The organism is Bradyrhizobium sp. (assembly GCF_027451485.1).
Taxonomy (GTDB): domain Bacteria; phylum Pseudomonadota; class Alphaproteobacteria; order Rhizobiales; family Xanthobacteraceae; genus Bradyrhizobium.
Map to the genome: position 1 here is coordinate 56,445 of NZ_DAIDJE010000097.1, position 53,052 is coordinate 109,496.

66 protein-coding genes (2 of these 66 running past the window's edge) are annotated in these 53,052 nt (G+C 60.6%); 33 read left to right on the plus strand and 33 right to left on the minus strand.

Annotated elements, in window-relative coordinates:
* A protein-coding gene (gene mtaB / locus NEZ08_RS13045) for a tRNA (N(6)-L-threonylcarbamoyladenosine(37)-C(2))-methylthiotransferase MtaB (protein WP_298107393.1) crosses the window boundary here: on the minus strand, window positions 1–735 show its 5' portion. It extends 537 nt beyond the left edge of the window; the window shows 735 of its 1,272 coding nt (coding positions 1–735); the start codon lies at window positions 733–735; the stop codon falls past the left edge of the window.
* A complete protein-coding gene (gene dapF, locus NEZ08_RS13050; RefSeq protein WP_298107394.1) occupies window positions 732–1,604 on the minus strand; it encodes a diaminopimelate epimerase in 873 nt (290 codons plus the stop codon). The genes mtaB and dapF overlap by 4 nt, the downstream gene beginning before the upstream one ends.
* Window positions 1,605–1,806: 202 nt before the next feature.
* Here dapF and NEZ08_RS13055 point away from each other — a divergent pair, with 202 nt between their 5' ends.
* Window positions 1,807–2,466 carry a GyrI-like domain-containing protein gene (locus NEZ08_RS13055; RefSeq protein ID WP_298107395.1) on the plus strand — a complete coding sequence of 220 codons (660 nt, stop codon included), beginning with the start codon at window positions 1,807–1,809 and terminating at the stop codon, window positions 2,464–2,466.
* Window positions 2,467–2,468: 2 nt separating this feature from the next.
* The gene (locus NEZ08_RS13060) at window positions 2,469–3,185 is read left to right on the plus strand and encodes an SIMPL domain-containing protein (RefSeq protein ID WP_298107397.1); all 717 of its coding nucleotides are present in this window, start codon (window positions 2,469–2,471) and stop codon (window positions 3,183–3,185) included.
* Window positions 3,186–3,249: 64 nt separating this feature from the next.
* Here NEZ08_RS13060 and NEZ08_RS13065 read toward each other — a convergent pair whose 3' ends face one another.
* On the minus strand, window positions 3,250–4,233 hold the full coding sequence (locus NEZ08_RS13065; RefSeq protein ID WP_298107398.1) for an MBL fold metallo-hydrolase: 984 nt from the start codon (window positions 4,231–4,233) through the stop codon (window positions 3,250–3,252).
* 313 nt (window positions 4,234–4,546) lie between these two features.
* Between NEZ08_RS13065 and ffh the strand changes: the two genes are divergently transcribed.
* The 8 genes from ffh (at window position 4,547) to NEZ08_RS13105 (ending at window position 11,686) form a co-directional block, all read left to right on the plus strand.
* The gene (ffh, locus tag NEZ08_RS13070; RefSeq protein ID WP_298107399.1) at window positions 4,547–6,097 is read left to right on the plus strand and encodes a signal recognition particle protein; all 1,551 of its coding nucleotides are present in this window, start codon (window positions 4,547–4,549) and stop codon (window positions 6,095–6,097) included.
* A gap of 51 nt (window positions 6,098–6,148) precedes the next feature.
* Window positions 6,149–6,484, plus strand: a complete 336-nt coding sequence (rpsP, locus tag NEZ08_RS13075; RefSeq protein WP_298107400.1) for a 30S ribosomal protein S16 — start codon at window positions 6,149–6,151, stop codon at window positions 6,482–6,484.
* A gap of 173 nt (window positions 6,485–6,657) precedes the next feature.
* Complete coding sequence (gene rimM / locus NEZ08_RS13080) at window positions 6,658–7,170, plus strand: ribosome maturation factor RimM (protein WP_298107476.1); 513 nt, start codon at window positions 6,658–6,660, stop codon at window positions 7,168–7,170.
* Window positions 7,171–7,222: 52 nt separating this feature from the next.
* A complete protein-coding gene (locus NEZ08_RS13085; protein ID WP_298107402.1) occupies window positions 7,223–8,305 on the plus strand; it encodes a zinc-binding alcohol dehydrogenase family protein in 1,083 nt (360 codons plus the stop codon).
* A 107-nt stretch (window positions 8,306–8,412) separates the two neighbouring features.
* Window positions 8,413–9,132, plus strand: a complete 720-nt coding sequence (gene trmD / locus NEZ08_RS13090; protein ID WP_298107403.1) for a tRNA (guanosine(37)-N1)-methyltransferase TrmD — start codon at window positions 8,413–8,415, stop codon at window positions 9,130–9,132.
* 107 nt (window positions 9,133–9,239) lie between these two features.
* Window positions 9,240–9,620 (plus strand): 50S ribosomal protein L19, encoded by a 381-nt coding sequence (rplS, locus tag NEZ08_RS13095; protein ID WP_298107404.1) that lies wholly within the window; start codon window positions 9,240–9,242, stop codon window positions 9,618–9,620.
* 338 nt (window positions 9,621–9,958) lie between these two features.
* Entirely contained in the window at window positions 9,959–11,365 is a 1,407-nt protein-coding gene (leuC, locus tag NEZ08_RS13100) for a 3-isopropylmalate dehydratase large subunit (RefSeq protein WP_298107405.1), read from the plus strand.
* Between the two features lie 108 nt (window positions 11,366–11,473).
* Window positions 11,474–11,686 (plus strand): hypothetical protein, encoded by a 213-nt coding sequence (locus NEZ08_RS13105; protein ID WP_298107406.1) that lies wholly within the window; start codon window positions 11,474–11,476, stop codon window positions 11,684–11,686.
* A gap of 392 nt (window positions 11,687–12,078) precedes the next feature.
* Here the strand turns inward: NEZ08_RS13105 and NEZ08_RS13110 are convergent, their stop codons facing one another.
* Window positions 12,079–12,414: a hypothetical protein gene (locus NEZ08_RS13110; protein WP_298107407.1), complete on the minus strand. Its 336-nt coding sequence runs from the start codon at window positions 12,412–12,414 to the stop codon at window positions 12,079–12,081.
* A 334-nt stretch (window positions 12,415–12,748) separates the two neighbouring features.
* Between NEZ08_RS13110 and leuD the strand changes: the two genes are divergently transcribed.
* The 3 genes from leuD (at window position 12,749) to NEZ08_RS13125 (ending at window position 14,734) form a co-directional block, all read left to right on the plus strand.
* Window positions 12,749–13,351, plus strand: coding sequence for a 3-isopropylmalate dehydratase small subunit (gene leuD, locus NEZ08_RS13115; protein WP_298107408.1), 603 nt, complete (start codon window positions 12,749–12,751; stop codon window positions 13,349–13,351).
* Window positions 13,352–13,408: 57 nt separating this feature from the next.
* Window positions 13,409–14,191, plus strand: coding sequence for a hypothetical protein (locus NEZ08_RS13120; protein WP_298107409.1), 783 nt, complete (start codon window positions 13,409–13,411; stop codon window positions 14,189–14,191).
* Window positions 14,192–14,305: 114 nt separating this feature from the next.
* Complete coding sequence (locus tag NEZ08_RS13125; protein ID WP_298107410.1) at window positions 14,306–14,734, plus strand: hypothetical protein; 429 nt, start codon at window positions 14,306–14,308, stop codon at window positions 14,732–14,734.
* Here NEZ08_RS13125 and NEZ08_RS13130 read toward each other — a convergent pair.
* Complete coding sequence (locus tag NEZ08_RS13130) at window positions 14,731–15,609, minus strand: CoA ester lyase (RefSeq protein WP_298107411.1); 879 nt, start codon at window positions 15,607–15,609, stop codon at window positions 14,731–14,733. The genes NEZ08_RS13125 and NEZ08_RS13130 overlap by 4 nt on opposite strands.
* A gap of 220 nt (window positions 15,610–15,829) precedes the next feature.
* Here NEZ08_RS13130 and NEZ08_RS13135 point away from each other — a divergent pair, with 220 nt between their 5' ends.
* The gene (locus tag NEZ08_RS13135; protein WP_298107412.1) at window positions 15,830–16,474 is read left to right on the plus strand and encodes a carbonic anhydrase; all 645 of its coding nucleotides are present in this window, start codon (window positions 15,830–15,832) and stop codon (window positions 16,472–16,474) included.
* Between the two features lie 60 nt (window positions 16,475–16,534).
* On the opposite strand, the gene NEZ08_RS13140 is transcribed toward NEZ08_RS13135, so the two are convergent.
* Together NEZ08_RS13140 and NEZ08_RS13145 are read right to left on the minus strand one after the other, a co-directional pair.
* Complete coding sequence (locus NEZ08_RS13140; RefSeq protein WP_298107413.1) at window positions 16,535–17,086, minus strand: TIGR00645 family protein; 552 nt, start codon at window positions 17,084–17,086, stop codon at window positions 16,535–16,537.
* Between the two features lie 27 nt (window positions 17,087–17,113).
* Window positions 17,114–18,148: an aspartate-semialdehyde dehydrogenase gene (locus tag NEZ08_RS13145; protein ID WP_298107414.1), complete on the minus strand. Its 1,035-nt coding sequence runs from the start codon at window positions 18,146–18,148 to the stop codon at window positions 17,114–17,116.
* 326 nt (window positions 18,149–18,474) lie between these two features.
* Here NEZ08_RS13145 and NEZ08_RS13150 point away from each other — a divergent pair, with 326 nt between their 5' ends.
* Window positions 18,475–18,717 carry a helix-turn-helix domain-containing protein gene (locus NEZ08_RS13150; protein ID WP_298107415.1) on the plus strand — a complete coding sequence of 81 codons (243 nt, stop codon included), beginning with the start codon at window positions 18,475–18,477 and terminating at the stop codon, window positions 18,715–18,717.
* On the opposite strand, the gene NEZ08_RS13155 is transcribed toward NEZ08_RS13150, so the two are convergent.
* From NEZ08_RS13155 to NEZ08_RS13215, 13 genes are all read right to left on the minus strand, one after another.
* The gene (locus NEZ08_RS13155) at window positions 18,686–18,997 is read right to left on the minus strand and encodes a hypothetical protein (RefSeq protein ID WP_298107416.1); all 312 of its coding nucleotides are present in this window, start codon (window positions 18,995–18,997) and stop codon (window positions 18,686–18,688) included. The genes NEZ08_RS13150 and NEZ08_RS13155 overlap by 32 nt on opposite strands.
* A gap of 9 nt (window positions 18,998–19,006) precedes the next feature.
* Window positions 19,007–20,299: a virulence-associated E family protein gene (locus NEZ08_RS13160; RefSeq protein ID WP_298107417.1), complete on the minus strand. Its 1,293-nt coding sequence runs from the start codon at window positions 20,297–20,299 to the stop codon at window positions 19,007–19,009.
* Between the two features lie 11 nt (window positions 20,300–20,310).
* Window positions 20,311–21,012 (minus strand): hypothetical protein, encoded by a 702-nt coding sequence (locus NEZ08_RS13165; RefSeq protein ID WP_298107418.1) that lies wholly within the window; start codon window positions 21,010–21,012, stop codon window positions 20,311–20,313.
* Between the two features lie 267 nt (window positions 21,013–21,279).
* Entirely contained in the window at window positions 21,280–21,489 is a 210-nt protein-coding gene (locus NEZ08_RS13170) for a hypothetical protein (RefSeq protein WP_298107420.1), read from the minus strand.
* Entirely contained in the window at window positions 21,482–22,402 is a 921-nt protein-coding gene (locus tag NEZ08_RS13175) for a hypothetical protein (RefSeq protein ID WP_298107421.1), read from the minus strand. The genes NEZ08_RS13170 and NEZ08_RS13175 overlap by 8 nt, the downstream gene beginning before the upstream one ends.
* A gap of 250 nt (window positions 22,403–22,652) precedes the next feature.
* Window positions 22,653–23,381, minus strand: coding sequence for a hypothetical protein (locus tag NEZ08_RS13180; RefSeq protein ID WP_298107422.1), 729 nt, complete (start codon window positions 23,379–23,381; stop codon window positions 22,653–22,655).
* Between the two features lie 109 nt (window positions 23,382–23,490).
* Window positions 23,491–23,796, minus strand: a complete 306-nt coding sequence (locus tag NEZ08_RS13185; RefSeq protein WP_298107423.1) for a hypothetical protein — start codon at window positions 23,794–23,796, stop codon at window positions 23,491–23,493.
* A gap of 253 nt (window positions 23,797–24,049) precedes the next feature.
* A complete protein-coding gene (locus NEZ08_RS13190) occupies window positions 24,050–24,268 on the minus strand; it encodes a hypothetical protein (RefSeq protein ID WP_298107425.1) in 219 nt (72 codons plus the stop codon).
* On the minus strand, window positions 24,261–24,440 hold the full coding sequence (locus tag NEZ08_RS13195) for a hypothetical protein (RefSeq protein WP_298107426.1): 180 nt from the start codon (window positions 24,438–24,440) through the stop codon (window positions 24,261–24,263). The genes NEZ08_RS13190 and NEZ08_RS13195 overlap by 8 nt, the downstream gene beginning before the upstream one ends.
* 35 nt (window positions 24,441–24,475) lie before the next feature.
* Window positions 24,476–24,694: a hypothetical protein gene (locus NEZ08_RS13200; protein WP_298107427.1), complete on the minus strand. Its 219-nt coding sequence runs from the start codon at window positions 24,692–24,694 to the stop codon at window positions 24,476–24,478.
* Between the two features lie 5 nt (window positions 24,695–24,699).
* A complete protein-coding gene (locus NEZ08_RS13205) occupies window positions 24,700–25,128 on the minus strand; it encodes a hypothetical protein (protein WP_298107428.1) in 429 nt (142 codons plus the stop codon).
* 1 nt (window position 25,129) lies between these two features.
* Window positions 25,130–25,642 (minus strand): hypothetical protein, encoded by a 513-nt coding sequence (locus NEZ08_RS13210; RefSeq protein ID WP_298107429.1) that lies wholly within the window; start codon window positions 25,640–25,642, stop codon window positions 25,130–25,132.
* Between the two features lie 6 nt (window positions 25,643–25,648).
* On the minus strand, window positions 25,649–25,888 hold the full coding sequence (locus NEZ08_RS13215; protein WP_298107430.1) for a hypothetical protein: 240 nt from the start codon (window positions 25,886–25,888) through the stop codon (window positions 25,649–25,651).
* A gap of 1,368 nt (window positions 25,889–27,256) precedes the next feature.
* On the opposite strand from NEZ08_RS13215, the gene NEZ08_RS13220 reads away from it, so the two are divergent.
* The 7 genes from NEZ08_RS13220 (at window position 27,257) to NEZ08_RS13250 (ending at window position 30,360) form a co-directional block, all read left to right on the plus strand.
* Window positions 27,257–27,532 carry a hypothetical protein gene (locus NEZ08_RS13220; RefSeq protein WP_298107431.1) on the plus strand — a complete coding sequence of 92 codons (276 nt, stop codon included), beginning with the start codon at window positions 27,257–27,259 and terminating at the stop codon, window positions 27,530–27,532.
* Between the two features lie 315 nt (window positions 27,533–27,847).
* On the plus strand, window positions 27,848–28,069 hold the full coding sequence (locus NEZ08_RS13225) for a hypothetical protein (RefSeq protein ID WP_298107433.1): 222 nt from the start codon (window positions 27,848–27,850) through the stop codon (window positions 28,067–28,069).
* The gene (locus NEZ08_RS13230) at window positions 28,069–28,242 is read left to right on the plus strand and encodes a hypothetical protein (RefSeq protein ID WP_298107434.1); all 174 of its coding nucleotides are present in this window, start codon (window positions 28,069–28,071) and stop codon (window positions 28,240–28,242) included. Before NEZ08_RS13225 ends, NEZ08_RS13230 begins: the two co-directional genes overlap by 1 nt.
* A 66-nt stretch (window positions 28,243–28,308) precedes the next feature.
* Complete coding sequence (locus tag NEZ08_RS13235) at window positions 28,309–28,758, plus strand: hypothetical protein (RefSeq protein ID WP_298107435.1); 450 nt, start codon at window positions 28,309–28,311, stop codon at window positions 28,756–28,758.
* A 121-nt stretch (window positions 28,759–28,879) separates the two neighbouring features.
* A complete protein-coding gene (locus tag NEZ08_RS13240) occupies window positions 28,880–29,179 on the plus strand; it encodes a hypothetical protein (protein WP_298107436.1) in 300 nt (99 codons plus the stop codon).
* Window positions 29,176–29,436 (plus strand): hypothetical protein, encoded by a 261-nt coding sequence (locus NEZ08_RS13245; RefSeq protein ID WP_298107437.1) that lies wholly within the window; start codon window positions 29,176–29,178, stop codon window positions 29,434–29,436. Before NEZ08_RS13240 ends, NEZ08_RS13245 begins: the two co-directional genes overlap by 4 nt.
* A 663-nt stretch (window positions 29,437–30,099) precedes the next feature.
* On the plus strand, window positions 30,100–30,360 hold the full coding sequence (locus NEZ08_RS13250) for a hypothetical protein (RefSeq protein WP_298107438.1): 261 nt from the start codon (window positions 30,100–30,102) through the stop codon (window positions 30,358–30,360).
* Between the two features lie 156 nt (window positions 30,361–30,516).
* Here the strand turns inward: NEZ08_RS13250 and NEZ08_RS13255 are convergent, their stop codons facing one another.
* The 6 genes from NEZ08_RS13255 to NEZ08_RS13280 form a co-directional block, all read right to left on the minus strand.
* Window positions 30,517–31,074: an HNH endonuclease signature motif containing protein gene (locus tag NEZ08_RS13255; protein WP_298107439.1), complete on the minus strand. Its 558-nt coding sequence runs from the start codon at window positions 31,072–31,074 to the stop codon at window positions 30,517–30,519.
* 35 nt (window positions 31,075–31,109) lie between these two features.
* Window positions 31,110–31,907, minus strand: a complete 798-nt coding sequence (locus NEZ08_RS13260) for an endonuclease (protein WP_298107440.1) — start codon at window positions 31,905–31,907, stop codon at window positions 31,110–31,112.
* Window positions 31,900–33,231, minus strand: coding sequence for a DNA cytosine methyltransferase (locus NEZ08_RS13265; RefSeq protein WP_298107441.1), 1,332 nt, complete (start codon window positions 33,229–33,231; stop codon window positions 31,900–31,902). The genes NEZ08_RS13260 and NEZ08_RS13265 overlap by 8 nt, the downstream gene beginning before the upstream one ends.
* Before the next feature lie 74 nt (window positions 33,232–33,305).
* Window positions 33,306–33,710 (minus strand): very short patch repair endonuclease, encoded by a 405-nt coding sequence (locus NEZ08_RS13270; protein WP_298107442.1) that lies wholly within the window; start codon window positions 33,708–33,710, stop codon window positions 33,306–33,308.
* A 162-nt stretch (window positions 33,711–33,872) separates the two neighbouring features.
* Entirely contained in the window at window positions 33,873–34,022 is a 150-nt protein-coding gene (locus NEZ08_RS13275) for a hypothetical protein (RefSeq protein ID WP_298107443.1), read from the minus strand.
* Window positions 34,023–34,034: 12 nt separating this feature from the next.
* Complete coding sequence (locus NEZ08_RS13280) at window positions 34,035–35,282, minus strand: integrase arm-type DNA-binding domain-containing protein (protein ID WP_298107444.1); 1,248 nt, start codon at window positions 35,280–35,282, stop codon at window positions 34,035–34,037.
* 158 nt (window positions 35,283–35,440) lie between these two features.
* On the opposite strand from NEZ08_RS13280, the gene NEZ08_RS13285 reads away from it, so the two are divergent.
* A complete protein-coding gene (locus NEZ08_RS13285; protein ID WP_298107445.1) occupies window positions 35,441–35,932 on the plus strand; it encodes a hypothetical protein in 492 nt (163 codons plus the stop codon).
* Window positions 35,933–36,081: 149 nt separating this feature from the next.
* A complete protein-coding gene (locus NEZ08_RS13290) occupies window positions 36,082–36,507 on the plus strand; it encodes a hypothetical protein (protein ID WP_298107446.1) in 426 nt (141 codons plus the stop codon).
* Between the two features lie 53 nt (window positions 36,508–36,560).
* Here NEZ08_RS13290 and leuB read toward each other — a convergent pair whose 3' ends face one another.
* Window positions 36,561–37,673 (minus strand): 3-isopropylmalate dehydrogenase, encoded by a 1,113-nt coding sequence (leuB, locus tag NEZ08_RS13295; protein WP_298107447.1) that lies wholly within the window; start codon window positions 37,671–37,673, stop codon window positions 36,561–36,563.
* 382 nt (window positions 37,674–38,055) lie between these two features.
* Between leuB and NEZ08_RS13300 the strand changes: the two genes are divergently transcribed.
* A complete protein-coding gene (locus NEZ08_RS13300) occupies window positions 38,056–39,237 on the plus strand; it encodes a YbfB/YjiJ family MFS transporter (RefSeq protein ID WP_298107448.1) in 1,182 nt (393 codons plus the stop codon).
* Between the two features lie 57 nt (window positions 39,238–39,294).
* On the opposite strand, the gene NEZ08_RS13305 is transcribed toward NEZ08_RS13300, so the two are convergent.
* The 4 genes from NEZ08_RS13305 to NEZ08_RS13320 all read right to left on the minus strand — a co-directional run bounded on the left by NEZ08_RS13305 (window position 39,295) and on the right by NEZ08_RS13320 (window position 42,455).
* Window positions 39,295–40,080 carry a molybdopterin-dependent oxidoreductase gene (locus NEZ08_RS13305; RefSeq protein WP_298107449.1) on the minus strand — a complete coding sequence of 262 codons (786 nt, stop codon included), beginning with the start codon at window positions 40,078–40,080 and terminating at the stop codon, window positions 39,295–39,297.
* An 18-nt stretch (window positions 40,081–40,098) separates the two neighbouring features.
* Complete coding sequence (locus NEZ08_RS13310) at window positions 40,099–40,728, minus strand: cytochrome b/b6 domain-containing protein (RefSeq protein WP_298107450.1); 630 nt, start codon at window positions 40,726–40,728, stop codon at window positions 40,099–40,101.
* Window positions 40,729–40,885: 157 nt separating this feature from the next.
* Entirely contained in the window at window positions 40,886–41,440 is a 555-nt protein-coding gene (locus NEZ08_RS13315) for a fasciclin domain-containing protein (RefSeq protein ID WP_298107451.1), read from the minus strand.
* Window positions 41,441–41,693: 253 nt separating this feature from the next.
* Window positions 41,694–42,455: an SDR family oxidoreductase gene (locus NEZ08_RS13320; protein WP_298107453.1), complete on the minus strand. Its 762-nt coding sequence runs from the start codon at window positions 42,453–42,455 to the stop codon at window positions 41,694–41,696.
* A 105-nt stretch (window positions 42,456–42,560) separates the two neighbouring features.
* Between NEZ08_RS13320 and NEZ08_RS13325 the strand changes: the two genes are divergently transcribed.
* Together NEZ08_RS13325 and NEZ08_RS13330 are read left to right on the plus strand one after the other, a co-directional pair.
* A complete protein-coding gene (locus tag NEZ08_RS13325) occupies window positions 42,561–44,102 on the plus strand; it encodes a malonyl-CoA synthase (RefSeq protein ID WP_298107455.1) in 1,542 nt (513 codons plus the stop codon).
* 69 nt (window positions 44,103–44,171) lie between these two features.
* On the plus strand, window positions 44,172–44,633 hold the full coding sequence (locus tag NEZ08_RS13330) for a hypothetical protein (RefSeq protein ID WP_298107456.1): 462 nt from the start codon (window positions 44,172–44,174) through the stop codon (window positions 44,631–44,633).
* On the opposite strand, the gene NEZ08_RS13335 is transcribed toward NEZ08_RS13330, so the two are convergent.
* Window positions 44,634–45,497, minus strand: a complete 864-nt coding sequence (locus NEZ08_RS13335) for a sulfite exporter TauE/SafE family protein (RefSeq protein WP_298107457.1) — start codon at window positions 45,495–45,497, stop codon at window positions 44,634–44,636. It abuts the gene before it with no gap.
* 251 nt (window positions 45,498–45,748) lie between these two features.
* On the opposite strand from NEZ08_RS13335, the gene sdhC reads away from it, so the two are divergent.
* From sdhC to NEZ08_RS25790, 6 genes are all read left to right on the plus strand, one after another.
* Entirely contained in the window at window positions 45,749–46,147 is a 399-nt protein-coding gene (gene sdhC, locus NEZ08_RS13340) for a succinate dehydrogenase, cytochrome b556 subunit (protein ID WP_298107458.1), read from the plus strand.
* Entirely contained in the window at window positions 46,144–46,545 is a 402-nt protein-coding gene (gene sdhD, locus NEZ08_RS13345) for a succinate dehydrogenase, hydrophobic membrane anchor protein (protein WP_298107459.1), read from the plus strand. Before sdhC ends, sdhD begins: the two co-directional genes overlap by 4 nt.
* 2 nt (window positions 46,546–46,547) lie before the next feature.
* On the plus strand, window positions 46,548–48,389 hold the full coding sequence (gene sdhA / locus NEZ08_RS13350; RefSeq protein ID WP_298107460.1) for a succinate dehydrogenase flavoprotein subunit: 1,842 nt from the start codon (window positions 46,548–46,550) through the stop codon (window positions 48,387–48,389).
* Between the two features lie 131 nt (window positions 48,390–48,520).
* Window positions 48,521–49,303: a succinate dehydrogenase iron-sulfur subunit gene (locus NEZ08_RS13355; RefSeq protein WP_298107461.1), complete on the plus strand. Its 783-nt coding sequence runs from the start codon at window positions 48,521–48,523 to the stop codon at window positions 49,301–49,303.
* Between the two features lie 190 nt (window positions 49,304–49,493).
* Window positions 49,494–49,718 (plus strand): hypothetical protein, encoded by a 225-nt coding sequence (locus NEZ08_RS13360; protein ID WP_298107478.1) that lies wholly within the window; start codon window positions 49,494–49,496, stop codon window positions 49,716–49,718.
* A 1,033-nt stretch (window positions 49,719–50,751) separates the two neighbouring features.
* Window positions 50,752–51,804 (plus strand): OmpA family protein, encoded by a 1,053-nt coding sequence (locus NEZ08_RS25790; RefSeq protein WP_367278413.1) that lies wholly within the window; start codon window positions 50,752–50,754, stop codon window positions 51,802–51,804.
* Window positions 51,805–51,874: 70 nt separating this feature from the next.
* Here NEZ08_RS25790 and argG read toward each other — a convergent pair whose 3' ends face one another.
* Window positions 51,875–53,052, minus strand: partial view of an argininosuccinate synthase gene (argG, locus tag NEZ08_RS13370; RefSeq protein ID WP_298107463.1) — the 3' portion only. 160 nt of this gene lie beyond the right edge of the window; the window shows 1,178 of its 1,338 coding nt (coding positions 161–1,338); the start codon falls outside the window, past its right edge; the stop codon is at window positions 51,875–51,877.

Consider the following 53,052-nt stretch of genomic DNA (forward strand, 5'->3'; position numbering starts at 1 on the left):
CAGGAGATCGCGGTCGACCTCAATGGAATCGACGGAAGAGATCCGCAGACGCTTCAGTTCCGGCACCTTGCGCAAGATTTGCTTCACCAACTGGCCGAGCTTGGGGGCTTCCGGCAGATCGGCGCCATAGCTTGTCAGGTCGACGCCGGTCAGCACGATTTCGGGATGGCCCCGTTCGACCAGCGCACGAACCTGCGCCAGCGCCGCCTCCACCGGCACCGAGCGCGAATTGCCGCGGCCGAACGGGATGATACAGAAGGTGCAGCGGTGATCGCAGCCGTTCTGCACCTGCACGAAGACGCGCGGCTGCCCCTTCGGCAATACTTCCATGCGAGGGGGCGCGATCTGCCGAAGCGACATGACGTCGCTGACTGCAATCTTGCGGCTCGCTGCAATATCCAGCGCAGCCGCTCCAAAAAGAGCCGTTCGCGCCCGCTGCCAGGCATCGGCCTGCATCTTGTCGTCGTTGCCGAGCACCCGATCGACTTCCGGCATTCCGGCAAACATCTCGGCCTGCGTCTGTGCCGCGCAGCCGGTAACGACGATGCGCGCGAATGGCCGCTCGCGCTTCAGCTTGCGAATCGACTGCCGCGCCTGCGCCACGGCCTCGTTGGTGACGGCGCAGCTATTGATGATGATGGTATCGGAAAGCCCGGCGCGCGCGGCTTCACTACGCATTACCTCAGACTCGAATGCGTTGAGGCGGCAGCCGAAGGTGACGACGTCGACGCTCATGCGACCGAGGCAAACAGCGCCGGGTCGAAATGCCCCTCATATTCGAAGACCGCGGGACCGGTCATCAACACATGATCGTCGCGATCGCGCCATTCGATGGTGAGATCGCCGCCCGGAAGTGTGATGCGAACCGTGCGATTGGCGCGCTTCAGCCGCGCAGCCGCAACCGCCGTCGCACACGCCGCCGACCCGCAGGCCTTGGTCAGTCCCGCGCCCCGCTCCCAGGTGCGGATCGTGATGTGGTCGCGATCAACGATGTGAGCCAGCGTGATGTTGGCGCGCTCGGGAAAGATCGGATGATTTTCCAGCAGTGGGCCGAAACGGCCGAGATCATAGGCCTGCACGTCGTCGACCCAGAAGATCGCATGCGGATTGCCCATGCTGACGACCGAGGGGGTGTGCAGGATCGGAGCGTCGATCGGCCCTATTTGCAGTTCGATGCCGCGCGTATCACGAAATTCTTCGGCGAGCGGGATATCCTGCCAGCCGAACTTCGGCACGCCCATATCGACGGTATAGAGATCGGCGGCCGGCCCCTGCCAGCAATTCAACAGGCCGGCGCTGGTCTCAAATGTGGCGGCTTGCTGGCCGGAAGCCTCGAACACCCGACGCGCCACGCAGCGCATGCCGTTGCCACAGGCGCCAGCCTCCGAACCGTCGTTGTTGTAGATGCGGATGAAGGCCTCGGTGCCCGACAGGCGCGGTGGCTGAAGCACCATCAGCTGATCGTAGTGGACCCCCTTTGGCGAAGCGACCGCACGTGCATCATCGGCCGTGACAGGACCCGGCCGGTCGCGCAGATCGACGACAACGATTTCGTTGCCGATCCCGTTCATCTTGGCAAAGCCGTGGTTGGCGAGCGCGCTCATCGATCCTTCCCGTCACGCCAGAGTTATATGGCGAACGAAGCCGAATAAGCTAGATGTGGGTTTATCTGTGTCCCTGCTCCCCGCCCGGCGGGGATGGGCATGAAATATCCGTAAATATCTATCATGAGACGAACGCCGCGCTCGCATGTTAGACATCCGGGATTCGCGCGTGCGGGCCACGGAAGGCCATGGAGAAGACCCGATGAACTACGCCAGCCCATGTCGTGTTGCCCTGTTCGCCCTGGTCCCGCTGGTTGCCGTCGCGCTCCAATCCGCCCATGCGCAGGCGCCAACGCCGGCTCCTTCCGTGAGCCCTGCCCCGCCGCCCGCCGAAAACAAATCCCCCGGGGATTTGCCGACGACGACGACGCCCACCGCGCCGCCGGCCCCGGTGCAGAAGGCGGATCCCTTTGGCGAGCAGATCACGCTGACCCCGAAAACGGTCATTGCCACGAAGGGCACCGCGAACTGGGACACCGCCTATGAAACCCTGGTTGCATCCTTGAAGACGCTTGCGGCTGCGCTCGAGAAGGCCGGAGACAAGCCGGCCGGCAACTCGATGATCGTCTACACCTCGACCGACGACACCGGCTTTACCTATCTGGCGGAGATACCGGTTGACCAGGAACCGAAGGACCTGCCGAAGGCAATCACTGTTGCCAAATCACCTGAAGGCAAGGCGCTCAAATTCGTCCACCGCGGTTCATATGAGAACATGGACAACACGTACGAGGCCATCACGAACCACCTCGACGACAAGAAGCTGGAAGCAAAAGACACCTTCATCGAGGAATATATCACCAATCCCCTGAAAACGCCGGACGACAAGCTGGTGATCAACGTCTACGTGCCGCTGAAGTGAACATGATGACAAAGCGCACCGTCCTGTACGCTTTCGTCGTTGTGCTAGCCGCCGCGCCGCTCGCGGCGGGAGCCCAGACGACAACGCAACCGTCGCCCGTGATATCCGTGACCGGCGAAGCCCGCATTTCGGTGCCGCCCGATATGGTCCAGATCGACACCGGGGTGACGTCGGACGGCAAGACTGCGCGCGAGGCGTCAGACGCCAACAATGCCACGATGGGCAAAGTGCTGCTGGCGCTGAAGGGAGCCGGCATCGAAGAGAAGGACTATCAGACCTCACGGCTGTCGTTGCAGCCGCAGTACACGGCGGCCAAATCCGGCTCACCGGCCACGATTTCCGGCTATCGCGCCAGCAACCGTGTGACGATCCGCCTGCACGACATCACCAAGGTTGCGAATATGATCGATACCGTGGTTACAGCGGGCGCCAACGAGATCGGCGGCATCAATTTCATGGTGTCGCAGGCCTCAAAGCTGCTCGACGGCGCGCGCGAGCAGGCGATTGCCGACGCGCGCCGCAAAGCGGAGATCTACGCCAAGGCCGCCGGCGTCGCGCTGGGCACGCCGGTCAGCATTTCCGAAGAGGGCGCCGCTCAGCCGCTGTTCCGCGCCAGGGTGATGGGTGGAATGGCGGCAGCCCCCGTGCCAATTGCCCAGGGGGAAGAGACGCTTTCGATCTCGGTTGGCGTGGTCTGGGCTATCAAGAAAGATCCGTAGCAACTTTGCACGTCCCGGACGCAGCGCCTCGTTAGAGGTGCGACGCACGAGGACTCTTCAAAAACTAAATCTCCACCACTTGCCCCGGCTTGAGCGCCACAAAACGCTCGCGCGGAATGTTGGCCTGATCGAGCGCCTCGCCCAGCGCGATTGCGGGCGCGTCGATGGCTTCGTCGGTGAGCCGGAACGTGCCGTGATGATGGGCGAGTGCCTGCGTTGCGCCGCAGTCGGCGAGCGCCATCACCGCGTCAGAAGGATTCATGTGCTGGTCCTTCATGAACCAGCGCGGCTCATAGGCGCCGATCGGCAGCAGCGCCAGCCGCAACGGACCGTGCATTCGCCCCACCTCGCGGAAGTGTTTGCCCTCGCCATAGCCGGAATCGCCGACGGCGTAGATTTTCCCGGCCGGCGTCTCGATGACAAAGCTCGCCCACAGGCATTGGTTACGATCGAACAGCCCGCGCGCCGACCAATGTCGCGTCGGCACCAGCGTGACGGCAACACCGTCGGCGAGTTCCACGCGCTGATGCCAGTCGAAGGCCTCGGCGCGAATGTCGGGATCGGCGCGCCTCATCGTGAGATCGTTGCCAAGCGGCGTGATCACGCGCGGCGAAAACCGCTTTGCCAGCCGGGACAGGGTCACGATGTCGAGATGATCGTAATGGCCGTGCGAAACCAGCACGGTATCGATATCAGGCAAGGCTTCGAAGGCGATGCCGGGATCGTTGCGACGCTTTGGACCCGCAAAGGCGAAGGGCGACACGCGTTTCGACCAGACGGGATCAACGAGAATGTTCCGCCCCGCCGTCTGGATGAGCCAGCTCGCGTGGCCCACAAAGGACAGCCGCGCCTTGTTGCCATCTACCCGCGCCGGCGGGGTATCTGCATGCTGGCTGGGCACCCATTTCGGCCAGACCGCGCGCTTGCGGTTGCCGCCGAACTGCCAGCGCAGCACGTCGCGCAGCGCCTTTGGCGGCACGCCGTCGGGATCGAAGAAAACCCGGCCGTCGAAATGGTCCGACGGGGGCTTGTTACTGGAACCATGCATGAAGGGGATTGGCGGCAAAAACGGCTGTCCTTGCAAGAGGACTGCGAAACCTCCCGGTTCACGATACCGCCATCTGGAACTAGGACGTTTCTTGACTTTTCCGCCTCAAGGGCGTTTAACCCGCCGCAATTCATCGAAAAGAGTGTCCTTTTCGACCCGCCGACCGGTCCTGGAGACCGGAGGTCAACGCCCGACAGCGCGATGCGCCCTCGGGCGCAAAAGTGTTTGGAATCGCGTCATCCCGACATAGATGACGATCTGCTCCCTCGCCCACCCGTCGTGGGGAGAGGTAAAGAAAGAGAAGAGAATTTAAGTGTTCGACAACCTGTCGGAAAAGCTGGGTGGTATTCTCGATCGGTTGACGCGGCGCGGCGCGCTGACGGAGGCTGACGTTGACGCGGCCATGCGCGAGGTGCGGCGCGCGCTGCTGGAGGCCGATGTCTCCCTGGACGTCGTCCGCAGCTTCACCGATCGCGTTCGCGAGCAGGCGATCGGCGCCACCGTCGTCAAGTCGGTCACGCCCGGCCAGATGGTGGTCAAGATCGTTCATGACGAACTCGTCGCCACGCTGGGCTCCGACGGCCAGAGCATCGACCTTAACGCGGTGCCGCCGGTCGCGATCATGATGGTCGGCCTGCAAGGTTCCGGCAAAACCACGACGACCGCAAAACTGGCCCGCCGCCTGGTCCAGCGCGACAAGCGCAAGGTGTTGATGGCCTCGCTCGACATCTACCGTCCGGCGGCGATGGAACAGCTCGCCGTCCTTGGCCGCGATCTCGATGTTCCGACGCTGCCGATCGTTGCCGGGCAAAAGCCAGCGCAGATCGCAAAGCGGGCGTTAGAGGCCGGCAAGCTCGGCGGCTACGACGTCGTGCTGCTCGACACCGCCGGGCGTACCACGCTCGATGAAGAGATGATGACCGAGGCGGCGGAGATCAAAGCCACTGCCAATCCGCACGAAGTGCTGCTGGTCGCGGATTCGCTAACCGGCCAGGACGCGGTGAACCTGGCGCGCTCGTTCGACCAGCGGGTGGGCCTGACCGGCATCGCGCTGACGCGCGTCGATGGCGACGGCCGCGGCGGCGCAGCGCTGTCGATGCGCGCGGTCACGGGCAAGCCGATCAAGCTGATGGGCACCGGCGAAAAGACCGACGCGCTGGAGGATTTTCATCCAAGCCGCATCGCAAGCCGTATTCTCGGCATGGGCGACGTGGTCTCGCTGGTCGAGAAGGCTGCCGCCAGCATCGACGCCGAGAAAGCCGTGCGCACCGCCGAGCGGATGCGCAAGGGCCAGTTCGACCTTTCCGACATGCGCGAGCAGTTGATGCAGATGGCGAACATGGGCGGCATTTCCGGCCTGATGGGCATGATGCCCGGCATCGCCAAGATGAAAAACCAGATCGCCAATGCCGGGATCGACGACAAGATCATCAAGCGCCAAGTCGCCTTGATCGACTCGATGACGCGGCAGGAGCGCAAGCATCCGGACATTCTCAAGGCGAGCCGCAAGAAGCGGATCGCGGCCGGCGCCGGCGGCAAGGTCGAAGACCTCAACAAGCTGCTCAAGATGCACCGGAACATGGCCGACATGATGAAGGCCATGGGCTCGGGCAAGCGCGGCCCGCTCGCCGGCATTGCGCAAGCCATGGGCTTTGGCGGCGGCATGCCTAGCGCGGAGCAGATGAAGGCGCTGGCCGAGAAGATTCCGCAAGGCGCAGGCCCCGCCGGCGTGCCGGCCTTGCCGAAAGACATTCCCGCCGGCCTTCGCACCGGGCTACCGAATTTGCCGGGGCTTACGGGACTGCCCAACAAGCCGACGTTGCCGGGCCTCGCCGGCTTTCCTGGTCCGGGGAAGAAGAAGTAATCGACAGATCAATTCACCCTTATTCGAACAGACATATTCAAGGAGAAGTTCATGTCCGTTGTGATCCGCCTTGCTCGCGCAGGCACCAAGAAGCGTCCCGTCTATCACGTCGTCGTCGCCGACTCGCGCTTTCCGCGTGACGGCCGCTTCATCGAGCGGCTCGGCCATTTCAATCCGCTGATGCCGAAGGACAACGCCGACCGGCTCAAGCTCGACATGGACAAGCTCAAGGCCTGGCTCGCCAAGGGCGCGCAGCCGTCCGATCGCGTGATGCGCTTCCTCGACGCCGCCGGCGTGAAGAAGCGGGAGAAGCGCAACAATCCGGAGAAGGCCGTGCCGCGCAAGGAGCGCAAGGCGCAGGCTGAAGCCGCCGCCAAGTCGGCGTAACTCTTGAGGAGAGAAACGGCCTCGCACTTCAGGACGCACGGCTTTGGCCGAGGTCCTCAGCGCGAGAGTCTTTCCCCTCATACTGAGGAGCGACGTCACCCAAGCACGCCCAGCGACGGCGAGACCGTCGCGAACGGTGCAAAAAACGGCCGCATCTCGAAGGACTGGGCCCGATAATGGCTGGGCAAGTTTGCGTCGCCCGGATCGGCGCCGCGCATGGCGTGCGCGGGGCCGTGAAACTATGGACCTTCACTGAAGATCCGCTTGCGATCGAAGATTACGGACCGCTGGCGACCAAGGATGGCGGACGTCACCTCGAACTGACAAGCGCCCGCGAGGCCAAGGACCATCTGGTTGTCACCTTCAAGGGCGTCACCACCCGCGATGAGGCCGAACGCCTCAACGGACTCGAGCTTTACATCCCACGGGACAAACTGCCGGCGACCGAAGAAGACGAGTATTATCACGCAGACCTGATCGGCCTTGACGCGGTAACCACGGCCGATGAACCGCTCGGGCGTGTGATCGCCATTCATAACTTCGGCGCCGGCGATATCATCGAGATCGCCCCGGAAAGCGGCACGACGATACTCTTGCCCTTTTCAAATGCGGTGGTGCCGACGGTCGACATACCGGGCGGGCGAGTCGTGATCGAATTGCCAAGGGAAATTGAGGGCGACGGCTAGTGTCTCATTAGGAGCCGCCTGATCGCCATTCCACCAGATTGGGAGCGATGACATGAGCAAGACCCACAAAGCCTGGCGGCTCCATGCCCACCACGATCTGCGCTTTGAGGACGTCGACACGCCAAATCCCGCGCCCGACGGCGTCCTGGTGGCAATCGAGGCCGGCATGGTGCTTTCCTATATGGGGCGCGTCATGTCGGGCCAGGTGCCCTACAACCTGCCCCCGATGCCGTTCGTGCCCGGCACCAATGCGATCGGCCGCGTGATTGCGACCGGCGAGAACGTTGGACATGTCCGCAGTGGCGACCGTGTCTTCCTCAGCCCGCATCTGCGCGGCGATGTGCCGAGTGCCGAGCCGCCGCAAATCCTGATTGGGCTGACTGCAACCACGCCGACGCCGGAAGCCCTCGCCTTGCAGGCACGCTGGCGCGATGGTGTTTTCGCGCAGGTTGCGCACTGGCCGGCCGCCTGCATCACGCCGCTCGCTTTTCTCGATGATCGACCCGCCACCGAGTTGATCGCGCTTGCAAAGCTGATCGTGCCCTTCGGCGGATTGCAGCGCACAGGTCTGCGCGGTGGAGCGACCATCATCGTCAACGGCGCGACCGGTTATTTCGGCTCGGGCGCGGTGATGCTGGCGGTGGCGCTGGGCGCGGGCCGCGTCGTCGCTGTCGGACGCAAACAGGAAGTCCTCGGATCCTTGCGCGACAAGTTCGGGCCGCGGGTGATTCCGGCTGTCGTTTCCGGTGATGCGGACAAGGACCTTCCGATCATCCGTCATGCCGCCGGCGGCCATGCGCATGTCGCGCTCGATTTGCTCGGCTCCGCGAAAAGCACCTCGACCACGCTTTCCTGCCTGCGCGCGCTGAAGCGCGGCGGCCGATTGGTGCTGATGGGCTCAGCCGACGTGCCGCTCGACCTGTCGATGCGCGAGATGCTGACGAACGATTGGGAAGTGGTTGGCCAGTTCATGTATGAGCGGCAGGCACCGGGCCAGCTGGCCGCGTTGGCGGCGGAAGGCCTGCTGGATCTGAAGCAAATTCAGGTCACAACGTTTGAACTCGCCGACTTCAAGCGCGCGGTCGATAGCGCCGCGCTGATGCACGGCCTCGATCTCACGGCGGTGGTGCCCTAGCCAGGGATCATGCCGCCTCGGAAGCGGCTCGACGTCATTTCAGAGCCGCCTCTAGTCGACCAGCTTTTTCCTTTTGATTTCTGAAAGACAAAGCGCGATTGAGGGCAATGACTTCACCCTGGCGCACGACTGTTCTGACCCTCTTTCCGGAGATGTTTCCGGGACCGCTCGGCGTGAGCCTGGCCGGCAGGGCGCTTGCCATGGGCGTCTGGTCGCTTGAGGCGCGCGATATCAGGGATTCCGCCACCGACCGCCATCGCAGCGTCGATGACACCCCTGCCGGCGGGGGCCCGGGCATGGTACTGCGGGCCGACATATTGGCCGCGGCAATCGATGCCGCGGCAGTACCGCCCGGCCGGCCGCGCCTGCTCATGAGCCCGCGCGGTCGGCCATTGACCCAGTCGCGGGTGGCGGAACTCGCCGCGGGACCGGGCACGCTGATCGTCTGCGGCCGTTTCGAGGGGATCGACCAGCGGGTGATCGAGGCGCGGGCGCTTGAGGAGGTTTCGATCGGCGACTACGTGCTCTCGGGAGGGGAAATCGCCGCCATGGCGCTGGTCGATGCCTGTGTCCGGCTGTTGCCCGGGGTTATGGGAAGTGCGGAATCCGCCTCGGAGGAGAGTTTTTCCCATTCCTTACTCGAATACCCCCAATATACCCGCCCCCAGGCCTTCGAAGGGCGACCGATCCCCGAAGTGCTGCTGTCCGGCGATCACGCGAAGGTCGCAGCATGGCGGCGGGCGGAAGCAGAGCGGCTGACGCGGACCCGGCGGCCGGATTTATGGGCCGCCCATGAAAACGCGCCAAAAAGCACGACAAAGGAGTGACAAGGTCCCACCTTTGGCTTATACGGGCGCCAATTCCGAGAACTGACGGCAGCTTGGATCGCGAGCCCCCGGACTGGCAGGGCGCGCGCCGCCGATGGAGATTACCAATGAACCTGATTCAACAGCTCGAAAAAGAGCAATTCGAAAAGATGTCCGCCGGCAAGGACATTCCGGATTTCGGGCCGGGCGACACCGTGATCGTCAATGTCAAGGTGGTCGAAGGCGATCGCACTCGCGTGCAGGCCTATGAAGGGGTCTGTATCGGCCGCTCAGGCGGTGGGCTCAATGAGAGCTTCACGGTCCGCAAGATTTCCTACGGCGAAGGCGTCGAGCGTGTCTTCCCGATCATGTCGCCGATGATCGACTCCATCAAGGTCGTGCGCCGCGGCAAGGTGCGCCGCGCCAAGCTCTATTACCTGCGCAATCTGCGCGGCAAGTCGGCCCGCATCGTCGAAAAGTCCGAGCGCGCCGCCGCCGTCAACGAGTAATTCGAGCCGACCCAAGGCTCTCTCGAAAGCGCGGGGCATGCCCCGCGCTTTTTTGTTGTCGGGGTCAAGCCCGGCAATCACGAAGGGAGTTGGTCCGCCACCGATTGATTGTCCATGCCACAGCGCTTGTGTTAGAAATTTAGAATGGTTTCGGATTCAACCAGCATCAATAGCCGGCGCGTCGTCATCGACGATCACGCCCGCCTCCCCGGCCGCTTCTTCGGACGGTTCGCGACGTCTGCGACCTCGGAACTTGCGCGCGCGTTCTGACGCTGCGCTTTCCGCCGCCATCGGCACGATTCCGTCCCTTCCGATTTCCTGTTGAGGAGCTGACGCTCATGTCCAAACCGACGACCCTGTACGACAAGATCTGGAACGATCACTTGGTGCACGAAGCAGAAGACGGCACCTGCCTGATCTATATTGACCGCCATCTGGTGCATGAGGTGACTTCGCCGCAGGCGTTCGAAGGCTTGCGCGCCACGGGGCGCAAGGTTCGAGCGCCCGAAAAGACACTTGCGGTCGTTGACCACAACGTGCCGACCACCGATCGTACGAAGCCGAATCCCGATCCCGAAAGCGCCGAGCAGATCAGGGTGCTGGCGGAGAACGCGAGGGATTTCGGCATCGAGTATTACAACGAGTTCGATCGTCGCCAAGGCATTGTCCATGTCATCGGCCCCGAGCAAGGCTTTACGCTGCCGGGCACCACGATCGTCTGCGGCGACAGCCACACCTCGACCCACGGCGCCTTCGGCGCGCTCGCCCACGGCATCGGCACGTCGGAGGTCGAACATGTGCTCGCGACGCAAACGCTGATCCAGAAGAAGGCGAAGAACATGCGCGCCATCGTCGATGGCAAATTGCCCGACGGCGTCACCGGCAAGGACATTATCCTTTCGATCATCGGCGAGATCGGCACTGCCGGCGGCACCGGCTACGTGCTGGAATATGCGGGCGAGGCCATCCGTTCGCTCTCGATGGAGGGCCGCATGACCGTCTGCAACATGTCGATCGAAGGCGGCGCTCGCGCCGGTCTCGTCGCGCCGGACGAGAAGGCGTTCGAATTCCTGAAGGGCCGGCCGAAATCGCCCAAGGGTGCCGCCTGGGATGCCGCGCTTCGCTACTGGGAAAGCCTGCGCAGCGATGACGGCGCGCATTTCGACCACGAGATCAGGCTCGACGCGGCTAAGCTGCCGCCGGTCGTGACCTGGGGCACCTCGCCGGAAGACGTTGCCTCGATCGCAGGAGTGGTGCCCGATCCCGACAAGATCGAGGATGAGGCCAAGCGCATCTCCAAGCACCGCGCGCTGAGCTACATGGGGCTGAAAGCAGGGACGAAGATCACCGATATCAAGCTCGACCGCGTCTTCATCGGCTCCTGCACCAATGGCCGGATCGAGGATTTGCGCGCGGCGGCGAAAATCGCCGACGGCAAGCGGGTGAATGCCAACGTCAATGCGATGATCGTGCCGGGTTCCGGCATCGTGAAGGAACAGGCGGAAGCCGAAGGCCTCGACAAGATTTTCATCAAGGCCGGCTTCGAATGGCGCGAACCGGGCTGTTCGATGTGTCTTGCCATGAATCCGGACAAGCTCAGGCCGGAAGAGCGCTGCGCCTCGACTTCCAACCGTAATTTCGAGGGGCGCCAGGGTTTTAAGGGCCGCACCCACTTGGTCTCACCAGCCATGGCAGCCGCAGCCGCGATTGCCGGGCATTTCGTCGATGTCCGGGACTGGCGGTAAAACAGCGGCAACCCCTTCAAATCGGGCTATTGAAGAAGGATACCGTTAACCGGACAGGCGCAAGCTATAGGCGGTGAAATCCCGTTCGCGACTGCGTGGGGGACCGTCATGGCAGACAAGACTGACAAACCCGAATTCGTCGATACGATCGGCGACGCGACACGGCAGCGCTACCGGCGCGTGATGCCGCGCGTCAAGGAGCCCGTCGTCAAGCAAGCCCCAAAGATCAGCCATTGGCCGCCGGAGCGGCTCGAGCAATGGCGGATGGAAAATCTGACGCCCTGGAAGATCAAGCCCTGGAAGATCAAGGACTGGATCTGAACGGGCGCACGTCCGGTTCCCCTGAGCGCGCGAAGGCGTCGTTTTCAAAAGGATCAGGCGCCCTTGCGGGGCGCCTGACTCACCTCACCTGACGTGTCTCGAACCTCGACGTCAGGCGCGATGAAGCATCGCCGTCAACGTGTGGCGCTTTTTGCTGGGGTGGCTTTGTTGGCGGGAAACCTAGAAGGCGCCGGCTGAACACGTCATGAATGTGCACGCCACGGATTTTCGCCGCCGCGCATGCGCCGCGTTCGCGCACGAGCATATGACCGTCATCATGGACCTAATCATCCGCGGCCACACACAGGGCGCCAGTGGAAATGCTCCCGACCGTGGTGTTCCGACCGCATCTCATCGGGATCAAGTGCGGCTGCAAGGTCTTTGAAAAATGCCTAGCCGTGGGTCCAGACGCAGGTCATATGCGGCACGATGACCGTGCCGCTCGGACGGTACTCCTGCGCATAGGAGGCACGACACACCCGAACCGCATTCGGCCCGGGGTTGTAGCGGGGATAAACATCGTCCGGCACGACCTGACGGTGCGGGTAAATGCGAACCCGCCGCGACGGACGAGCGGCCCCTTCGGCCGGGCGTGCGGCGAGATCGTCGGGCGTCAACGTTTGCGCAACGCGCGTACCCTGCGGCGCGGTCTGGGCTTCTGCGCCCGATATCAGCAGCACGAAAGTGCCCGCGAAAACCCCAGCTATCGCCAGTTTGCCGATACTCATCGTCACGCGCGCCCCGCTTCGGTCATCTGTGCCTACGCTCTCCGATTGCCGGGACAAGGTCAACATCAAGGCCGATCTTTTCCGCCCCATCGTGCCGGGCAGGCCTTCATCCTTTTGCGGCAAAGCAGGTTCCTGCACTGTTGAGCACCGAGTGTTTCGGCCGCCGCGTGCTGATGCGGAATCGGCATCAGTTCGGCCTCGACGAAGGACATGGCTACCATTGAGGGAGAGGCGGTTTGAGGCGGCTTTTTTGCCCTTTTACGCGAGCGGCATTCGCGATAAAACTCGCCCCGCAATTGCTTTTCGCCCATCCCAACCGAGAACTGTCATCCTCATGGAAAAGTTCACCACGCTCGAAGGCGTCGCAGCGCCGCTGAAGATCATCAATGTCGATACCGACATGATCATCCCCAAGCAGTATCTGAAGACCATCAAGCGCACGGGGCTTGGCAAAGGCCTGTTCTCGGAACAGCGCTACAAGGACGACGGCAGCGAGAACCCGGATTTCGTGCTCAACAAGCCGGCCTACCGCAACGCCAAGGTGCTGGTGGCCGGCGACAATTTCGGCTGCGGCTCGAGCCGCGAGCACGCGCCCTGGGCGCTGCTCGATTTCGGCATCCGCTGCGTGATCTCGACCTCGTTCGGCGACATCTTCTACAACAACTGCTTCAAGAACGGCATTCTGCCGATCCGTGTTGCCCAAGAAGATCTCGACAAGCTGTTCGACGACGCCGAGCGCGGCGCCAACGCAACGCTGACCATCGATCTGCCCAATCAGGAAATCCGCGGCCCCGACGGCGGCACTGTGAAGTTCGAGATCGATCCGTTCCGCAAACATTGCCTGATGAACGGGCTCGACGACATCGGCCTTACGATGGAAAAGAAATCGTCGATCGATGCCTATGAGGCCAAGCTGAAAGAGCGCGCCTGGGCTTAAGTCTTATTCGACGCGTTTTCTCACGCGAACCGGCTTGCACTTTCGCTCGAAAACGCCATGCGGACTGACATCGTCACTTTCTGGCACGGCCCGCTGGACGCCTTGCGCAGGCTATGCCTGCGTTCGCAGGTCGCGGCTGGCCACAAAGTGACGATCTACAGCTTCGATCCGATCGCCCAATTGCCCGAGGGCGTCGATAACGCGGAAGCCGAACCGATCCTGCCGCATTCCTTTGCGGAACGGCTGCGCCCTATGACAGATGGGGTCTGGATCGACCGGACCATGCTGCAATTCTCGGATTTTTTCCGGATGCGGCTGATGGCGAAGCAGGCAGGCCTCTGGCTCGATGCCGATGTCCTGCTGCTAAGGCCTGTCGAGATCGACCCGGCAAAACCCTATTTTGCCTGGGAGCAGCCGCGGCAACTCGGCAATTCGGTGCTGTATCTCCCCTCAGCCGATCCGATCGTTACCGCCTTCGAAGCCTTGATGGCGCAGGACGAGTTGACGCCGGACTGGCTGTCATTCCGGCATCGCTTCACCTACATGCTGCACAAATTGCGCGGGACAAGGCGCATCTCGGACGTGCGGCTCGCGATCTTTGGTCCCGCAGCGCTCACGGCGCTTGCCCGCCGCTCCGGAGAATTGCAATACGCCCTCCCCAAGAAGTCGTTTTACGCCGTGCATGCCGAGCCGAAGCTGTTCTTCGAACCACGGGACTTTTCGCCCCTGGTGGGCGACGGCGAGATCATCGGTTTTCACATCTCGCCGAAAGGCCGTGGCAACCAGCCGCCAGTGCCAGGCAGTCTGCATGCCTGGGCGGCAGCGCGATTTGGTGCCTAAAGAAGACGCCCGGCTTTGTCTGACCCGGTTGCGCCTAGTTTGATCCAGCGCAATGCCGCTCCCGAGACGGCGGTCCAGAATGCATTAAATCTTTTTCTGAGGCGGAGCTTCGTCATGACAGTCCAGGACACTTCTCCTTCCGTCCTTGAGCGCCTGACCCATACCTTTAATGATTGGCTCAACCACCGGCGGGAGCTGAACGAGATGCGTCAGCTCGACCCGGTTGAGTTCGACCGCATCGCTCACGATCTTCAGCTTTCGCCCGCTGACCTGAACGAGCTCGTCGACCGGGGACCGCACGCTGCGGACGAATTGCCAAGATTGCTGGTGGCTCTTGGCATCGATGCCGAGGCCTTGGCGCGGGTCGAGCCCGTGGTGCTGCACGACATGGAGCGTGTCTGCGCGTTGTGCAATCACAAGCACGAATGCGATCACGATCTAGCGGCAGGGACCTCAGCCGAGCATTATCGGGAATATTGCCTCAACGCGTCCACGATTGCGGGTTTGAGTCAGGAACCGGGACAACGAAAGACAAATAGCTAATTTCTCATCGCAGCGATTGAATCCGCGATCGCGATCGTGCGGCGCGCCATGTCTGCATGCAGACGCTCCACCATCTGGCCGTCGAGCGAGATGGCGCCGCGTGCGGCATTCTCCGGCAATTCGAATGCCGCGATGATCTTGCGCGCCCGCGCCACTTCTTCCGGCGGCGGCGTAAAGATGACATTGCAGGCCTCGATCTGGCCGGGGTGAATCAGCGTCTTGCCGTCAAAGCCAAGATCGCGTGCCTGCGCGCATTCCTGATTGAAGCCTTCGATGTTGCTGAAGTCACTGTAGGGCCCATCGAGGATTTCGAGACCGTAGGCGCGGGCTGCCAGGATGCAGTGGATGATCATCGGCAGCATGATGACGCGGCCGGGCTGCATGCGAATGCGCGTTTCGCGCGAAATATCGTTGGGTCCGAATACAAAGCCGGCCAGCCGCGGCTCGACATCGCGCGAGGCCGCCGCGAGTTCCTCGGCATGCAGCACCGCACGCGCGGTCTCGATCATCGCCCAGACACGGATCGACGGGTCGGCCTTGGCTTCGCGTAGCGCGCCCGCAATGGTACGAAGATCGTCCAGGCTCGACACCTTCGGCACCAGGATGGCGTCGGGCTTGGCACCGGCGGCCATCCTGGCATCCTCGGCCCAAAATGGCGTGTCCAGCGCATTGGTCCGGATCCAGACCTCCCGCTTGCCAAAGCCGCCAGCTGCGATAGCTTTCGCAATCTGCTCCCGCGCCAGGGGCTTGGCATCCGGCGCGACAGAATCTTCGAGATCGAGGATGATGGCGTCGGCGGCAAGAACGCGCGCCTTCTCCAGCGCCCGCGAATTCGAACCCGGCATGAACAAAAGGCTGCGGCGCGGATGGGTCATGATTTGATTCCCTTCGATTACGAACTCTTGTAGCGCGGCGCCAGGCTCTGCAGGGACACGCGCTGGAACCGCCGGAGTCCTATATAGCTTGAGCATGCGAGCCACGGCTTAACACCTCGATCGGCGCTTCGAAAGGCTTGTTCCACCCGCCCGTATATGATTAGCAGCTAATGTAGCGACACTGGCGTTCCTCCCGAATGCCAGAACCGGGACAGTAGCGATGTTGACCTTCCCGAAACGGCTCCTTGAGGGCTATCAGACGTTCCGTACCCAGCGGCTGCCCACCGAGCAGTCGCGCTACCGCGAACTGTCCGAACGCGGCCAGTCCCCCGAAGTAATGGTGATCGGTTGTTGCGACTCGCGCGTCTCGCCCGAGGTGATCTTTGACGCCGGTCCCGGCGAATTGTTTGTGATGCGCAACATCGCCAATCTCGTGCCGGTCTATCAGCCGGACGAGAACGCCCATGGCGTTTCGGCAGCGCTTGAATTCGCCGTCAACGTGCTGCGGGTGAAGCACATCGTGGTGCTCGGCCACGCCCAATGCGGCGGCATCCGCGCTTTCGTCGACAAGATCGAGCCCTTATCGCCGGGCGACTTCATCGGCAAGTGGATGGCGATGTTCGTCAAGCCCGGCGAAGTGGTCGAGCAGCGCAGCCACGAGAGCATGCAGCAATTCATCGTCCGGATTGAGAAGGCCGCGGTGTTCCGCAGCCTGGAGAACCTGATGACGTTTCCCTTCGTGCGCAGCAGGGTTGAGCACGGCGATCTGCAACTGCATGGCGCCTATTTCGGCGTGGCCGAGGGATCCTTGTTCGTCCTCGATAAGGTGAAGAAGGAATTCCTGAGCGCGCGGGAGAACGGATAGAAGATTGCGAATGGCCGGCAGCCGGAGCGGCCTTGCCCCATTATTCCTTGTTCGTCCTCGCTATTTTTCACCGTGATCGCTGCCCCAGCGATCGGACAGAGCCAGCATCAGTGTCGAGATCACGAACACCAGGTGGACGGCGACCAGCCAGGCGAGCTTTTGCGCGTCGAACACGGCATCGATGTTCATGAACGCCTTCAGGACCTGAATGGCTGAAATCGCGACGATGGAGGCGAGCAGTTTCTGCTTCAGACCGGCGAAATCGACCTTGGTCATCCAATCCGGCCAGTCCGGATGGCCCCCCGGATCGATCCGCGAGACGAAGTTCTCATAGCCTGAAAAGACCACGATCAGGATGAGGTTGCCGGTCAACGAGACATCGATCAGGCTGAGCACGCCCAAAATGATGTCCGTCTCCTTGGCACTCGGCATATGGACCACGAATTCCCACAGCAAAATGCAAAACTTGAGCAGCAGCGCCGCGAGGCTGATGACGAGACCGAGGTAAAACGGCGCCATCAGCCAGCGGCTGTTGAACAGGATGCTCTCGAAGCCCTGCTCGACGCGCTTCAGCACAGGGTTGGGTCGATAGGGAGCGGGTTGTTCGGTCATTGAGATCCCCGGTTCCGCTCCTGGCCCTTAGGCCGCCCGTTTTTTCGCGCGAAGCAGCTTGCGGTTGATCAGCACTTCCGCAATCTGGATCGCGTTCAGGGCCGCGCCCTTGCGGAGGTTGTCCGACACGCACCACAGTGCAAGGCCGTTCTCCACCGTCGCATCCGCGCGAATGCGGCTGATATAGGTGGCGTCTTCTCCGGCGGCTTCGTAGGGCGTCACGTAACCGCCCGGCTCCTGCTTGTCGATGACAAGGCATCCGGGCGATCGGCGCAGGATATCGCGCGCTTCGTCAGGCGTGATCGGATTTTCGAACTCGATATTGACGGCTTCGGAATGGCCGACGAACACCGGCACGCGCACGCAAGTCGCGGAAAGCTTGATCTTGGGATCAAGAATCTTCTTGGTCTCCGCCATCATCTTCCACTCTTCCTTGGTGTAGCCGTCCTCCATGAATACGTCGATCTCCGGGATGACGTTGAAGGCGATACGCTTGGGGAATTTCTTGTTGACCACGTCGCTGTTGGTGTAGATCGCCTTGGTCTGCGAGAACAGTTCGTCCATTGCGTCCTTGCCGGCGCCCGACACCGACTGATAGGTCGCAACCACCACGCGCTTGATCACCGCCTTGTCGTGCAGCGGCTTCAGCGCGACGACGAGCTGCGCCGTCGAGCAGTTCGGATTGGCGATGATGTTCTTCTTGGTGAACCCCGCGGTCGCGTCCGCATTGACCTCCGGCACGATCAGCGGAACGTCGGGATCCATGCGCCAGGCCGAGGAGTTGTCGATGACGACCGCGCCGGCAGCGCCGATCTTCGGCGACCACTCCTTCGACACCGAGCCGCCCGCCGACATCAGGCAGATGTCGACATCGGAGAAGTCATAATGCTCGAGCGCTTTGACCTTCAGGGTACGGTCGCCATAGGAAACCTCGACGCCGACGCTGCGGCGTGACGCGAGCGCCACGACCTCGTCAGCGGGGAATTTGCGCTCATCCAGAATGTTGAGCATTTCCCGCCCGACATTGCCGGTCGCGCCGACCACTGCGACTTTGTAACCCATCGTTCACTCTCCGACGAAAAAAGCCCGCCTTCCGCAACAAGCAGAAACGGAAGAAGTGGCGCTTCTATGCGAGAAGAATTCTCGCATTGATATCGCTTCACTTTTTCAACTTGTACCCACCGCTGTACCCACACAGCTTTGAGCCGTGATGATCCGGCGTGATCCAGTTCTTAAACCCCATTGACCGGCTGGAACGCAAGGCCTAGTTGTCGCGCGTCGTGAGGTCGAGAGCGCCCTTTTGGGGATGCACGTGATCGCCTTGGGCAGAGGGATGCAGGCCATATGGTCCCCTCGGTGTCCCGTTGAGCCGGGCAGCGAGAAGATGCATGTCCGAGCCATTATCCCTGTCCCCGGAAGGGGCCGCCGAATATCTCAGCCTCTCCAAGCCAACTATTTACCGCCTCCTAGCCGCTGGCGCGCTCACTGGTAAGCGTTGCGGCTCCCGGACGTTGATCGATGGCCGTTCGGTCCGGGCCTTTTACGCGGCCCTCCCTGACTTCGTGGCGGGCACTCCAATCCCGAACGCGCCGCATATGCTCAGCGGTCGGGTGCGCCGGAGGAAAACTTGAAGCCGTAGTCGCGCTCTAGCTCAGCGATGATTTCCGCCTTCTGTTCGGGGGTCATCTGCTTTCTGGGAACCTTGGGCATCAGTTTGATATGGCGCCCCTGCGGCCAGTGATCCAAACAGAAAAACTTGGCACGTGCGGCATCAAGCTGGGCGAAGTACGCGGCCAGTGCTTCCGGCCCGGCGGCCTTGGGCGGCCGTTTAACGCGCGAGCGTGCTTCGCGCATCATCACTTGATATGCGGCAAGCCTCTCCGGCGTCACTTCGATTGCTTTGGCCCTCATGGCGATCTCCTAAAGCAAGTCTGTCAGCCATTTTGCTTGTCGCGTGTAGCCTTTGACAGGCTCTCCGCGATTGATGCGGATTAGCTTTGGGCCGGACCATCCGAGTTTGCGCATCACCTTGGCGAGGCGCATGCCGTGCGCGGGCTGTTGATTTCTCGGCTCAATGCCAATGGCTTCGCCGAGCAACCACGCCGATGCTGCCCGCTCTTCGTCATCCGTGACGCCATAAAATCGATTGCCCGAATGCGGCGAAAGATCGTGCAATGCGTCTTCCCAAGGATCGATCTCTGTGCGCTTGTCACGCTCGGCACGTGCATCGGCCCAGAACTCTTCCGGCAACGCGATACTTTCGCCGGTCTCTTCAAGTTCAACCGCTTCCGCCCAAAGGTCGTCACGATACTTGATGATCTTCGTAACGTCGATTGAACGAAGCACATCAGCGGAGAGAAATCGGCGGTTCTCTCCCGATGCCGCACGCAAATAGGCGTCATCGTTCGTAGTGCCCCATTGGACGGCGGTGCGCGGCGCGCTGATCGGATTGCGACCAAACGCGCGACGGACGCGATCATTGCCACGGGACAGGCTTGCCTTGAGCTTATTCCAATCCGCTTTAGTGATGCCTGAAAGCTCGGGGCTCTCTTGCGCCCACATCCCGCGCAAGACCTCTTCCACTTCCTTTGCGCTGAGGCCGATGGTTGATTGATCCGTAAAATATTCCTGACCGTAGAGCGCGCTGATCGCACTCGACTTGTTGAAGCCCTCCGGGCTCTGCAACACAACCATATAATCAAACTTGCATCCTGGCACTCGAATGCGACGCACGGAAGCCATCATCACAATGCGCGAGATGGCGCGATTGAGTGGCGTGTCTGGCGTGTTGAAATAGTCGGGAAGCAGTCGGCTCGTGCGTTCTATGCCATCCCACTGCGGCAGGCTCGCGAAATAGCTCTTGATCGGATGAAAGCCCCGCATCGTGCACATGCGCCTGACAGCATCATCCATGTTTTTTGTGGACGGCTCGAAACGAAAGTTCTGGCGGACAAGCTCGCGAAGCGCCAAGACCCTGTCGTCAGAAATCTCGCCGACCTCATCGCGCATCATGCCTCCGCCGATCAAGTACTCACCCCGAAAAATATTATAGCTACAATCAATGCCGAGCTTTTTGATCGCGATCATCGAATTGTAAAACGTGTCAGAGGGTCGCGCATTCGGGCCGCTTCCAACGTAGTCGGCGAACTCGTCAGGCAGTTGCGTGCCGAGCGGCACAAGCAATGCATTCGCGCGGACTGGGGACTGTGACATGATGCAACCTCTCAATTCCGACGAATACGGGATGCGCGATGACGAACGATGCCAGCGCGCTTGTCGGCGCGGGCTTCGCGCTCTTGGATATCGAATTTCTTTTCGGCGATGTCGTGGAGTGTGGACGCGAGACAATGCGCCGCGTGCGCATCAATGAACTCGCGTTGCGTGGAGAAGCCCGAACCGGCGGCTACGATCAAATCAAGATGCTGCTCCGCCTTGAACATCGCATCCCAAAGCGGACGCTTGTCTTGGCTTTTCACTCGCTGCTTCGAAAGCTGCGCTTTCCGCGTGAGGTAGTCGTTACGTGCCGTAAGGACTTGACCGTATTCCATTCGCGCAATGTAGAGACGATGCTGAACTTCTCGCGAATAAGCGTGCGGCTCCAGCGCCTCTATATCTTCATCGCTTAGTTCGGACTTTTCGATGGCGTTGTAGCGAGCAGAGAACCACCTGCGATAACGATCCTCATCCCACATATGATCGCGAAGGCGTTCGAGCCGGTCGAGCTTGTCGCCCAGCATCGCGATCTTGCGCGGGCTCGGCGGCTTCGGCGGCATGTAGTCGGGCGGATGGCCGAACGCGTCTAGTCCGATCTCTGCAAAAAGTTGTTCTGATGCGCTAGGCATGGTGCTTCCTCCGGGCTGAGCTTCCGGGGGACACGGATGCAGATTGGCGTTGAGATCGGCGAGCGGCTTCGCGCGCGAGCGCACGCTCTCGCATCTTCGCACGCGCGGCGTTTTGCTCTTCGATGGCTTCGACGGATTGACGCGCCGCGATCACTTTGAGGTCGGATCGCATGATGGCGACAAGGGCGCGCTCGGCTTTTGAACCAAGTAGCCTTGCGGTTTCACGTGAAGTCGGGTAGATCGCGTTCATGGCCGCCTCCATCGGTCAGCATCTCCGGCGTCGCGATATTGCAAGCATCGCGAGCCAGCTTTTAACGGGTCGCGTTGTCGAGGCGCGACCCGTTTCAATTTTCACTCATCGTCGTCGGGCTCTTCGAAAATCACTCTCGGCAGGTGCGTCGCGTAGCGGTAGGCCTGCTCCAGCTTTTCGAGTTCGCCCGGCTTGAGACGGCCGGGCAGATATAAGCAATTCGGTGGCACGTCATCCGCTGTGGCGACGCTCTCTCCGTCATCGGGTGCAGGCTCATCAAACAAAGGGCCTAGAAAAGCATCGTCACTCATCGTCTGACCCTGTCGGCAACGCGCTCTTTATCGAGCCAATTGGAGACGCGCTGCGCTTGTCGGCCGGACCGCGAAGACGCGATAAGAGTTCCTGCTCCAGCGGGGATAACGCACGGCCTGCACGTTCGCTCGCCGTCGGTTGATATGGCGTACCTGTCGCAGGCTGGCGAATGACGCGCGGCGGCTCCGGTGCTGGCGCCGGCATCGTGACGGGATCAAGCTTATCCTTGATCGGCTCGGTTGATGTTACGTCGCTCTCAATCTCCGCTATCGTAGCGTCTTCGATCTTCTCGGCCTGCTTCGGGCCTTCGATCACTGCGACCGGCGCGGGTTGGCTTGAGAACATCTTCGGGCTCGGCGCTGCGGCGACCATGACGCCTCCGGCAATGCGAGCATTCATATCGATATCGATTTTCGACTGTCGCTTGTATCGCGCGGAGTGCGCGGCCAAAATGCCAAGCACAAGATCAGTTGCCGGTGGCGTCCAAACCATTTCGGGGACAAGATTGCCGTTCCCGTCGCGTAGATACTTGTCGCGATCAGTGAGCCCAAGCAAATCGCGCATGCCTTCGTCAAGCCAATCGGGGTTTAGCTTATAGACCGTTTGGCCCTTGTACTGAGCAACTTGCCAAACACCATTGAGCGCGCGATCACGCGCGGAGGCCTCGATATCCTCGATTGATCGCGAGATGGCGCGGCGCGTGTGACGATGAAACCAATCCCATACGCCCGTGAACTCAAAATAGAATTCTGAACCCGTGACCTTGTTGGCTTCATCCCGCCGTGAAGCAATCTCCCACTCTCGCGGGGTTTCCTCATAAATGCCAACGCGTGCAGCCGCCTTCTTAATCATCATTAAGTCGCCGAGCGCAGTCAGGTATGCAGCGAACATCTCGGGAGACTTTTTCGTCATCGGGCTACTCCCTTGCTCTGTCGCTTCAAACAACCGGCCACGAAGGCCCGGTGCCTTTGACGCTCGCGTTCTGCGTTGGCTCGCGTTCGTATTTTTGCGCACGCGACGCACGCCGCGTTGCTAACATAGCGCGGCGATGTATGGCCCATCGCGCACGGCTCGCCTGTCGTAAACTTGATTTCTCCAGCCACGAGAGCAGCGAGACGGGCAGGATAAGAGTAAGGAACCTGCATGGGGACATCTCACAAACTCAGCGGCCGAAATAAACGCGTTTGCTCTTTTGCGCTCCCCGAGCCGTTAAGTTTTGCTCCAGCGGCCAAACACGCAGGCCTGCGGGCTCGGGCTCTTTCGCCTTCGAAGCAAGGGCTCGCTCTGCATCACGCATCGCAGCGTCGCGTACCAAGCTTTCATGCGTGACGCGGTCGGTGTTGGCGCTCAGCCATGCTGCAATCGCCTCGCCGTTGGCGCGCTCCGCGTCTTTCAGCGCACGCGATGCCTTCACAACGTTACTTTGTGCGGCGGCAAGAGCGTTGTTCGCTTCTGCCAACACCATCGGCTGCCTAGCGATGGCGAGCGCCTTGCGTGCCGCCATCAGTTCGGCTTCATGTTCCGGCTTGCGATCCGCCTTAGTTTTCTTTTCCAGGGCGGCGACTTTGTCGGCGAGCTTCTTCAAGCTCTCGTCAGCCGATGGTTTCGTCTGGCCGTTGTTCGCAGCAATCGCAGCCTGCAAAGCTTGCTGATGTGTCTGAGGCGGGTTGAATTTATCTCGGGTTGCAAGTGCCGTGTGATATGCGGCCTCTCGCTCGCGCACGGTTATACGTGCCAAAGCCAAATTCTCTTCGGCCTCGCGCTTCGCGGCGTTGGCGGATACGACACCGAAGAGCTTTTCGCGCCTCACATCGTCAAGCTGTTCGATCTCAGCGGCGAGCTTATCGAGATCACTGCGAACGTTGCCGAAAGCGTCAAAGATTTCCAACATCGGGAACTCCCATTTTCAGTAGCAGGCCGCCTCGCCCGGAGACCGAAGTAAGACGGCCCGCGTCATAGCCGCGTGCGGCACTTGCGAGGTACATCTCACGGCTAGTCGGTTATCGACGTGCCTCGCCGCGCGGCGCGATCTGTTGAACGGCTCGATTGCTGTCGCTCGGAATTTTCGCTGGGTTCGCGTTGACGTTCCGCATTCCATGGGCGGGCTTGATCGGCGCGGCACTGATCGTGCGGTTCGTATTGACCATCGACGCCTTGACATCGACTGGCGCGACCGGGCGACGCTTCGCAGCTGTCGGGAAATACTTCGGTTTCTCGGCGGGCAGCAATGACGAGCCTTGAAGCGAACTTGTGTCGCCGTAACCCACTTGCGCCTTAAAGCGTGACGCTACGATTTCCTCAGCCATATGTTGGCCTCCTATGTTGATCGTTGCTAGTAAGAACCGAGCGGGCCGCTCATGCCGTCCATCCACGGACCGGATACGGCCGGGCCGTTTGCTCCGGGCGCAGAAGTCCCATCGCCCGGACTTCCGGGAAGCGGCGAGCCATTCGGCATCTTGACGTTCTGCGGCGCACGCATTGGCCAATGTCGCGATTTTCTTCCGGGGGACTTCCTGACGTGAACGCTATGTTCAACGTGCTTTTCAACGACCGGCCTCATCAGACCCTCCACAATTCAGACGCACGCACGCGCGGCGTATTCTTGGCCAAGACAAATGCGACCTCATCGCCCGGTACCGGCGACATGCCGCGCACGACAGACGCGCTAAACCAAACGTCGCCTTCGGGCGGCCGTTCGATGAACCCGTAGTAATTGCCGTGCTCGTGGTCCCATCGGATGATCTTGATGCGACCGCGCAACATTTCCCTGTCAGCCATTGGCCTCGCCTCCGCTCATCACGACAAGGCAAGCGCGAGCGCAAGCACCTTCGGGCAACTCTTCGTCGGCGATCTCAAACGCGACACGCATACCCACGCGCGGCGGAACTGAGCGCGGCCAATCGGCGATGGACACGTACAACGGTTCGCCGCCATCATCCGGCTTGATCATGCCGTGGTCACTAGACCACGAAGTAAGCACGCCCATCATACGATGACCCTCACATCGTAAGCTTGAAGCCGATTGTTGCCGCCGATGTGTGTTTTGCGCGTCCTGATTTCGAGCTTGGCACCGATGTACGGCACGCCCTCGACGATGTCGGACGCGAACACAAGAACGTCGCGTTCGCCGACCTCCGGCTTAGCGAAGCCATAGGCTCTATGGCGCGGCGTCGCAGGTATCCACTTTATGAGTTCGGCTTTCATGGCGATCATTCGCTCAGCTTGCGCTTTGATGCGGGCAACGACTGGCCGCCGACCTTGTGACCGATGAACGAATGATCGAAGCCTTCGGCCTCGCTCTTGGCTTTGTCGCGTGCACTCAACCGACCGGCGGCGCGCAGATGCTTCGATGCATCCTCAACATGGGCCACGATACCGCGTTGATGCGCGTGCTTCGCGCTCGTTCCCATGCCGTCGTGGATATTCGGGCTGAGGGCCGTCTGAGAGAGCTTGCCCGCCGTCTCATCGTCGATGCTCTGACCGTGGAGATATGGATGGATCGCGCCGGTTGTCTGGCGCTTCATGCCGCGCGAGATCGGCACTGCGCCGACTTTCTTCGGTTTGCCGCTGTCTCTGGCAAGGTTCAATTGACCGTTTTGAATGCGGTTTCCGTTAGCGAACCGAATTGGCTTGTTCATGTCATCGCCCCCTCAATGGTTGACCTGAAATTGTTACACCCGCTGCTTTCGCCAATGACGTGGCGAGCTTGGTGGATTGGCGTATGATCCGCAGTTGCTCGGCCTGCCGCGCAGCGGCGTCGCCGTTTTTCCAGCTTGGATGCCAAGGGTTAGTGGATGGCTTCGTCGCGTCCGCACTCGGCTCTTTCTTGATTGCCTTGACGACTTGCCCGACCTTGAGACCGCGCTCGGCGAGTTTCGCAGTCAATGCGCTCGTTCCGTGCTCTCGGGCGAACGCTGCTTGCGCGTCGGCGTTCGTGAAGACTGCCACGTCTTCATCTTCCTCGCCCTCCGCTTTCGGCTCGGGCTGAAACCAGTGCGGCGATGTCTCACGCTGCTTTGGCAGCCAGAGCGACAGCGGCTCGTTGACCTCTTCGTGCGCGTAGCGGGCTCGCACATCGGGGATTGCGCTCGGATGGACCCTGTTTCCATCGCAGATGAATTTGATGTCTTCGAAGTCGAGCACGCTAGCCATTGGGGATTACCTCGATCTTTTGGTTACGTGTTTGATGAGTTGCGGATGATCGCGAAGCCACTGTTCAAGGTCGGCAACGATGACGCGACGCTTGGGCCGCACGCCGTCGCCGATCAGGTGAACCCGCAGTGCGCCGCTCTCCACGGCTGGCTTGATGACGTTTTCAAAGTGCAAGCCAGTTGCGCTCGCGCATTGTGTCGGCGAGAGCGCAATCCTGATCGGCAAGAGCTTGTGTTGGCGCGACATCGTGAACCCTCTCGAATTGACGGGCTCGCGCATGGGCCTCCACGCGCGAACCGATCTGTCAATGTGCGGTGATTTGAGGGGGTGACCTTGACGGGACTTCGCCTACCCATCATCGCCGAAGGTCTCGGCGTTACGGTTTCGTGCGGCACGGCACCATGGCCTTGCGGCGGATGCGACCACGCGCATCACTCGAAACGTCGCTCTATTTTACTGCACGCACTCTGCAATACAACTAGCAACTTCGGGTGGTCTAAGCGTGCTCATTTCCGACATGTGAAAGTGCGGAAACCCCGATTTTTGCAGGGTTTCGCGCATGTCGCTGTTGAGGCTCTGCGGCGAGGTCGAGGGGAAGCGGCGGTTTTGTGTGAGGGCCTTTTCAAGGTCATGCGGCATGTGGCCCGCTTGGTTCTGATTGGCCGCGCGGGCTCCTGGGCGATGCAAAAGCCGCCCAGCCGTAGTGCTCTAACCTACGAACGGCTTGTAACCGTTGTAACCGCAGATGTAACCGAGCGGTTACGGGTTTTCGTCAATGGGATCAACTTTGTAACCGTGTAACCGCGAAATACACGTATCAAGAGTTTTTACCTTTTCCAAAAGTCTTTGGAGGGCAGGGTTACGCGGTTACAGCGGTTACAAACTGCCTCCGGCTACCTTTGGCTTGGTCAAACGCTGAGGAAAAGCCTATTCCGGGGCGGCGTTAACTTTCTGTTAACCATATAAGTGTCTGTAATTACGTGTTAATCCGCTCTCATTAACCTCTAAGCCCGGATTAACTATGCGATTGTCGACTAAGTCATTGAATAGGCGTCGTTTTTGGCACTTATGCCCACTCATGCGTTCGACGCATATCGTGCCTTATTGTGTTCTGTTAACCCCCTGTTTACCCTAATTTAGGAATACACTTGACCTCGAAAAACGCAATGAAATCAATTCACTAATTCGCCCATCGGGTGTTATGGAACATTGGATCGTTTGTACGCTAACGATTATTTCGGATTTTCCGAAGCCGACTTGCAGCCGTGGTTAAGAGAGGGTGGAAGTAAGCTATGGGGTAGCTCCCATCAACCCGGCATGAACCAAAACCGCTATGCCCCCCTAGCGTCCACGCACTTGTTGAATGAAGAGCCCAAAATCCCAGAAAAATAAAAACGGGTTGGAAACTAGAACCCCCTCGCCTCATCTAGCCGCGTTGTACGTGACACTGGGTCCTGTCTTACCATGCACGCCGATGTCGTCTCCAAGGTCGCTCTGACGCGTACCGCTCGCCATGGCTTCGGGCTGACATCAGCCCCGCCATCACCAAGCCTTCATTAACCCCATGTACTGCACGCGCTGGTGGCGTCACCCGACGTACCGTATCTTCAACCTATGGCTTCGATCCTGTCTGAAAAAGCACGGCTTGCACGGGCGCACTTCGCCCTGATCGAGCCGGACTATCGGCCAGTGATCATCCCAGCCGATGAAGGCGAGATCATCGCAGAGCCAAAACCAACTCCGGCCGCCAAGCGTTCGACGAAGAAAGCCGATCCCCGATCACGTAGGTACGGCCTCATACGCCGTGTTATCTTCGACGACGGCTTGCCAGCAATGGGCGATGGTTACGACGGTGACGCGGTTCCAATCGACAACAGCGACGAATTTTGAACCAACCTCCGCGAGGCAGCTTTCGTCATACCGTAGAGCAGGTCGCCACTGGGTGCTCCGGCTCGCGCCGTTTCGCTAGCGGTGTGATCTTGCACGACTGATGATCATGAGCGGCCGAACGATCACGGCGCGAACCTATCGTCAATGAAGTTGCGACCTAACATTTTCGTGGGTTGTACCGTAGAACATTAACACGTTCACCATTCACGGCGATATCGTTTCTAAGGGTCATTGTCCGACCGGCTCCGATGTGTAGCCTTCCGCGCAATGCACGCGTTTTGCCTGCATCAACCTTTGAAGCCGGAGAACTCTCAAATGACGACCTACACAGTATCTCGGAAGATCAACGCTGCATTGGCGCGGCTGTCGGACGCGAACGCGAAGCTTCTTGACACGCCCGGCATCTATAATCCGCGCACCAAAGAGGATCGCGCCAAAGCGTTTATGAATAGGTGCGCCTACGATGAGCGCCGCATGGCCGTTGAGGCACTATGCGCGGCTCTACAGGCTGAGCGAGAGCGTGGGGAGGCCGCGTGATGACGACGCGCTATCGCGTGCATCCGCGCCGGGCCTATGACGGCGAAGAGCGCGACATTGGGACGGATGTCCCTATCACGGAAAACAACGTTGTCGCGATCCTGACGGCGGCAGGTTTGAAGCCAGAGCTTGACGATAGCATTTCTATTTTCAGGCGCGAGGCTCCAGACTAACTTCGGGCTTTTTGACATCGTAAAGCCTGTTGCAGGGGCGGACGCGGCGCGTTCTAATGGGCCGCCATGTCTCCGAAACACCATCAACCGCCGATCTCCGGCGGAGATCGCAAGGCACTCAACAAAGAGCTTGCCAAGGCGCGCGTGATGACGGGCATTTTCGCCGAGCGCTCAGCGGAGCTTCGCGAGCGTGGTGAGGCACTGATCAAGGAAGCCGATAGCCTCGCTTGCCAGTCGTGGAACGAACGGATGTGGAGCGATGGCGGCCCCATCGATCCGAGCCCAACCGTGGATCAAGCCGTCAACGGTGGCTTCCCATGGCTTGAGATCGAGTGCAGCCGGTGCAAGGCAAAGCGTGACGTTGACCTCACGGCCCTGCCCCACGTCGATACGACTTGCATTCACGATCTCGCCAGCCGTCTTGTGTGTGCGAAGTGCAAAGCTGTCGGCAAGCGGCCCAAGGCAAGGTTGCTCCAGCTAATGCCGCGCTCGCGATATTCTACGCTAGAAGATTAACACATTCACCATACCGCACGTATTCTACGGTAGAAGACCGCTCCTATTGCAATCGGACCGAGGGCGCGCACATTGAGCGCACGAGACGCCCATTTTCGCGTTGCTTCGATAGGAGCCAAGGATGTTGATGGACAACACAATTCAATTCACGCCTTCCCGTGCCCAGATGAAAGAGCGCGGGAACAGATACTCCGCAGCGGCGAGCGCGCGGCGTCATGCATTGGCTGGCGTGAATGCAGCGTATCACGCATTGGAGATCGCGCACTACGTCGCCGAGGCCAGTCAAAACGACGAGGCGATGGTTGCGGAGTTAGAGGCGGAGGACGCCGTCATGGCTGCGGTGGAAGCTCTCACTGAGGCGCAGACCCAATACGTTGAAGCGTTCCACAACTATGTGCTTGCGCCGGGAGACGCTGCATGATCAGCGTCGCACGCATCCAAGCGAGAGACCGACGCCAAGCAGCTATCCACGAGGCCGGGCACTACGTCATTGGGCGATGGCGCGGTGTTGGCATTCAGTGGCCGATGATCTGGCCTACCAAGACGCCGGACCTGAACTCCGAAAAGACATGGGTTGGACACGTCCAGTTCACACCCAATATCAGGATCAGCGCCGAGAACGGGCGGCTCATTGGCGTTGCGGGCGCGATAGCTGAGAACTTCACCCGCGATCCCTAAGGTGATGACTACCTCCTTGAAGAATTGTTTTGGGAAGAGCCCGAAGTGATGTCCGCCACGGATTGGCAGTTTGCACGGACCGCTCCCGGCCAGCCTGATCGCAAGCTCATGCGAGCGGTCGAGCGCGTGCACGCGAAGTTGAGGGGCGGTATGTGGTCGGAAGTTTGTAAGGTCGCCCGCAATTTGATCGTTGAGACGCGTGAAGGCTATTCGTGATCAAGCGCGCCCTCCCGATCCTCCCCGTAAGGTTGCCAATGGCTTCATCAGGACGATGCGCGCCGACTTCGACGAAAGTGGCGCAATGAAACGCGACGCAATGCCCCGCATCAACTCAGCATCCTTCGGGAGTATCAAGCGCCGGGCGAAAAGCCATTGCATCGGGATTAGTCGAGATAACAGACTGCGACCGTCACGATTGCGAGCGACCAGGGCCGCTGCTCTTCGCCAGCTTTTCAAGAGCCGAAACGCGGCGAGCTAGACTGCTTGTTCGTTGGACTAACAAAGCAATGCAGACGCAAAGAAAGACGATATCGTAAATGCTTGCCGGTGCGGCATGTACGTCTCCCCAAAACCCAGACAGCGTATCCCACACGATGCTACTCCAGCCCTGCGTTTCGTGCTAACCTGACATCTAAAGCCTATCACGCGAACGGAGTTTCGAGCATGAGAAAGCTCAACATCATTCCTAAGATCGGGACAAAGCGGCGCGCTAAGTTGGACGCGATGATCCGACTGCACCCGCAGAAGGGTGCGGAGCAGTGCGAGCTAGAAGAAATCGATGGGAACGGCGGATGGGGCACCTATAAGAACGACGGCGCCGAATACGCGGATTTTCTAGGGGGCAAGCTTCACATTTGGGGAGAAGGCAAAAGCCGCCGGTACTGGATTGAATTGCCGCAGGGTCACTACGCTGCCATGCGTTGATGGTTTCTTTACCCGATGCGGCGACAGTGCGCACGGGCTGCGTACCACGCCTAAGCCGTTGCCGATCTCAACCCGGCGGCGGCTTTCGTCTATTGGCCACCGACGCGTTCTTCGAACTTTTTCCTGCCCCTAACTACTGTCCGGTCTGCGCACGTTCTAAACTGACGGCGTGTCGCCGAACTTACCCGCAAGTGCTTCGCGGATAATATCTGCCTCAATTTGAGCGGATGCCATGAGGCCCTTGATCTCTTCAAGTCGCTGCCAATACGCATCCCAGCGTTCGGCCCCAACCGCAGACCGAAGGTCATCCTCGCTTACTGGCATTTGGCCGCCCCACTCTTCGAACCTGCGAAGCTTATCAGCGCGCTCTTCAATATCTGAGACACCCCGGCTGCGAGGCGAGTTCTTTGCGGTGCCAAGCATCCACGTTTCCCAGTGGTGGCCGCCCTTCGATTGATTGCAGGTGCCGCACGATGGCACCAAATTCTTGGCGCAATGAAAATACCCTGACGGGCGTTTGTTCTTAACAATTGCAAAGAAGTGATCCAAGTCGGAGCCTTTAGCACCACAGTAAGCGCACTGGTCACGCGCGATGCCAAACTTTTCCAGCCCCTCTTCTAATTGATCGGCGTCCGAGCTTCGCGGAATTATCGCTTGGACAAACACCGCAGCGAGCGAAGAGCTTCTGCCGGTTATCTTTGGCCGACCCGCCATGCTCGTCTCTCATTGCTGGTGATTTTCTAGTTGGCTTAAACTCGATAATCGCGGATCGCGCTTTGGTCGAGATCGGAAGCAGGCACGAGTTTGTAGTGGCGCTCTTCGACAACCTTAACAAGGTCTTTGACAACGGTCAGTTCGAACATCGCAATGCGCTCTTCCGACATGAACTGAACAGAGATTGCTCTGCATCGCATTCCGACAAATTTTTGCGCGCACCAAGAAATGTCTTGTTTGGTTTGAACGACGCTAATTTGATCGCTACCACCTTTCGCTTGCACGGGCATGACGTAATGACAACCGTGCTTATCGATCCCGAAATAAAGTTCGTCGATCTCAATCTGACCGATCCCCTTAACCGAAGTTCGAAGATGATTTTGAAGCGAATAGGTGGTTAGCCCGAGAAACGTATCGATAAGTCGATTGTATCTGACAATCGCGAGAAGGGCTTGTTCGTCGTCTAAGGCATAGGCGCGAATGATTTCCGGGGTCGCGTCGGGAATTTTGATAGTAACCGCATCAGAACGGGGAAGAATGCGGTTCAAGGTTACCAGCACAAAGGCATACTTGGCTCGACCGGCACCTTCGATGATCCATTCTTTTCCCTTCGGCTGGGTCTTTAAGATGGAAGCAGGCATGTCCGTTCGATAGCGAAGGGAATAGATTACGTCCCCTAGATTTTTCGGCACATCGATCTTCAAATGTTTGGATACTGAAACGATTTCATCGCGGTCGAACTCGAAACGGACTGAGCCCGGCTTGTAGTGATCCGCGAAAATGCGTTCAATCAGAGCGATATAACGGTTCTCGACCGCCTCTCCCTTAGCCATGCAACTCTCCCAAGGCGCGAAGTCGAGCCGCTTCCGTCTCTTGCTGTGTTCGTTTCCGAGCGCCGCTCTTCCGGTCTCTGCGACCATTGGGAGCGGCTACCTCGAAGTACTTAGCCGCCTGTGACATTTCCATCGAGAGAAGAGCTTCGTCGCCAAGCCGAATTGTCTTTCGCGGGCGACCCGGCTTGATGCCAAGGCCTTTAGCTATCTCGCTCCCAATTGCCCGAGCCAGAGCAGGCGGTACAGCGTTCCCAACCTGCCGCGCTCCGTGCCACTTGGTCGAATGCAAACGAAACCAATCGGGGAAGCCATGCAGCCGCGCCATTTCTCTTACGGTGATACAGCGTGCATATTTGTAGTGTATTGGTCGCGGGCTCGTAAAAGCACCTCTAGCACCGTCAGTGCCTGCTCTCAACGTGTTGGAAAGTCCCTTCGCTGGCAGACGGAAGAACCTCGAAATTGGCTCGACCGAACCTGGCTCCGTGCGCGCGAACCTTTGCTGGGAAATTACCGAATGTCCCGTTCTCCATGAAGAAGTCAGAACTGACGGGTCCCAGTCTCTAACGTAGCCATAGTGCCAAGCGTCATTCGCCAAGCACCGCATTTCGCTGGCGTAGGCGGATGGCTTATTCCATTTCGCGGGGCGAACGCTATCACCGTGTTCCAAGGCCGTGTACTTATCGGCATCTGGCAAGTCGCTAAGCGCATCGGCGCAAGTCGGGCCATGCGGCAATCCTAACGCGAGTTCGTCGGCAGCACTCGTTGTTCGCCGTGGATAGTCTGGCAAACGAACGCCTTTCTTCGCGCCGACTAAAATCAGGCGCTCCCGATGTTGTGGAACGCCGAAATGAGCGGCATCAAACACCTGCCACGGCAAACGCACGTTGTACCCGGCTTCCGAAAATGCGGCCACAAGCTCATCCAAGAAGGCACGATGTCGTCCGACCGTCAGCCCCTTCACGTTCTCAAAAACAAATGTCTGCGCTCGCAATTCGCTCACAAGCCGAACAAATTCAAGAACGAGTGAGTTTCGCGGATCGTCGAGAACGCGATGCCCTATCAACGAAAAGCCCTGACAGGGCGGCCCTCCAAAAACGCAATCGACCTGCTGATTGCCAATCCCAGCGGCTCGCCTGATTTCCGCGCCGGTGATCTCTGCGACGCTTTTTGGAATGACCGCGCAATTTGGAAAATTGAATTTGTGAACCGCACAGTGGATCGGATCGATCTCGACTGATGCTACCACGTCGAAACCTGCCTGCTCAAAGCCGAGCGACATACCGCCTGCGCCCGAAAACAAGTCAATCCCAATAGGCCGCGCCATCGTCACCCCAAATCAAGCTCCAGATATCGACAGTAGCGCAACGCAACCCTCTTGCTTCCTGCATCGTGCGTTGCTCACAGAAAATCTTTTAACCGTCTCCGTACCCTGTCCGGGTTGGCGGTTTCGCACTGCCAAACGGTAAGTGCATCCCACCCTGCGGCCTTCAACTTCGCCCGAACCTCAACGTCGCGTTGGATGTTGCGGGCAATTTTCGGTCCCCAATATTCCGGCCTACTTTTTGGTAACGCACCCTTCTTGCAATTTCTGTGTCCGTGCCAAAAACAGCCGTTGACAAAAACGACCTTGCGTAAGCGCGGAAGTACAATGTCGGGTGTTCCCGGGAGGTCTCGCCTGTGAAGCCTAAACCGAAATCCTAACGCATGGATGATACGGCGGACGGTTTTTTCAGGCAGTGTGTTCTTCGTTCCCACACTTTGCATTATTCGACGGCGTTGGGCGGGAGTGCGGGTATCTGCCATCGAGTTCAGAACCGTCCATTTCGCTGCGGAACCCGATACAAATCCTCAGCCTACGTTGTGCTTGCGCAAATCGGTAGTCGCGCTGACTACCATCCCAAACCGTTGGCTTCAATGCTTTAAAGGTGCCTTCGCGCCGCTCCTGATTTGGAGCTTACTCCCTTGTCAGAGTGCGGCGACCTCGTAAGCCATACCGAGCGAAGGACACACGCGGGCGTCGCCGCTTTCATAAACACCGTAGACGTAATAATCGGTGCCCCAAGTCTCTTGGATTGCCCAGATTTCAACGCGCCCGCTTTTGTAGATAAGCCACATCTCAGACCTCTATTAGACAGACTGCGTGGCGAAGTCGGACCACGCTTGAAGCATTGGTCGCAGTGTGTGCAGTTGGTCGGCTCGGTCATAGTGCTCATAAGCAAGTTCGGTCGCGGTGCGCCCAGCCGCATGCGCCTTGGCAAGCTCGCGCATCTCTTTCGAGTATCCGGCGGCCTTCGCCCATGATGTGAACGATGTGCGGAAACCGTGCACCGTCACGCCGGAATTAGGTCGAAGCGCGCCGAGCTTGTCATTCAAGGCATGGTTCGGGAGTGCACCAAAGATCAGGCCGGATGCTTTGCGCTTGCCGAGCAGCGCAAGTGCGGCGGCCGAGAGCGGAACGGCATGTTCTTGACCTTCCTTCATTGATCGTTCTTCGCGCCCGCCGGGAATGATCCAAGCACTGCCAACGATCTCGCTCCAGTCGGCTTGCCGAGCTTCCACGTTGCGCCCTACTGTCAGAATTGCGAACGCCAGCGCACGCGCTGAGGGCGAGCCATCGGCGACAAGCTCAGCCATGAGCGCGGGCACGTCTTTGCGGTGCATGGCAGCCCGTGGCGTGCTCTTCGGAGCGGCCGGTATCAATTCCTTGATGATGTCTTTGAGGGCCGGGTTTGGAACGTCATTTGCTCGGGCCTCTTTCGCAATCGCATGGTTGAGCACAACCTCAATCCGGGCGCGCATCTTCTCGGCGTTGGTGAGCGCATCGCCCCAGCGGGTTTGCAATTCCTTCTCAACGTCCTTGTGCGTGATTTCATCTGCCCATAGGCCGCCGAGCCTGCCAGTTTTCAAGCGACGATAGTTGTCAGGCTCGCGGCTCTTCACCTTCCACTCCGATACTGACCGCTTCGCGATCAGGCTATCGACGACATCGGCGAAGCGCATCCGCTTCGCGCCAGTTCCCGGCGGGACATCCGGCTCGCTCTCGGGCTCCACGGGTTCGGGTGCTGACTTGATGACGGCCAAACCACGGCGGGGAATGCGTTGTTCGTATCGCCTCCCTGCGAAGGCGTTGCGCTTATTGCGAGCCTCGGTCAGCCCGACCCCATGGTGATAGCTGCCAAGGCTCGTTGACCGAAAACTTACCCCGTCTCTAAATTTGTAAATCCAGAGCGCCGAACCGCTCCTGATCTTTAGGGAGAGGCTGGCACCATCGTGCAGGGTTTGGTTCTTGCCGCTGGCAATGGCTTTTTTGATGTCGGCCGGTTTGAGGGGTTCGGCCTTCGCCCGTCGCTTCCGTTGTTCGGTGATATTGCGCATTCGAATGGGCTCCAAATGTACCCACATTTGTACCCACAATATGCTTGTCAGCCCGATCCAACAAGAGCCGGTATGAGAAACGGAACCCTATATAAGCTATTGGTAAATGATACGAAATTATCCGGCATGATCCGGAGTGAGAAAGTCTTAAAATTTCTATGCGAGAAACGCCGTTAAGACAACGTCAGGCCGATCATTACACCGGCTCGCGCGGCGGCGCCTCATCCTTCATGCAATCGAACCGAAATCGCCATTTCGTACACCCGGCACTGGTCAGCTTTGCCGACGAATGCTGTGCAGCGCTGGCCCAACTGATCGCCTATGTGGGCGCGCTCACGCTTTTTACTATTGCCGGCCTGCATTTTTGGGACCAATTGCAGTTCGAGGATGCGGCCGATCCGGCCAATCAGCCAACCCTTATCCTGGTCCGCTCCGGGACGTCCGTGGCAAACCCGATTGATCTAGACGAGAAATCAGGTGGTTACGGGCCGACCCCCGACCCAGCCGGTTGCCGTGAGATTAATCGCCTTTGGGCTACGCCAAGCGACGGGCGGGCCGATCTGAACAGCAGGGGTTGCGGGACAGCCACCGCCCTCTCAGCGGACTGGGTCACCGACACCGAAAATCCTCGGTTGCGCGGGTCCCTATGACGGGCTTCCCGCCAAGGGATTGGTTTTCATGCAACTTTTTTGACTTGCCCCGGCTTTTCTCGCCAACTGTGGCCCGTTTGACCTTGTGACGGCGGACCCTGCCGCTACAATGGCGAACTGAACCAAGGCGCCTGCCTGAAGAGGATACGATGACTCCAAGATTTGCTGCCGCCAACAGAATTGCGGCGCTGTTTGCCGCTGTCGCCATTGGCGCCGCAGGCTTCGCCGCTTCGCCGGCCGCCGCGCAGACCAATCCGCCGCAAAAGCTCGCCCCTAAAGGAGCCAAGCGTCAATACGACAGGTCTGGCCATCTCTATTACGGGCCGAGCGGGCCGAACGTGTCGTACCAGCAAGGGCCGCACACCCGCGTCTTCGTCACCAAGCGCTCGTGGCTCGATGCCGGCACCGAGGTCCTCCCGGGGGACCGCAAGTTCGCCGACTACGCATTTCCGCCGGAAATGGGCTATCCGTCGTTTGCGCGCGAGAACCTCAACCGTCCGATCGACCGCCAGCCCCTTAACCCGCCTTCCGATATGGGCGGCTTCAGCCCGTGGATACCGCTCCCCCCGTATTGAACCCGAAGGAGCGGGCTTAGTCGGCATAGCGCCCGCAAATGCGGGCGTTTTGCCTAAGCGTGCAGCGCCTGCAATTCCTTCAAGATCGCTTCGCCCATTTGCGACGTCGACACGGCCGTGCCGCCGGCCGATTTGATGTCGGCCGTTCGCATTCCCTTGGCGAGCACGGCCGCGATCGCCGCCTCGACCTTGTCTGCAAGCGCGCCGAGTTCGAAGGAATAGCGCAGCGCCATGGCGAACGAGGCGATCATCGCGATCGGATTGGCGAGCCCTTTGCCTGCGATATCGGGCGCCGAGCCGTGCACCGGCTCGAACAGCGACTTGCGCTTTTTCGTCTTGGCGTCGATCTCGCCGAGCGACGCCGACGGCAGCATGCCGAGCGAACCGGTTAGCATCGCCGCGATATCCGACAGCATGTCGCCGAACAGGTTATCGGTGACGATGACGTCGAACTGTTTCGGCGATTTCACCAGATTCATGCCACCGGAATCCGCCAGCTGGTGCTCGAGCTTTACGTCCTTGTATTCGCGGCTGTGCACCTGCGTGACGACCTCGTTCCAGAGCACGCCGGACTTCATCACGTTGCGCTTTTCCATCGACGTTACCTTGTTGCGGCGTTTCCGCGCCAGATCAAAGGCAACGCGCGCGATGCGCTCGATCTCATAAGTGTCGTAAACCTGGGTATCGATGGCGCGCTTCTGGCCATTGCCGAGGTCGGTGATGGTCTTCGGTTCGCCGAAATAGACGCCACCGGTGAGCTCGCGCACGATCATGATGTCGAGACCTTCGACGATCTCGCGCTTGAGGCTGGAGGCTTCGGCGAGCGCCGGATAGCACACAGCCGGCCTTAAGTTGGCAAACAGGCCAAGATCCTTGCGCAGCCTTAGCAGCCCGGCCTCCGGGCGAGCCTCGTAGGGAACGCTGTCCCATTTCGGCCCGCCCACCGCGCCAAAGATCACCGCATCGGCCGCCTTGGCCTGCGCCATGGTCGCATCCGTGATGCTTTGCTTGCTGGCATCATAGGCGGCGCCACCCACCAGACCCTCTTCGGTCTCAAATTGCGCAATCCCCTGCGCGTTGATCCAGCCGATCAGCCGCTTCACCTCACCCATCACTTCGGGGCCGATGCCGTCGCCGGGAAGAAGCAGCAGTTTGTGAGTCGCCATGATCTAGAGCTCCGATTCCGAAGTTCGCAAGATATCGCGGCAACCTCTGATGCGAACTTCGGAATCAAAGGAGCTCTGGCAATCGATCGATTCTGGTACGGCTTCGAATTTGGAGTTCCTGCCCCGAAATCGCAGAAACGCTGACAGGAGCTTCAAATTCGCCGCACCGAGCGCCTGGCGCTGGTGTCATGCCGCGCCTGACCCGGACATCCATCTAATGAACAACGGTGGATTGCCGGGTCAAGCCCGCCAATGACGGAAGGAGGAAATTCAGCGCGGAGTGCTAATGCGGCGTTGCGCAGATGGCAAGACACCATTGTCCGGCCTCCGCCTAGGCAACGGCGCCCCGGTTCGCCACAATGGCATCCCACCGGAGATTCACGTGGCCCTTGCCGATACGTCCCGTCAGCCTGACCGCCCCGCTCGGCTGATCCTTATTCTGTCGTTGGCTCCCACCATCGGCCTTGGCATCGGGCGCTTCGCCTACTCTCTGGTGCTGCCGGACATGCGCGACACGCTGGCATGGTCGTATTCGGTGGCCGGTTTCATGAACACCGTCAACGCTGCCGGCTATCTCGCCGGCGCTTTGGCAGCGGCCAGGCTGACCCGCCGGTTCGGACTGCCTGCCGCCGTGCATTGGAGTACGATCGCCTGCATCCTTTCGCTGGCGCTGAGTGCGATTTCGGGCAATTTTTTCGTGTTGAGTTTCGCGCGCCTGCTGGTGGGCATCGGAGCGGCGGTTGCCTTCGTTGCCGGCGCGGCGTTGGCGGCGCGAATTGCGCAGACACACCCCGCACGAGCCGATTTTCTGCTCAGTCTGTTTTACGCCGGACCGGGGCTCGGCATCGTGAGCTCGGGACTGGTGGCGCCCTTTGTGCTGAAGGCGTTTGGAGCAGGTTCATGGTGGATCGTCTGGTGGGCCATGACGCTGCTTTCCACCGTGCTGGCCGTTCCCTTGATGACCGCGCGCTTCGATAGCGGCACCCGCCTTTCCGAAACCAAGCCTGCGCAGTTCCCGATCCGGCCGATCCTGATCTACCTCATAGGCTATTTCCTGTTTGGCGCGGGCTACATCGCCTACATGACATTCATGATCGCCTATGTCCGCGATGCCGGCGGAGGTGCGGTGGCGCAGAGCGCCTTCTGGTGCCTGCTGGGCATGAGCGCGTTCGTCACCCCTTGGGTATGGCGGGGCATCCTCGCATGGAACAGCGGCGGCCTTTCCACCACCATCATCCTTGGCGTCAATGCGATCGGCGCATCCTTACCGCTGTTCGGCCATTCTGCGCCGATGCTGACGGTGTCGGCTCTCGTGTTCGGCGTTTCGTTCTTTGCGATTGTCGGATCGACCACGGCCTTTGTGCGGTTCAACTCGCCGCCGGATGCCTGGCCGAAGGGGATTGCTGCCATGACCATTGCCTTTGGCATCGGCCAGACATTGGGGCCAACCGTGGTCGGAGCCATCACCGACAGGTTCGGCAGCCTGTCCTATGCCTTGAACGCGTCGGCAGCGCTGCTGGCGCTGGGGGCAATCGCAGCGGCGTTTCAACGGCGATTGGCCTAATCCTGACCCTCGCTCCGGGAATGCGGCGATAGCCGCATTCCCGACTGACCCTGCGGGTCAACTGCCGCTGAACGAATTGTAACCCTGGTCTTCCCAGTAGCCGCCCTTGTAGTCATTGGTGACCTCCATCGAGATCACGTATTTCGGATTCTTGAAGCCCAGCTTGGTCGGCACGCGGATCTTCATCGGGAAGCCATAGGCGCGCGGCAGGATTTCGTCGGCAAACCTGAAGGCCATGATCGTCTGCGGGTGCAGAGCGGTCTCCATGTCGAGCGGTGAATTGTAGCCATCCTTGTCGGCACACTGGAACCAGCAATATTTGGCGGTTGTATCGGCCCCGATCACCTTGAGGAAATAGCTGAGCGGCGTTCCGGTCCAGCTTCCGATCGCGCTCCAGCCTTCCACGCAGATATGGCGAGTGACCTGCTTCTGCTGCGGCAGCTTGTAGAGTTCATCCAGCGTCCAGGCCTTCTTGTTCTCGACAAGGCCGCTGACTTCGAGCTTCCAGTCCTTGCCGTCGATATCGGGCGCGTCGTCGACCTCGTAATAGGCGTTGAACGGGAACGGCTTGGTGATCGCGCTTTCCGGAAAAGTGGGCGCCAGTGCGTGAGGGTTGAAGATAAAGGCCTGCACTGCATCGTTGAACTTCGAAACCTTTTTGAGCATTTCCTCGGCCGAATCGGAATCGATGACGTCGCAGCCGGTGAGAAGCGTCAGCGCACCAAAGCTTGCCCCGCCGGAGATGAAGCGCCGACGGGTCAGATCCGGCATCAGCCTGGTCGCATCCCTGACCAGCAATTTCTTGTCGACGCCGGGAATCAGAAGCTTGCGAAGTCGGCCCATGCGTTTGCTCCGTGAAGGTTAGTGGCCGATGATCATGGCGCGCAGACTCTTCGGCACCAGAACCGCCAGAAGAACATGGATTGCAAGAAAGGCGACAATCGTCGACATGCAGAAGAAATGCACATATCGAGCTATGTCATAGCCGCCGAACAACGCCGTCAGATACTGAAACTGCACCGGCTTCCAAATCGACAGTCCCGAAAGCACAATGACAATGCCGACGGCGATAATGCCGGCGTAAAGCAGCCTCTGCACCTGGTTATACTTGCTTAGGTCATCGTGCGAGAGGCGGAAGGTCAGCGCCGCCACCGCGTCCGAGATCACGCCGCGCGGCGAAATCGGCAACAGCTTTTTCTTGAACCGTCCGGTCACAAAGCCCGTAACGAGATAGGCAAGGCCGTTGACCATCAAGAGCCACATTGCCGCAAAATGCCAGAGCAGCGCGCCGCCCAGCCAGCCGCCGAGGGTGACTGTGCGCGAGAATGTGAGCGAGTTGAACAAAGGCGATGCGTCGTAGATTTGCAATCCCGACATGATCATCAGGATGATGGCGACGGCGTTGGTCCAATGCATCACGCGTACCCAGGCCGGCTGAATGACCCTGGAGGCGGTTGCGGTGCGCTGCTCGGCGGCTGCAAGGCTGGTCATGATGTCCCGTCGCTGAAAGCCTACTGACCCATATACGCCGAAAACTTCCGCTCCGTTACTGCCGAAACACCTCCGAACGGCCGGGAAATCTGCCGACCGCCCCGGAAGGGTGGTCACAAAAAAGCGAGCCGGGCGTCCCGGCTCGCGAGGGTGGCGGTTAGGACGCCGGGATCAGGACGGTGTCGATCACATGGATCACGCCGTTCGACTGATTGACGTTGGGGATGGTGATGGCAGCGGTGTCGCCCTTGGCATCGACGATCCAGCTCTTGCCGCCATCCTTCTTCACCGTCAGTTCCTCGCCTTCCACCGTCTTGAGCTTCTTGCCGTCGGTCAGATCGGACGCCTCAAGTTTGCCTGGCACCACGTGGTAGGTCAGGATTTTGGTCAGAGCCGCCTTGTTCGCGGGCTTGACGAGATTGTCGACCGTACCGGGCGGCAACTTGCCGAACGCCGCGTTGGTCGGCGCGAAAACAGTGAACGGGCCCTTGCCTTCCAGCGTCGATACCAGACCGGCGGCCTTCACCGCTGCAACGAGCGTGGTGTGGTCCTTCGAGTTCACGGCATTCTGGATAATGTTTCTGGACGGATACATCGCCGCGCCGCCGACCATCACGGTCTTCTCTTGCGCGCCGACCGGCGCAACGAAGCTTGCGGTCAGGGCTAGGGCACCAAAGGCAACAGCAGAAAGCAAGTCAACACGCTTGGACATCGAAAGGTCTCCCGAATGATTGATGTGGCTCGCGGGCATCCGCGGCCGATGAGGGCAACGGCGACGAAGGTCTCGGGCTCGCGCCTTGGGGATGACCCCGTCGTCGTTGGGCCGAGCTACGGGAGTTTTCGTGAGGGGTTTCGAACAAAAATTCTTTGCGCCCAGTGAAACTATCCGGCCGCATGAACGTGTGCTGCCGCGTCGGCCTCACACCGTGCGGCCCGCGCTGGCTCCTTCCTTGCGATGCTTTTCGTCAGTCGCGATTGGCCGGCGTCTGGATAAAACCCCGGTTCCAAGTCGGGCTGATCAGGATTTCGTTGACGCAAACCCGCGGCGGCAGGCTTGCGACGAAAGCTATGGTCCGCCCGAGGTCCTCTGGTTGCAGCATCTTCGCCTTTTCCTGCTCGGAAGGCACAACCGGACGCTGGTTCAGGATCGGTGTTGCCACCTCACCCGGCGACAGGCAGCAGGCCCGCAAACCGTTGACGCATTCGTCCATGTTGAAGGAGTGGGTCAGCGCCAGCACGGCATGTTTGGTGGTGGTGTAGGCCGGGCCCGGCATCTTCGATACGTGGCGGCCAGCCCACGACGCCACGTTGATGATGCAGCCGTCCTTTTGCGACCGCATGGCGGGGAGCACGGCGCGCATGCAGTAGAGAACGCCATTAAGGTTGATGTCCACCAGCTTGTTCCAGCCTTCGAGCTCCATGTCCGCCCATCGCCGCTTGGGAACATTGATACCGGCGCTGTTCACGAGGAGGTCGATACGTCCGTAATCGGCCACAATCCGGCTGGCAGCCTTTTCAACGTCGGCCGCAACGCTCACGTCGAGCGGAATGGAGCTCGCCTCGCCACCGCTTTTGCCAATCTTCGCAACGACGGTGTCGAGGGCGTCTTTCCGGCGTCCTGACACCACCACTAACCAGCCCTCGGCGGCGAGGGCCTCAGCCCCGGCCTGGCCGATGCCGCTGCCGCCGCCGGTGACCCAAGCCACGCGTTTGCCGTTATTTGCCATGCGAACCGTCTCCGTTGCCTTCTAAAGGGCCTCTTTGCTAGTGAAATGCCGAGAGATAAGAGATGATGCGGCCGCTAGCGCCGCTCTTGCCGATCGGAATGATGCATGAATGCGCAGCACAAAACCACCGTGAACGCCAACCTGTTTTCCCGGCTGTTCGACGGCGTCGACGATCCGCGCCGCGTGGCCATTGAAACCCATGACGGCAAGCACATCAGCTACGGCGATTTGATCGCGCGCGCCGGACAGATCGCCAACGTGCTGGTCGATCGCGGCGTGAAGCCGGGCGACCGGGTTGCCGCGCAAACCGAGAAGTCGGTGACCGGGCTTGTGCTCTATCTCGCCGTCGTGCGCGCCGGCGCGGTCTTCCTGCCGCTCAACACGGCCTATACGCTCAACGAGCTGGAATATTTTATCAGTGATGCCGAGCCGTCGCTGGTGGTATGCGACCCCTCAAAGGCTGCCGGGATCGCGGTGATCGCAGCAAAGGTCCACGCCAGGGTCGAAACGCTCGGGCCGGACGGCAACGGATCGCTGACGGAAGCCGCCGACAAGGCGCAGTCTGCCTTTGTCACCGTGCCGCGCACGAACGACGATCTCGCCGCCATCCTCTACACTTCCGGAACCACGGGGCGTTCAAAAGGCGCGATGCTGACGCACGACAATCTGGCGTCGAACTCGCTGACGCTGGTCCATTACTGGCGCTTCACCGACAAGGACGTTCTGATCCACGCGCTGCCGATCTATCATACCCACGGCCTGTTCGTGGCGAGCAACGTTACGCTGTTTGCGCGCGGGTCGATGATCTTCCTGCCGAAGTTCGATCCCGATCTGATCATCAAGCTGATGGCGCGTGCCACCGTGCTGATGGGCGTGCCGACCTTCTATACGCGCCTTCTGCAGAACCCCGCGCTGAACAGGGAAACCACCAAACACATGCGGCTGTTCGTGTCGGGCTCGGCGCCGCTGCTTGCCGATACGCACCGGGAATGGTTCGCCCGCACCGGCCATGCCGTGCTCGAGCGCTACGGCATGACCGAAACAAACATGAATACCTCGAACCCATACGACGGCGAACGCGTTGCCGGCGCGGTGGGCCATGCGCTGCCCGGCGTTTCGGTGCGCGTCACCGATCCGGAGACCGGCAGAGTGCTCGGCGCCGAAGAAATCGGCATGATCGAAGTCAAGGGCCCGAACGTGTTCAAGGGCTATTGGCGGATGCCGGAAAAGACCAAGGCGGAATTCCGCGACGACGGCTTCTTCATCACTGGCGACATCGGCAAGATCGACGCCAAGGACTACGTGCATATTCTCGGCCGCGGCAAGGATCTCGTGATCTCCGGCGGCTTCAACGTCTACCCCAAGGAAATCGAGAGCGAGATCGATGCCATGCCGGGCGTGATCGAATCCGCCGTGATCGGCGTGCCTCATGCCGATTTCGGCGAGGGCGTCACCGCGGTCGTGGTCTGTGAGAAGAAAGCCAAGGTCGACGAGGCAACCGTATTGAAGGCACTCGACGGGCGATTGGCAAAATTCAAGATGCCAAAGCGCGTGTTCGTCGTCGACGAACTGCCGCGTAACACCATGGGCAAGGTGCAGAAGAACGTCTTGCGCGAAACGTACAAGGATATCTACGCGGGCAAATAGTCCTGATACGAACCAGCGGCGGGGCAGGGAATGGTAAGTCGAGACCTAGCGGATAGGCTCGTCCTATATTTGCAGGACGCTGAAGATGCCCTGGAGCGCGCAAGTCGCGCTGCGTCCGGCTTTCCTAAAGAAGAACGACTGAAGTTCAGCGAGGTGATCTACGACCTTATCGCGGCTCTACAGTCCGACGTCTGGAAGCCCATCTACGATGAGTACCCTGACCTTGCGCCGGAATACGAAAGCTTCGAGCCGCCGACCATCTGCAGCGAATTGACTTGGGAGGAGGTTGAACTCCCGCCGGAACTGACCGAGGACGACGTCGACGAAATTCTGTTCTCACTGTTGAGGTCACATTGGCAAAAGGTCGCGCTCGTTCTCGCCAACACGCGCGATATCTGCTATATTGAGGGATTCTCAAGCGACTACGAGATTTTTGCTGCACGGCTTCGCTGGCTGTCCGACAAGGACAAAATCGAAGGTATCGGCGATTTGCGGATGTGGCGCCACAGCGAGGTTCGGCTGAAAGACTAGCTAACCGCCGTTCCACAGGCTGATCGCAAAGCGCGTGCCGACGATGAGGAGATACGTCCCGTAGGCCCGCTCGAGCGTCTTTTTCGACAGCGCGTGCGCGACCTTCACGCCGAGAGGGGCGGTCAACAGGCTCGTCGGCATCACCAGCACCGCACCGATCAGCGAGACGTAGCCGAGCGCAAGGGGCGGTTGTAGCGCCGCGACGTCGGGATAATGGGCGGCCGCCGGCCAGCCAGCATAGATATAGCCGAGCGCCCCCGGGATTGAGACGAGTACCGCGATCGCGGACGAGGTCGCAACGCCCTGATGGATCGGGCGGCCGTAGAACGTCATCAGCAAATTGGCAAACAGCCCGCCACCGACGCCCATCAGCGTCGCCAATAGACCGACAAAGAAGCCGAACATGCGCATAAACAGCCCCTTCGGAAGATCGTCGCCGAGCTTCCAGTTCTCGTTGGCGGTCAGCAGCCGCACGGTCGCGAAATAGGCCACCAGCACGAACACGATCTTGAAGAGCCGCTCCGGCGCATAGCGTGCGATCACGCTGCCGGAAAGGACGCCTATCAGAATTGGCAACCACCAGGCATGCAGGACCCCCTTGTCGATAGCACCTCGGGCGTAATGGGCTCGGTAGGAGCTGATCGAGGTCGGAATGATGACGGCAAGCGAAGTGCCGACGCAAAGCGGCATCCGCACCTCGAGCGGAACGCCGGCAACGCGAAAACACTCGTAAAACACCGGCACCAGAATGGCGCCGCCGCCGATTCCGAACACGCCGGCAAGAAACCCGGCGAGCGCCCCGACGGCAATCAGTAATGCGGCCAGTTCAAGAACTTCCGAGACGTTGAGTCCGGCGATGGTCATCGTGCCCCAATTCCTGCACCGGTTGGGTGCGCGTTCATGAATCGTGCTTCAGGTATACCAGCGATACCACGCCGCGCCTTTGTTCAGTCCCCCAATAATGCAAGGCTCATCTGAAGCTATGAACTCACGTTCGCAGAACAGGGATTCTGCCATTGCACTGGCTGTTTCGACTTCGTAAATAGAAATCGTCTACCGCGATCCCAACGAAGGGCTCTTCGCGGAGTCCCGCCAAACCGTCAAAGCGCCCCCCGATGACCGCCAGGATCGAAAGACCGCTTTCTCCACACATACAAACCTATCGGTGGACGCTGACGATGTTTCTCTCCATCGTCCATCGCGCGACCGGAATAGCGCTTTATGTCGGCACCTTGCTGCTGGCGTGGTGGCTGATCGCGGCCGCGTCCGGCCCGACCGCCTATGGCCATGTCCATGACTTCATCGCAAGCTTCATCGGGCGCCTGATCGTATTCGGATACACATGGGCGCTGCTGCATCATTTGTTCAGCGGCATCCGGCATCTCGTCTGGGACCTGGGCTACGGCTTCAAGGCAAACGAGCGCGAAACCATGACCTGGGGCGCACTGGTCGCCGGGATTTCGGCAACCGTGTTGCTCTGGATCATCGCCTATATGATCGGAGGCGGCCGATGAGCGCGCCCAACGTCGTGAAATCGATGCGGACACCGCTTGGCCGTGTTCGCAGTCTCGGATCTTCGCACTCCGGGACGACGGACTTCTGGCGTCAGCGCATCACCGCGGTCGCCATGGTGCTGCTCATGGTGCCGGTGATTGTCGTGGTGATGATGATGCTCGGCAGCAACCATGCCGGAGCCGCGCAGATGCTCGGCTCGCCGCTGGTTGCGATCATCCTGCTGCTCTTCATCGTCGCCAGCACCTGGCATATGAAAATCGGCATGCAGGTTGTGATCGAGGACTATGTGCACCACGAGTCGCTGAAGCTCGCCGCGATCATGGCCAATAATTTCTTCTCGTTCGCGGTCGCGCTGGCCTCGATCTACGCCATCCTCAAACTTGCGGGCGGAGTGTAACAATGAGCGCGGGCGGAAACGGTTCGGCGGACGGCAAGGGTGGCCCGGCCTCCAGCCGCAAGGCCTATCCCATCGAAGACCATACCTATGATGTCGTGGTGGTCGGCGCCGGTGGCGCCGGCTTGCGCGCCGTCGTCGGTTGCAGCGAGGCCGGGCTTCGCACCGCCTGCATCACCAAGGTATTTCCGACCCGCTCGCATACGGTGGCCGCCCAGGGCGGCATCTCCGCTGCACTTGGCAACATGCATCCCGACGACTGGCGCTGGCACATGTACGACACCGTCAAGGGTTCGGACTGGCTCGGCGACCAGGATGCGATCGAGTACATGGTGCGCAATGCACCCGAGGCGGTTTACGAGCTCGAACATTGGGGCGTGCCGTTCTCGCGCACCGAGGACGGCAAGATCTATCAGCGGCCCTTCGGCGGCATGACGTTGGACTACGGCAAGGGCCAGGCGCAGCGCACCTGCGCCGCCGCGGACCGCACCGGCCACGCGATGCTTCACACGATGTATGGTCAGGCGCTGCGGCATTCGGCCGAATTCTACATCGAGTTCTTCGCCATCGATCTGATCATGGATGATCAGGGCGCCTGCCGCGGCGTGATCGCATTGAAGCTCGACGACGGCACGCTGCATCGCTTCCGCGCCCAGACGACGATTCTCGCGACGGGCGGCTATGGCCGTGCTTACGCCTCCTGCACCTCCGCCCATACCTGCACCGGCGACGGTGGCGGCATGACGTTGCGCGCCGGTCTGCCGCTCCAGGACATGGAATTTGTCCAGTTCCACCCGACCGGAATTTACGGCGCAGGATGTCTCGTCACCGAAGGCGCCCGCGGCGAAGGCGGCTATCTCGTCAATTCGGAAGGTGAGCGCTTCATGGAACGCTATGCGCCCTCCGCTAAGGATCTCGCCTCGCGCGATGTTGTCTCGCGCGCGATGACCATCGAAATTCGCGAGGGCCGCGGCGTCGGCAAGAAGAAGGATCACATCTTCCTGCACCTCGATCATCTCGACCCGAAGGTGCTGCACGAGCGACTGCCCGGCATTTCCGAATCGGCGAGGATCTTCGCCAATGTCGACGTCACGCGCGAGCCGATCCCGATCGTACCGACCGTGCACTATAATATGGGCGGCATCCCGACCAACTATCACGCCGAGGTGCTGACCAAGAAGAACGGTGATGACAACGCCGTCGTGCCCGGCCTGATGGCGATCGGCGAAGCGGCCTGCGTCTCGGTGCACGGCGCCAACCGGCTAGGGTCGAACTCGCTGATCGATCTCGTGGTGTTCGGCCGTGCGGCCGCCTTGCGCTGCGCCGAGAAGATCACGCCGAACGGCAAACAGGCGGACTTGCCCGCCGATTCCGCCGACAAGGCGCTCGGCCGGCTCGATCACTACCGCCATGCGGCGGGCGGCACGCCGACCGCAAAGCTGCGCGAAAGCATGCAGCATGTGATGCAGAACAACTGCGCGGTGTTTCGCACCGGCGAGGTGCTGAACGAAGGCCAGAACCTGATTCACAAGGTGCATGGCGGAATCGGCGATATTTCCGTCTCGGACCGCTCGCTGGTCTGGAATTCAGATCTGGTCGAAACCCTCGAATTCGACAATCTGATCGTTCAGGCCGTGGTGACGATGGATTCCGCGGCCAACCGCACCGAAAGCCGCGGCGCGCATGCGCGCGAGGATTTCGCTGCCCGCGACGACCAGAACTGGATGAAGCACACCCTGGCCTGGATGGACGACAAGGGTAACACCTCGATCGACTACCGCCCGGTGCACAACTACACCATGACCAATGAGGTTCAATACATACCGCCCAAGGCACGGGTGTATTAGCGAGACTGTCATGCGCGGGCAAAAGCGCCGAGCGCGTCTTTTTGCAAATGACCGGCGCATCCATCCTTCGAAAAGCGATGGAGTACCGGGTCAGGCCTGGCAATGACGAGCGAAGGATCGAGGCGATTAAGATGGTTGAATTCGCACTTCCGAAGAATTCGAAGATCACCGGTGGCAAGGTATGGCCGAGGCCGGCCGGCGCCACCGAAGCGCGCGAATTCAAGATCTATCGCTGGAATCCGGACGACGGCAAGAACCCGAGCATCGACACCTATTACGTCGACACCCATGACTGTGGCCCGATGGTGCTGGACGGGCTGATCTGGATCAAGAACCACATCGATCCGACGCTGACGTTCCGCCGCTCCTGCCGAGAAGGTGTCTGCGGCTCCTGCGCGATGAACATCGACGGCCAGAACACGCTCGCCTGCACCAAATCCATGCACGACGTGAAAGACGGTGCGGTGAAGGTCAATCCGCTGCCGCATCAGCCGGTGGTCAAGGATCTCGTACCCGATCTCACCAATTTCTATGCGCAATATGCCTCGATCGAGCCATGGCTGAAGACGACCACGCCAACCCCGCAGCGCGAATGGCGGCAGAGCCATGAGGACCGCGAAAAACTCGACGGGCTTTACGAGTGCATCCTTTGCGCCTGCTGCTCGACCTCCTGTCCGAGCTACTGGTGGAACAGCCAGCGCTATCTCGGCCCGGCCGCCTTGTTGCAGGCAACGCGCTGGGTCAACGACAGCCGCGACGAGTCGACCGGCGAGCGACTCGACAACCTCGAAGATCCGTTCCGCCTTTATCGCTGCCACACGATCATGAATTGTGCCAAGGCCTGCCCGAAGGGGCTCAACCCGGCGGAAGCGATTGCCGAACTCAAGCTGAAGATGGTGGAGCGGCAGGTCTAGCCGTTACGCCTTGCGCATGCCGCATCGATCATTCTGAACGCATGGTCGATCGGGGCCGGAAAGCATCTCGCGGCGGACGATCTCAACGGAACCGCGTTCCGGCTTTCCGGATGATGCCCGAAGCTGGGAACAACACTTGGCTGCCGCGGTTAGCGCCTCGGTCCTGCTGCGACTGAGTGATGATGATGTGATGCCGATCGATCCAGCCGAAGATCCGCAGATTCCGCCCGGGCATCCCACCGAGCCGCCGCCGGAAGATCCGCCCGGAAATCCGAGGCCGGACATTCCTCCGCCGGTGCGCGAGCCCGGTGAACCGCAAAGGCCGAATGAACTGCCCGGCGAACTGCCGGATGAATTGCCGGCACCCGTCCCGCCCGGCCCCACCTCGCCGCCGCCGCCGGCCATGGGCGCATGATGTTGGGCACGTGATCAGCAAGCCTTCGGTCGCGGCGTGCCGCCGATTGCCATTTGATCTGACCTCTGAACGCGTGATGAACAGAGATGCGTTCAGGCAAGCGGCGCAGTGCCGCAGATAAATCCATGTTCCCGTTTGATACCCGCCACAATCCGGCCTAACGCCTGTCTGTTGATCTCCGGCGTTTGTTGATTCAACTCCTTCCAGATTCTGTCTCCGCCACGACCACCTTCAAGAACTTCGCCGGGACCCAAAGCACATGACAAAGCTACGACTAGCGCTGCTTGCCACAACCGCATTGACGGCCATGCAACTGGCGGGCTCCCCATCGCATGCGCAAAGCGCACCGATCGTGGTGGCGCAGCAGAGAGAAGAACCGGGCTCCGAGGGCAAGCCCAAGCAGCCGCCCAAGGAAGCGCCGAGGGGGACGCCGCCGGCACGACCCGGAGCGCCGCCGACCCCGCATCAGCCCCCGCAGCCGCAACACGCCCCGGTCCCACCCCAACATCAGGCTCCGCCGCCGCCGCAGCACCCGGCAGCGCCACCACCGCAACGACCGTCGGCACCTCCACCGCAGCATCCGCCGGCACCGCCCCCTGCGGCCGCGCCTCATGCGCCGCCGCCCGCGGCTGCACCTCACGTTTCGCCCCCTGCCGCAGTCCCTGCGCCTGCCGCACCGAAGCCGCCCGCCGCGCCGTCAGTACAGCCACATGAGCGCGAACGGGAAATGGAACGGCAGCAGAAGATGGCGCCGCCGCAACAGCACCCGCCGACTCCGCCTGCCGCGCCTCAACAGACGCCGCACGCCACTCAGCCACCGGCCCCCCCGACGGCTACGCCTCAGCAGGCGCCCCACACGGCTCAGCCACCGGCACCTCCGGCGGCCACGCCTCAGCAGGCACCGCACACGGCTCAGCCACCGGCACCTCCGGCGGCCGCGCCTCAGCAGGCGCCGCACACGGCTCAGCCACCAGCGCCTCCGGCGGCCACGCCTCAGCAGGCGCCTGGCGCAGCACCGGGAGGCCAGACGTCGTTGCCGCCGGCAGCAGCCACCATGGCGCACCGTCCGCCACCGCAGGTGACCGCGCCATTGCCGCCGCCGCCAGCCCCGCAGAACCTGACGCCGCTCCCGGCAAATCCGGCCGCGGCACAGGGCCCGCGGCGGATCGAGGACTTCCGCAATCAACGGCGCGAAGTCCAGGAGGGCGGCCGTACCGTCATCACCGAGCCCGGCCGCTTGATCGTCCGTGATCCCTCGGGCGAGGCCTTTGTCCGCCACGACGAGATGGAGCGTTTCCGTTACGGCGCGCGCAACATCGAGACCCAGCGCGTCGGCGGCGAGATGCGCACCATCGTGGTGCGGCCCGATGGCTCGGAGATCATTACGGTGCTTGCGCCTGACGGTTCGCTGTTGCGCCGGATCCGGCGCGGGCCGCGCGGCGAAGAGTTCGTCCTCATCGACAACTCCTATCGCGATCCGCGGGCGGTCGGCGGCTTCTATGTCGCTCTGCCGCCGCCGGTCATCCGCATCCCCTACGATCGCTACATCGTCGATGCCGCGGACGCCCCACCCGATCTAATCTACGAGACCATGGAGGCGCCCCCGGTCGAGCGTATCGAGCGCCGCTACACGCTCGATGAAATCCGCTACAGCCCGAACGTGCGCATGCTGATGCCGAGCATCGACGTCAACTCCATCAACTTCGACCTCGGCTCGTGGGAGATTGCCCCCGACCAGGCCGCGAAGCTTCAGGTGATCGCCGACGGCCTCAACCGCGCCATCCAGCGCAATCCGCGCGAGGTGTTCCTGATCGAGGGCCACACGGATGCAACCGGCAACGACACCGACAACCTGTCGCTCTCGGACCGCCGCGCCGAATCGGCAGCCGAACTGCTGACCCAGCAATTCGGGGTGCCGGCCGAGAACCTGACCTCGCAAGGCTACGGCTCGCAATATCTGAAGGAGCAGACCAGCGGGCCGAGCCGCATCAACCGCCGCGTCACCGTCCGCCGCATCACGCCCCTGCTCAACGGCGGCACCGCGTCATTGCCGCCTCCGCCGCCTGGCACCGTGCCGCCGCGCTAAGCAGGCCGCCCGAAAATCAAAATGGCCGGGATCGCTCCCGGCCATTTTTGTTGAATACAGAGCTTCCGCTCTACTCTTTATCGCTTTCGAGCCGCAGGATCGGCGAACCCTCCCCGATCGAGATCAAGCCCGATTTGGCGTAGACGCCGAGCTTGGCGCGGGTATCGGTGATGTCGAGGTTCCGCATGGTCAATTGGCCGATGCGGTCTGCCGGCGTGAAAGCGGCATCCTCCACCTTCTCCATGCTCAGACGCTCCGGCTGATACGTCAGGTTCGGGCTTTCGGTATTGACGATCGAATAGTCGTTGCCGCGACGCAGTTCGAGCGTCACCTCGCCGGTGACAGCGCGTGCCACCCAGCGTTGCGCGGTTTCGCGCAGCATCAGCGCCTGCGAGTCGAACCACCGTCCCTGATACAGCAATCGCCCAAGGCGCATGCCGCTGATCCGGTATTGTTCGATGGTGTCTTCGTTGTGGATGCCGGTGACGAGACGCTCATAGGCGATGTGCAACAACGCCATGCCGGGCGCCTCGTAAATGCCGCGGCTCTTGGCCTCGATGATCCGGTTTTCGATCTGGTCGCTCATGCCGAGGCCATGCCGGCCGCCGATGGCGTTGGCTTCAAGAAACAGCGCGACCGGATCGGCAAAGCTCTGCCCGTTCAGTGCGACCGGCTGGCCCTCCTGAAAACGCACAATGACTTTCTCCGCCTTGACGGCGCAGTCGTCGCGCCAGAACGGCACGCCCATGATGGGATTGACAATCGCGATGCCGCTATCGAGGCTCTCGAGATCCTTGGCCTCGTGGGTCGCGCCGAGCAGATTGCTGTCGGTCGAATAGGCCTTTTCGGCGCTCATCTTGTAGGCATATCCGCTCGACGTCATAAAGGCCGACATTTCCGCCCGGCCGCCGAGTTCGTCGATGAACTGCTGGTCGAGCCAGGGCTTGTAGATCTTGAGGCTCGGATTGGTGAGCAGGCCGTAACGGTAGAACCGCTCAATGTCGTTGCCCTTGAAGGTCGAGCCGTCGCCCCAGATGTTGACGCCGTCTTCCTTCATCGCCGACACCAGCATCGTGCCGGTCACCGCGCGGCCAAGCGGCGTCGTGTTGAAGTACGAGATGCCGCCCGTCGAAATGTGGAAGGCACCGGACTGGATGGCGGCGATGCCTTCGTGGACCAGTTGCATCCGGCAATCGACGAGGCGCGCTTTTTCGGCGCCGAACTCGCGTGCTTTTCGGGGAATCTCCT

Excerpts from the sequence above, each read along its gene's own strand:
- NEZ08_RS13265 (WP_298107441.1), bottom strand. The coding sequence starts at position 33,231 with ATGGCGCGGCCTATTGGGATTGACTTGTTTTCGGGCGCAGGCGGTATG.
- NEZ08_RS13280 (WP_298107444.1), bottom strand. The coding sequence starts at position 35,282 with ATGCGCAATATCACCGAACAACGGAAGCGACGGGCGAAGGCCGAACCC.
- sdhD (WP_298107459.1), top strand. The coding sequence starts at position 46,144 with ATGAGCGCGCCCAACGTCGTGAAATCGATGCGGACACCGCTTGGCCGT.
- NEZ08_RS13205 (WP_298107428.1), bottom strand. The coding sequence starts at position 25,128 with ATGAACAAGCCAATTCGGTTCGCTAACGGAAACCGCATTCAAAACGGT.
- NEZ08_RS13125 (WP_298107410.1), top strand. The coding sequence starts at position 14,306 with ATGACAGTCCAGGACACTTCTCCTTCCGTCCTTGAGCGCCTGACCCAT.
- NEZ08_RS13160 (WP_298107417.1), bottom strand. The coding sequence starts at position 20,299 with ATGTCACAGTCCCCAGTCCGCGCGAATGCATTGCTTGTGCCGCTCGGC.
- NEZ08_RS13255 (WP_298107439.1), bottom strand. The coding sequence starts at position 31,074 with ATGGCGGGTCGGCCAAAGATAACCGGCAGAAGCTCTTCGCTCGCTGCG.
- NEZ08_RS13285 (WP_298107445.1), top strand. The coding sequence starts at position 35,441 with ATGCGAGAAACGCCGTTAAGACAACGTCAGGCCGATCATTACACCGGC.
- trmD (WP_298107403.1), top strand. The coding sequence starts at position 8,413 with ATGACTTCACCCTGGCGCACGACTGTTCTGACCCTCTTTCCGGAGATG.
- NEZ08_RS13215 (WP_298107430.1), bottom strand. The coding sequence starts at position 25,888 with ATGTCGCGCCAACACAAGCTCTTGCCGATCAGGATTGCGCTCTCGCCG.
- NEZ08_RS13065 (WP_298107398.1), bottom strand. The coding sequence starts at position 4,233 with ATGCATGGTTCCAGTAACAAGCCCCCGTCGGACCATTTCGACGGCCGG.
- NEZ08_RS13150 (WP_298107415.1), top strand. The coding sequence starts at position 18,475 with ATGTCCGAGCCATTATCCCTGTCCCCGGAAGGGGCCGCCGAATATCTC.
- NEZ08_RS13120 (WP_298107409.1), top strand. The coding sequence starts at position 13,409 with ATGCGGACTGACATCGTCACTTTCTGGCACGGCCCGCTGGACGCCTTG.
- NEZ08_RS13210 (WP_298107429.1), bottom strand. The coding sequence starts at position 25,642 with ATGGCTAGCGTGCTCGACTTCGAAGACATCAAATTCATCTGCGATGGA.
- NEZ08_RS13060 (WP_298107397.1), top strand. The coding sequence starts at position 2,469 with ATGATGACAAAGCGCACCGTCCTGTACGCTTTCGTCGTTGTGCTAGCC.
- NEZ08_RS13185 (WP_298107423.1), bottom strand. The coding sequence starts at position 23,796 with ATGGCTGAGGAAATCGTAGCGTCACGCTTTAAGGCGCAAGTGGGTTAC.
- rpsP (WP_298107400.1), top strand. The coding sequence starts at position 6,149 with ATGTCCGTTGTGATCCGCCTTGCTCGCGCAGGCACCAAGAAGCGTCCC.
- NEZ08_RS13145 (WP_298107414.1), bottom strand. The coding sequence starts at position 18,148 with ATGGGTTACAAAGTCGCAGTGGTCGGCGCGACCGGCAATGTCGGGCGG.
- NEZ08_RS13310 (WP_298107450.1), bottom strand. The coding sequence starts at position 40,728 with ATGACCAGCCTTGCAGCCGCCGAGCAGCGCACCGCAACCGCCTCCAGG.
- NEZ08_RS13250 (WP_298107438.1), top strand. The coding sequence starts at position 30,100 with ATGAGAAAGCTCAACATCATTCCTAAGATCGGGACAAAGCGGCGCGCT.
- NEZ08_RS13320 (WP_298107453.1), bottom strand. The coding sequence starts at position 42,455 with ATGGCAAATAACGGCAAACGCGTGGCTTGGGTCACCGGCGGCGGCAGC.
- NEZ08_RS13225 (WP_298107433.1), top strand. The coding sequence starts at position 27,848 with ATGACGACCTACACAGTATCTCGGAAGATCAACGCTGCATTGGCGCGG.
- sdhC (WP_298107458.1), top strand. The coding sequence starts at position 45,749 with ATGACCGCCAGGATCGAAAGACCGCTTTCTCCACACATACAAACCTAT.
- NEZ08_RS13140 (WP_298107413.1), bottom strand. The coding sequence starts at position 17,086 with ATGACCGAACAACCCGCTCCCTATCGACCCAACCCTGTGCTGAAGCGC.
- NEZ08_RS13190 (WP_298107425.1), bottom strand. The coding sequence starts at position 24,268 with ATGGCTGACAGGGAAATGTTGCGCGGTCGCATCAAGATCATCCGATGG.
- leuD (WP_298107408.1), top strand. The coding sequence starts at position 12,749 with ATGGAAAAGTTCACCACGCTCGAAGGCGTCGCAGCGCCGCTGAAGATC.
- NEZ08_RS13110 (WP_298107407.1), bottom strand. The coding sequence starts at position 12,414 with ATGAGTATCGGCAAACTGGCGATAGCTGGGGTTTTCGCGGGCACTTTC.
- NEZ08_RS13230 (WP_298107434.1), top strand. The coding sequence starts at position 28,069 with ATGACGACGCGCTATCGCGTGCATCCGCGCCGGGCCTATGACGGCGAA.
- leuB (WP_298107447.1), bottom strand. The coding sequence starts at position 37,673 with ATGGCGACTCACAAACTGCTGCTTCTTCCCGGCGACGGCATCGGCCCC.
- NEZ08_RS13170 (WP_298107420.1), bottom strand. The coding sequence starts at position 21,489 with ATGAGTGACGATGCTTTTCTAGGCCCTTTGTTTGATGAGCCTGCACCC.
- NEZ08_RS13200 (WP_298107427.1), bottom strand. The coding sequence starts at position 24,694 with ATGAAAGCCGAACTCATAAAGTGGATACCTGCGACGCCGCGCCATAGA.
- NEZ08_RS13305 (WP_298107449.1), bottom strand. The coding sequence starts at position 40,080 with ATGGGCCGACTTCGCAAGCTTCTGATTCCCGGCGTCGACAAGAAATTG.
- NEZ08_RS13335 (WP_298107457.1), bottom strand. The coding sequence starts at position 45,497 with ATGACCATCGCCGGACTCAACGTCTCGGAAGTTCTTGAACTGGCCGCA.
- NEZ08_RS13220 (WP_298107431.1), top strand. The coding sequence starts at position 27,257 with ATGGCTTCGATCCTGTCTGAAAAAGCACGGCTTGCACGGGCGCACTTC.
- NEZ08_RS13270 (WP_298107442.1), bottom strand. The coding sequence starts at position 33,710 with ATGGCAGATACCCGCACTCCCGCCCAACGCCGTCGAATAATGCAAAGT.
- NEZ08_RS13275 (WP_298107443.1), bottom strand. The coding sequence starts at position 34,022 with ATGTGGCTTATCTACAAAAGCGGGCGCGTTGAAATCTGGGCAATCCAA.
- rplS (WP_298107404.1), top strand. The coding sequence starts at position 9,240 with ATGAACCTGATTCAACAGCTCGAAAAAGAGCAATTCGAAAAGATGTCC.
- sdhA (WP_298107460.1), top strand. The coding sequence starts at position 46,548 with ATGAGCGCGGGCGGAAACGGTTCGGCGGACGGCAAGGGTGGCCCGGCC.
- leuC (WP_298107405.1), top strand. The coding sequence starts at position 9,959 with ATGTCCAAACCGACGACCCTGTACGACAAGATCTGGAACGATCACTTG.
- NEZ08_RS13245 (WP_298107437.1), top strand. The coding sequence starts at position 29,176 with ATGATCAGCGTCGCACGCATCCAAGCGAGAGACCGACGCCAAGCAGCT.
- NEZ08_RS13360 (WP_298107478.1), top strand. The coding sequence starts at position 49,494 with ATGCCGATCGATCCAGCCGAAGATCCGCAGATTCCGCCCGGGCATCCC.
- NEZ08_RS13240 (WP_298107436.1), top strand. The coding sequence starts at position 28,880 with ATGTTGATGGACAACACAATTCAATTCACGCCTTCCCGTGCCCAGATG.
- NEZ08_RS13195 (WP_298107426.1), bottom strand. The coding sequence starts at position 24,440 with ATGATCAAGCCGGATGATGGCGGCGAACCGTTGTACGTGTCCATCGCC.
- NEZ08_RS13235 (WP_298107435.1), top strand. The coding sequence starts at position 28,309 with ATGTCTCCGAAACACCATCAACCGCCGATCTCCGGCGGAGATCGCAAG.
- NEZ08_RS13055 (WP_298107395.1), top strand. The coding sequence starts at position 1,807 with ATGAACTACGCCAGCCCATGTCGTGTTGCCCTGTTCGCCCTGGTCCCG.
- NEZ08_RS13155 (WP_298107416.1), bottom strand. The coding sequence starts at position 18,997 with ATGAGGGCCAAAGCAATCGAAGTGACGCCGGAGAGGCTTGCCGCATAT.
- NEZ08_RS13290 (WP_298107446.1), top strand. The coding sequence starts at position 36,082 with ATGACTCCAAGATTTGCTGCCGCCAACAGAATTGCGGCGCTGTTTGCC.
- NEZ08_RS13105 (WP_298107406.1), top strand. The coding sequence starts at position 11,474 with ATGGCAGACAAGACTGACAAACCCGAATTCGTCGATACGATCGGCGAC.
- NEZ08_RS13130 (WP_298107411.1), bottom strand. The coding sequence starts at position 15,609 with ATGACCCATCCGCGCCGCAGCCTTTTGTTCATGCCGGGTTCGAATTCG.
- NEZ08_RS13180 (WP_298107422.1), bottom strand. The coding sequence starts at position 23,381 with ATGTTGGAAATCTTTGACGCTTTCGGCAACGTTCGCAGTGATCTCGAT.
- NEZ08_RS13260 (WP_298107440.1), bottom strand. The coding sequence starts at position 31,907 with ATGGCTAAGGGAGAGGCGGTCGAGAACCGTTATATCGCTCTGATTGAA.
- NEZ08_RS13315 (WP_298107451.1), bottom strand. The coding sequence starts at position 41,440 with ATGTCCAAGCGTGTTGACTTGCTTTCTGCTGTTGCCTTTGGTGCCCTA.
- dapF (WP_298107394.1), bottom strand. The coding sequence starts at position 1,604 with ATGAGCGCGCTCGCCAACCACGGCTTTGCCAAGATGAACGGGATCGGC.
- NEZ08_RS13175 (WP_298107421.1), bottom strand. The coding sequence starts at position 22,402 with ATGACGAAAAAGTCTCCCGAGATGTTCGCTGCATACCTGACTGCGCTC.
- NEZ08_RS13325 (WP_298107455.1), top strand. The coding sequence starts at position 42,561 with ATGAATGCGCAGCACAAAACCACCGTGAACGCCAACCTGTTTTCCCGG.
- NEZ08_RS13135 (WP_298107412.1), top strand. The coding sequence starts at position 15,830 with ATGTTGACCTTCCCGAAACGGCTCCTTGAGGGCTATCAGACGTTCCGT.
- NEZ08_RS13085 (WP_298107402.1), top strand. The coding sequence starts at position 7,223 with ATGAGCAAGACCCACAAAGCCTGGCGGCTCCATGCCCACCACGATCTG.
- NEZ08_RS13355 (WP_298107461.1), top strand. The coding sequence starts at position 48,521 with ATGGTTGAATTCGCACTTCCGAAGAATTCGAAGATCACCGGTGGCAAG.